This window comes from Pleomorphomonas sp. T1.2MG-36, from assembly GCF_950100655.1.
GTDB lineage: Bacteria > Pseudomonadota > Alphaproteobacteria > Rhizobiales > Pleomorphomonadaceae > Pleomorphomonas.
Window position 1 is genome coordinate 336,995 of record NZ_CATNLY010000051.1, and the last position, 52,110, is coordinate 389,104.

General features: G+C 64.8%; 46 protein-coding genes and 1 pseudogene (1 of these 47 running past the window's edge). 24 read left to right on the plus strand and 23 right to left on the minus strand.

Annotated features, from left to right (window positions below; all coding sequences use genetic code 11):
- Nucleotides 1–3, minus strand: partial view of an antibiotic biosynthesis monooxygenase family protein gene (locus QQZ18_RS20850; protein ID WP_284542909.1) — the 5' portion only. Its footprint begins 342 nt before the window's first position; the window shows 3 of its 345 coding nt (coding positions 1–3); it begins with the start codon at nucleotides 1–3; its stop codon lies off the left edge, out of view.
- A 185-nt stretch (nucleotides 4–188) separates the two neighbouring features.
- Here QQZ18_RS20850 and QQZ18_RS20855 point away from each other — a divergent pair, with 185 nt between their 5' ends.
- Nucleotides 189–854 carry an ArsR/SmtB family transcription factor gene (locus QQZ18_RS20855; RefSeq protein ID WP_284542910.1) on the plus strand — a complete coding sequence of 222 codons (666 nt, stop codon included), beginning with the start codon at nucleotides 189–191 and terminating at the stop codon, nucleotides 852–854.
- A 164-nt stretch (nucleotides 855–1,018) separates the two neighbouring features.
- Here the strand turns inward: QQZ18_RS20855 and QQZ18_RS20860 are convergent, their stop codons facing one another.
- The 4 genes from QQZ18_RS20860 to QQZ18_RS20875 form a co-directional block, all read right to left on the minus strand.
- Nucleotides 1,019–1,750, minus strand: a complete 732-nt coding sequence (locus QQZ18_RS20860; protein ID WP_284542911.1) for a prephenate dehydrogenase — start codon at nucleotides 1,748–1,750, stop codon at nucleotides 1,019–1,021.
- Between the two features lie 289 nt (nucleotides 1,751–2,039).
- Entirely contained in the window at nucleotides 2,040–2,657 is a 618-nt protein-coding gene (locus QQZ18_RS20865) for a hypothetical protein (protein WP_284542912.1), read from the minus strand.
- 176 nt (nucleotides 2,658–2,833) lie between these two features.
- Nucleotides 2,834–3,640, minus strand: a complete 807-nt coding sequence (locus QQZ18_RS20870) for a glycoside hydrolase family 25 protein (protein WP_284542913.1) — start codon at nucleotides 3,638–3,640, stop codon at nucleotides 2,834–2,836.
- A gap of 110 nt (nucleotides 3,641–3,750) precedes the next feature.
- Complete coding sequence (locus QQZ18_RS20875; protein WP_284542914.1) at nucleotides 3,751–4,092, minus strand: hypothetical protein; 342 nt, start codon at nucleotides 4,090–4,092, stop codon at nucleotides 3,751–3,753.
- A 95-nt stretch (nucleotides 4,093–4,187) separates the two neighbouring features.
- Here QQZ18_RS20875 and QQZ18_RS20880 point away from each other — a divergent pair, with 95 nt between their 5' ends.
- On the plus strand, nucleotides 4,188–4,484 hold the full coding sequence (locus QQZ18_RS20880; protein ID WP_284542915.1) for an addiction module antidote protein: 297 nt from the start codon (nucleotides 4,188–4,190) through the stop codon (nucleotides 4,482–4,484).
- A 19-nt stretch (nucleotides 4,485–4,503) separates the two neighbouring features.
- Here the strand turns inward: QQZ18_RS20880 and QQZ18_RS20885 are convergent, their stop codons facing one another.
- Together QQZ18_RS20885 and QQZ18_RS20890 are read right to left on the minus strand one after the other, a co-directional pair.
- Nucleotides 4,504–5,409, minus strand: a complete 906-nt coding sequence (locus tag QQZ18_RS20885) for a glycoside hydrolase family 130 protein (protein WP_284542916.1) — start codon at nucleotides 5,407–5,409, stop codon at nucleotides 4,504–4,506.
- Nucleotide 5,410: 1 nt separating this feature from the next.
- Nucleotides 5,411–6,187, minus strand: coding sequence for an SDR family NAD(P)-dependent oxidoreductase (locus tag QQZ18_RS20890; protein ID WP_284542917.1), 777 nt, complete (start codon nucleotides 6,185–6,187; stop codon nucleotides 5,411–5,413).
- 144 nt (nucleotides 6,188–6,331) lie between these two features.
- On the opposite strand from QQZ18_RS20890, the gene QQZ18_RS20895 reads away from it, so the two are divergent.
- Entirely contained in the window at nucleotides 6,332–7,180 is an 849-nt protein-coding gene (locus QQZ18_RS20895; RefSeq protein ID WP_284542918.1) for a class I SAM-dependent methyltransferase, read from the plus strand.
- Between the two features lie 103 nt (nucleotides 7,181–7,283).
- Here QQZ18_RS20895 and QQZ18_RS20900 read toward each other — a convergent pair whose 3' ends face one another.
- On the minus strand, nucleotides 7,284–7,439 hold the full coding sequence (locus tag QQZ18_RS20900) for a DUF3563 domain-containing protein (RefSeq protein ID WP_284542919.1): 156 nt from the start codon (nucleotides 7,437–7,439) through the stop codon (nucleotides 7,284–7,286).
- Nucleotides 7,440–7,802: 363 nt separating this feature from the next.
- Between QQZ18_RS20900 and QQZ18_RS20905 the strand changes: the two genes are divergently transcribed.
- Nucleotides 7,803–9,347, plus strand: a complete 1,545-nt coding sequence (locus QQZ18_RS20905; protein WP_284542920.1) for a GGDEF domain-containing protein — start codon at nucleotides 7,803–7,805, stop codon at nucleotides 9,345–9,347.
- A gap of 596 nt (nucleotides 9,348–9,943) precedes the next feature.
- Here the strand turns inward: QQZ18_RS20905 and QQZ18_RS20910 are convergent.
- The 3 genes from QQZ18_RS20910 to QQZ18_RS20920 all read right to left on the minus strand — a co-directional run bounded on the left by QQZ18_RS20910 (nucleotide 9,944) and on the right by QQZ18_RS20920 (nucleotide 11,812).
- A complete protein-coding gene (locus QQZ18_RS20910) occupies nucleotides 9,944–10,102 on the minus strand; it encodes a DUF3563 domain-containing protein (RefSeq protein ID WP_284542921.1) in 159 nt (52 codons plus the stop codon).
- Between the two features lie 157 nt (nucleotides 10,103–10,259).
- Complete coding sequence (locus QQZ18_RS20915) at nucleotides 10,260–10,610, minus strand: nuclear transport factor 2 family protein (RefSeq protein WP_284542922.1); 351 nt, start codon at nucleotides 10,608–10,610, stop codon at nucleotides 10,260–10,262.
- Nucleotides 10,611–10,939: 329 nt separating this feature from the next.
- Nucleotides 10,940–11,812, minus strand: coding sequence for an AraC family transcriptional regulator (locus QQZ18_RS20920; protein ID WP_284542923.1), 873 nt, complete (start codon nucleotides 11,810–11,812; stop codon nucleotides 10,940–10,942).
- Nucleotides 11,813–11,825: 13 nt separating this feature from the next.
- On the opposite strand from QQZ18_RS20920, the gene QQZ18_RS20925 reads away from it, so the two are divergent.
- The 15 genes from QQZ18_RS20925 to QQZ18_RS20995 all read left to right on the plus strand — a co-directional run bounded on the left by QQZ18_RS20925 (nucleotide 11,826) and on the right by QQZ18_RS20995 (nucleotide 31,794).
- Entirely contained in the window at nucleotides 11,826–12,233 is a 408-nt protein-coding gene (locus tag QQZ18_RS20925; protein WP_284542924.1) for a DUF2000 family protein, read from the plus strand.
- Between the two features lie 386 nt (nucleotides 12,234–12,619).
- Nucleotides 12,620–12,892, plus strand: coding sequence for a hypothetical protein (locus QQZ18_RS20930; protein WP_284542925.1), 273 nt, complete (start codon nucleotides 12,620–12,622; stop codon nucleotides 12,890–12,892).
- An 85-nt stretch (nucleotides 12,893–12,977) separates the two neighbouring features.
- Nucleotides 12,978–14,294 (plus strand): hypothetical protein, encoded by a 1,317-nt coding sequence (locus QQZ18_RS20935; protein ID WP_284542926.1) that lies wholly within the window; start codon nucleotides 12,978–12,980, stop codon nucleotides 14,292–14,294.
- Between the two features lie 240 nt (nucleotides 14,295–14,534).
- Nucleotides 14,535–15,062: a hypothetical protein gene (locus tag QQZ18_RS20940; protein WP_284542927.1), complete on the plus strand. Its 528-nt coding sequence runs from the start codon at nucleotides 14,535–14,537 to the stop codon at nucleotides 15,060–15,062.
- 375 nt (nucleotides 15,063–15,437) lie between these two features.
- A complete protein-coding gene (locus QQZ18_RS20945) occupies nucleotides 15,438–15,854 on the plus strand; it encodes an MbcA/ParS/Xre antitoxin family protein (protein WP_284542928.1) in 417 nt (138 codons plus the stop codon).
- A complete protein-coding gene (locus tag QQZ18_RS20950; RefSeq protein WP_284542929.1) occupies nucleotides 15,851–16,573 on the plus strand; it encodes an RES family NAD+ phosphorylase in 723 nt (240 codons plus the stop codon). The genes QQZ18_RS20945 and QQZ18_RS20950 overlap by 4 nt, the downstream gene beginning before the upstream one ends.
- Nucleotides 16,574–16,762: 189 nt before the next feature.
- Complete coding sequence (locus tag QQZ18_RS20955) at nucleotides 16,763–18,100, plus strand: S1C family serine protease (protein WP_284542930.1); 1,338 nt, start codon at nucleotides 16,763–16,765, stop codon at nucleotides 18,098–18,100.
- A gap of 204 nt (nucleotides 18,101–18,304) precedes the next feature.
- Nucleotides 18,305–19,666, plus strand: a complete 1,362-nt coding sequence (locus tag QQZ18_RS20960; protein WP_284542931.1) for a S1 family peptidase — start codon at nucleotides 18,305–18,307, stop codon at nucleotides 19,664–19,666.
- Between the two features lie 43 nt (nucleotides 19,667–19,709).
- Nucleotides 19,710–21,797, plus strand: a complete 2,088-nt coding sequence (locus tag QQZ18_RS20965) for a S1 family peptidase (RefSeq protein ID WP_284542932.1) — start codon at nucleotides 19,710–19,712, stop codon at nucleotides 21,795–21,797.
- A gap of 98 nt (nucleotides 21,798–21,895) precedes the next feature.
- Nucleotides 21,896–23,182: a S1 family peptidase gene (locus tag QQZ18_RS20970; RefSeq protein ID WP_284542933.1), complete on the plus strand. Its 1,287-nt coding sequence runs from the start codon at nucleotides 21,896–21,898 to the stop codon at nucleotides 23,180–23,182.
- A 642-nt stretch (nucleotides 23,183–23,824) separates the two neighbouring features.
- On the plus strand, nucleotides 23,825–26,371 hold the full coding sequence (locus tag QQZ18_RS20975; protein WP_284542934.1) for an autotransporter outer membrane beta-barrel domain-containing protein: 2,547 nt from the start codon (nucleotides 23,825–23,827) through the stop codon (nucleotides 26,369–26,371).
- Nucleotides 26,372–26,563: 192 nt separating this feature from the next.
- Entirely contained in the window at nucleotides 26,564–28,564 is a 2,001-nt protein-coding gene (locus QQZ18_RS20980; RefSeq protein ID WP_284542935.1) for a S1C family serine protease, read from the plus strand.
- A 346-nt stretch (nucleotides 28,565–28,910) separates the two neighbouring features.
- Entirely contained in the window at nucleotides 28,911–30,113 is a 1,203-nt protein-coding gene (locus tag QQZ18_RS20985) for an acyltransferase family protein (protein WP_284542936.1), read from the plus strand.
- A 48-nt stretch (nucleotides 30,114–30,161) separates the two neighbouring features.
- A complete protein-coding gene (locus QQZ18_RS20990) occupies nucleotides 30,162–30,953 on the plus strand; it encodes a class I SAM-dependent methyltransferase (protein WP_284542937.1) in 792 nt (263 codons plus the stop codon).
- 4 nt (nucleotides 30,954–30,957) lie between these two features.
- A complete protein-coding gene (locus QQZ18_RS20995) occupies nucleotides 30,958–31,794 on the plus strand; it encodes a DUF3626 domain-containing protein (RefSeq protein ID WP_284542938.1) in 837 nt (278 codons plus the stop codon).
- A gap of 51 nt (nucleotides 31,795–31,845) precedes the next feature.
- Here the strand turns inward: QQZ18_RS20995 and QQZ18_RS21000 are convergent, their stop codons facing one another.
- From QQZ18_RS21000 to QQZ18_RS21035, 8 genes are all read right to left on the minus strand, one after another.
- Nucleotides 31,846–32,982 (minus strand): hypothetical protein, encoded by a 1,137-nt coding sequence (locus tag QQZ18_RS21000; protein WP_284542939.1) that lies wholly within the window; start codon nucleotides 32,980–32,982, stop codon nucleotides 31,846–31,848.
- Nucleotides 32,963–34,267, minus strand: coding sequence for a DNA cytosine methyltransferase (locus QQZ18_RS21005; protein ID WP_284542940.1), 1,305 nt, complete (start codon nucleotides 34,265–34,267; stop codon nucleotides 32,963–32,965). The genes QQZ18_RS21000 and QQZ18_RS21005 overlap by 20 nt, the downstream gene beginning before the upstream one ends.
- Before the next feature lie 429 nt (nucleotides 34,268–34,696).
- Nucleotides 34,697–35,083 carry a YybH family protein gene (locus QQZ18_RS21010; protein ID WP_284542941.1) on the minus strand — a complete coding sequence of 129 codons (387 nt, stop codon included), beginning with the start codon at nucleotides 35,081–35,083 and terminating at the stop codon, nucleotides 34,697–34,699.
- Between the two features lie 196 nt (nucleotides 35,084–35,279).
- Nucleotides 35,280–36,299 carry a biotin synthase BioB gene (gene bioB, locus QQZ18_RS21015; protein ID WP_284542942.1) on the minus strand — a complete coding sequence of 340 codons (1,020 nt, stop codon included), beginning with the start codon at nucleotides 36,297–36,299 and terminating at the stop codon, nucleotides 35,280–35,282.
- Entirely contained in the window at nucleotides 36,296–36,895 is a 600-nt protein-coding gene (locus QQZ18_RS21020; RefSeq protein ID WP_446728693.1) for a biotin transporter BioY, read from the minus strand. The genes bioB and QQZ18_RS21020 overlap by 4 nt, the downstream gene beginning before the upstream one ends.
- 133 nt (nucleotides 36,896–37,028) lie before the next feature.
- Nucleotides 37,029–37,655, minus strand: coding sequence for a GntR family transcriptional regulator (locus QQZ18_RS21025; protein WP_284542943.1), 627 nt, complete (start codon nucleotides 37,653–37,655; stop codon nucleotides 37,029–37,031).
- 564 nt (nucleotides 37,656–38,219) lie between these two features.
- Nucleotides 38,220–38,732 (minus strand): DUF1543 domain-containing protein, encoded by a 513-nt coding sequence (locus QQZ18_RS21030; RefSeq protein WP_284542944.1) that lies wholly within the window; start codon nucleotides 38,730–38,732, stop codon nucleotides 38,220–38,222.
- A 123-nt stretch (nucleotides 38,733–38,855) separates the two neighbouring features.
- Nucleotides 38,856–40,418 carry a methyl-accepting chemotaxis protein gene (locus QQZ18_RS21035; RefSeq protein WP_284542945.1) on the minus strand — a complete coding sequence of 521 codons (1,563 nt, stop codon included), beginning with the start codon at nucleotides 40,416–40,418 and terminating at the stop codon, nucleotides 38,856–38,858.
- A gap of 338 nt (nucleotides 40,419–40,756) precedes the next feature.
- On the opposite strand from QQZ18_RS21035, the gene QQZ18_RS21040 reads away from it, so the two are divergent.
- The 3 genes and pseudogenes from QQZ18_RS21040 to QQZ18_RS21050 all read left to right on the plus strand — a co-directional run bounded on the left by QQZ18_RS21040 (nucleotide 40,757) and on the right by QQZ18_RS21050 (nucleotide 45,565).
- Nucleotides 40,757–43,120 carry an autotransporter domain-containing protein gene (locus QQZ18_RS21040; protein ID WP_284542946.1) on the plus strand — a complete coding sequence of 788 codons (2,364 nt, stop codon included), beginning with the start codon at nucleotides 40,757–40,759 and terminating at the stop codon, nucleotides 43,118–43,120.
- Nucleotides 43,121–43,162: 42 nt separating this feature from the next.
- Nucleotides 43,163–43,360, plus strand: a pseudogene (locus QQZ18_RS21045) (LysR substrate-binding domain-containing protein); the annotation flags it as partial.
- 168 nt (nucleotides 43,361–43,528) lie between these two features.
- A complete protein-coding gene (locus QQZ18_RS21050; protein ID WP_284542947.1) occupies nucleotides 43,529–45,565 on the plus strand; it encodes an autotransporter domain-containing protein in 2,037 nt (678 codons plus the stop codon).
- Nucleotides 45,566–45,627: 62 nt separating this feature from the next.
- On the opposite strand, the gene QQZ18_RS21055 is transcribed toward QQZ18_RS21050, so the two are convergent.
- Nucleotides 45,628–46,518 carry a LysR family transcriptional regulator ArgP gene (locus QQZ18_RS21055; protein WP_284542948.1) on the minus strand — a complete coding sequence of 297 codons (891 nt, stop codon included), beginning with the start codon at nucleotides 46,516–46,518 and terminating at the stop codon, nucleotides 45,628–45,630.
- A gap of 78 nt (nucleotides 46,519–46,596) precedes the next feature.
- A complete protein-coding gene (locus tag QQZ18_RS21060) occupies nucleotides 46,597–47,223 on the minus strand; it encodes a TetR/AcrR family transcriptional regulator (RefSeq protein ID WP_284542949.1) in 627 nt (208 codons plus the stop codon).
- Between the two features lie 66 nt (nucleotides 47,224–47,289).
- Between QQZ18_RS21060 and QQZ18_RS21065 the strand changes: the two genes are divergently transcribed.
- Nucleotides 47,290–48,441, plus strand: a complete 1,152-nt coding sequence (locus tag QQZ18_RS21065) for a serine hydrolase domain-containing protein (protein ID WP_284542950.1) — start codon at nucleotides 47,290–47,292, stop codon at nucleotides 48,439–48,441.
- Here the strand turns inward: QQZ18_RS21065 and QQZ18_RS21070 are convergent.
- Complete coding sequence (locus QQZ18_RS21070; RefSeq protein WP_284542951.1) at nucleotides 48,428–49,270, minus strand: universal stress protein; 843 nt, start codon at nucleotides 49,268–49,270, stop codon at nucleotides 48,428–48,430. The two genes, QQZ18_RS21065 and QQZ18_RS21070, sit on opposite strands and share 14 nt — an antisense overlap.
- Nucleotides 49,271–50,400: 1,130 nt before the next feature.
- On the opposite strand from QQZ18_RS21070, the gene QQZ18_RS21075 reads away from it, so the two are divergent.
- Nucleotides 50,401–50,976 (plus strand): LysE/ArgO family amino acid transporter, encoded by a 576-nt coding sequence (locus QQZ18_RS21075; RefSeq protein ID WP_284542964.1) that lies wholly within the window; start codon nucleotides 50,401–50,403, stop codon nucleotides 50,974–50,976.
- A gap of 57 nt (nucleotides 50,977–51,033) precedes the next feature.
- Here the strand turns inward: QQZ18_RS21075 and QQZ18_RS21080 are convergent, their stop codons facing one another.
- A complete protein-coding gene (locus tag QQZ18_RS21080) occupies nucleotides 51,034–51,864 on the minus strand; it encodes a helix-turn-helix transcriptional regulator (RefSeq protein ID WP_284542952.1) in 831 nt (276 codons plus the stop codon).
- Nucleotides 51,865–52,110: the final 246 nt, after the last annotated feature.

Genomic DNA, 52,110 nt, shown 5'->3' on the forward strand with positions numbered 1-52,110 from the left:
CATCGGCATCTCCTTTTGTCCTGGCATGCCAATTCGCGAAGATGCTGACGCATCCGCTCATTGAGATCATTGCCGATTTCTCATTGCGTCAGGGGCATGAGAAACCGGCAAATGGAATACCCAGAGGCATTGCAATGCCCTTGGTATAGGCGACTGGCGCGCGACGATGGTTCGGCTATCATCGAACCATGAGAGAAGGCCCCGACATCGCCCGCATCGCCGCCCTGGTGGCCGACCCGGCCCGCAGCTCCATGCTGCTGGCGCTGATGGACGGCCGGGCGCTGACCGCCACCGAGTTGTCCGGCCTTGCCGGCGTCACCAAGCAGACGGCGAGCGGCCATCTGGCCAAGCTGGTCGACGGCGAGGTGCTGGCCGTGGAGGCGCAGGGGCGGCACCGCTATTTCCGTCTGGCCGGCGCGCATGTGGCGGCGCTGATCGAGGCGTTGATGGTGTTCTCGTCGGATGCCGCCCCGCCGGTGCGCACTGGGCCGAAGGAGCCGGCACTGAGGAAGGCGCGCGTCTGCTACGATCATCTGGCCGGCGAAATGGGTGTGGCGCTCTACGACCGGGCGCGCGAGGCCGGTTGGCTGGCCGAAGACCTCGGCGTGACGGAGGCGGGCTGGTCGCGCTTCTCCGCCATCGGCGTGACGCCGGACAGCCTGCCGCGCAGCAACCGCCCGCCGTGCCGCGCCTGCCTCGACTGGAGCCAGCGGAGGCACCACCTCGCCGGGCTGATCGGCAAGGCGACGCTGGATCGGCTGTTCGCGCTCAGTTGGGCAAGGCGGCTGCCGTCGTCCCGCGTGGTGGCGTTCACGCCGGAGGGCGAGCGGCGGTTTCGCGAGTGGATCGGGTAGGGGAGGCCGATATCGGCGTTGCGCTCCATTCTGCCTGAGGTCCTGCGCCTTCGCGCAGGATGACAAAATTATATAACAAAAACATATACATAGATTGTCATTCTGCGCGAAGGCGCAGAACCTCGGGCAGGAAAGGGCTCAAGGGAACTATAGAGCTCCATTCCCTACAGCCCCCGGTCATCCAACGTCGACGTCAGCGATTTGAAGCGCCTCAGCACGTCGCCGGCATAGGGGTTCGACGCCAGGATGGCGTGGCGGACTTCCGGGGCGTCGTTCCTGACCATGTCGACCGCCGACATCAGCAGCTCGAAGCTCCTTGTGGTGAGGCGCGTCGGGTGGAGGTCCATGCGGGTGAGCAGGCTGGCCACCAGATGGGTCAGGCCCTGCACCTCGGCGGCGTCGCGGTCGTGCTGTTCCGGCGTCGTCAGGATGACGTCGAGGCCGAGCCGGCGGCAGAAGGCGGCGACGCGGAAGCGCCGGCCGCGCAGCGGGCAGATGGCGATGCGCGCCCCCCGGAGCCCCGCGCGGGCGCTGACCGGGCCGAACAGCGGGTGGGTGGCGACGATCTCCACGTGGTCGGGCAGCATCTCCAGCATGATGGCGGCCGGCTCGACCTTGACGCTGCCGACGTCGAGCACCAGCGCGCCGGGGGTGAGGTGCGGCGCCAGCCGCGACGCCACGCCGGCCATCTCGCTCACCGGCACCGCCAGGACGACGACCGGGCAGGCGGCGGCGGTCTCGAACGGCACGAGTGCAACGCCCAGCGCCTCGGCGCGGGCCGCGTCGGGCGCGATGTCGTGGGCGAGGATCGGGGCATAGGCGCGCAGATGCTCGGCCATCAGTTGCCCGAAGGCACCAAAGCCAATGATGCCCACCGGCACATCGGATCGTCTCATGGGAGCGTCTGGCATGACATCCTCGCACTGGCGACGCCGCCAGGGCTGGTGTCCGTCCACTTCAACCGCTGGTCAGGCCGCGGTTGAAAAAGCAAATGATGCCCTCGCCGCTATGTCAGCAGCGCGTAATACAGGCCCGAAAGAGACTGGCCGGAAAGGGGCAGGGTCACCATCATGGTCGTGCGATAGCAACTGGCCCGTGCCAAGTCAATGACGCGGGCGAGATGCGCAGACGGTTCTCGCTCCGCAGTCGCTTATCCGAAAAGTCTGCAACTTTTCGGACGAATGCTCAGGAGTTGTCGAAGACGAACATCGGGCTCATCCGGACGCGTTCCATCACCGCGTCGGGGTCGGACAGCTTACCCAGCGGGATGAGGAAGACGACGTCCGGCAGCTTGCGGCTCGGCCCGAGCACGATCTGCAGCCAGCCGTTCCGCTCGAAGATGACGTCGATCTTCTCGCTGTCGTCATAGGCGGCGGAAAAGCGGACCTCGTCCTGCACCAGTTCGAAGCCGTCCTCGCCGAACCTGGCTTCGCTCCGGACGCTGTCGCGACCCTTGAAGATCCGCTTGTCGAACGCCTTGATCACCGACTTGCGCGACACCCTGCGGGTGACGCCCATCTTCTTCATGGTGCGTTTGATCCACCAGTCGCTGATCTGGTAAAGGCCGCCGAAGACGAACAGCGCGGCAAAGCCGATCTGCATGAATGGCGGCCGGTCGAGCACGATACCCGTCACCACGATCGGCAGCCCCAGGATGATCGAGACCAGCCGGAGCTTGCGCCAGAAGCCCGTCTTCCTCTCGACGATCTCCGCCGATGCGTCGCGCTGATCCAGCATGGCGTTCAGCACCTCGTCGCGTCGAAGCGTGAAGCTGCCAGTGCCGATCGTCTGGTCTCGGTCCATCAATCCTCTCCGGTCGGGCAAGCGATTCATCCATCATACGCATTTTATCGTATAAATGGCAAATTGCTCAATAAAATCATGGGTATGATTTTTCATGCCGTGCAAAGGCGCCCGTCTCCGGCCCGAGAAGGCCCGCAATCCCATGGAGGCGTGTCGTTGCCGAGCGTCGGCGCTTTCTAGCGCTCCGCGACCAGGGCCGGCGCGACGGCGCTGTCGGCGAGGAACTTCCGGAAATCGGCTTCCGTGCCGTAGAAAACGTTGCGGTCGGCGTTGCCCTTGACGCCGGCGACGCGGCCGGTCGAGCTGTACTGCCAGAAGTGCCAGGGGCGGTCGCCATAGGCCTCCTTCGGCTTGACGGCGGTGGAGCGCACCCACAGCGGATAGCGCTCGAAGGCGCCGACCAGTCGGTCGCGGTAGAAGTCGACCGAGGTGTAGATCACCGGCCGCTTGCCGTAATAGGCCTCGACGGTGTCGAGGAAGGCCTGCATGTCCCGGTAGATGTCGGCGGCCGGCGGGCGCTTGGTGCAGGTGGGCGAGGTGGGCGTCCACTCGATGTCGAGCACCGGCGGCAGGGCGTTGGCGTCGCGCGGCACGTTCTGGATATACCAGGCCGCCTGCTCGGCGCCGGGGCGGCAGTGGTACCAGAAATGGTAGGCGCCGCGCAGCACGCCGGCCCGCGCCGCGCCGACGTAGTTCTCGGCAAAGCGCTGGTCCACCCGGTCGCCGCCCTCGGTGGCCTTGATGTAGGCAAAGCGGATGCCGTCGCCCTTCACGGCGCTCCAGTCCACCGTCTCCTGGAAATAGGACACGTCGATGCCCTCGATGGTGTCCTTCGACGGATGCCGGATCTCGAAGGTGTCGCCCCGGAAGTGCGGGGTGGCGCGCACCGGCCCATCGTCGAAGGTGAGCGCCGAACATCCGGCGATCAGCCCGGCAAGCGCCAGCGCGGCCGAGCGAACGAGAAACGAGCGATAGAAGGCCATCGACAAAACCTTGAAAGACGAAACGCGACGGTGGAACCGTCGCGAAGCCCAAGCATCCCAGCAGATGGATAAGGATTTGTTAACTACGACGAGGGGGAGGAGCGGGCCTTTCAGCCGAAGTAGTATCTGTAGCGGGTGAGAATGAACAAGGCGATCACCCAGGCTAGGAAACATCCCCACTTAATATAGCTTAGCCTGTTGTACGCTCTCATGAACTCCGGGTTCCGATATAGCCTGTCCGATGCAATGTACATTGCCAAACCGGGGCCGGGGACGCGCCTTGCTTTCGGGTCGTATTGCAGGATCAGATTATTCTCCTTGGCGTTGTAGATGATGAACCCGATCATCGGCGCAAGGAAGCTGAATGCGGCAATGTATTTACCCAAGGTTGCGCTCCTCTGTTTGTTCACAGAATAGGTGAGCCTGAGTGCTAGCGGAAGGGGGCGGACCATGGGCGCCGCCTTGACGAAGAGAGCGGCTGCGTGTTGCTTGTCGTAATCTGTAGTTCACAGCTACTGGCGTCATCGACATGGCGAAGGAGGTCTGAATGGAACTCTCGACGACCAAATGGGACCCCGCCGAGTTCCTGACCAGCGACGAGGCGGTTGCCGCCTACCTTGAAGCCGCCTTCGAGGATGGCGACCCGAAGATGATCGCCGTTGCCTTGGGCGACATCGCCAAGGCCAAGGGCATGTCGGCCATCGCGAGGGAAGCGGGGGTGACGCGCGAGGCGCTTTACAAGTCGCTGAGCGACAGGGGCGACCCCAAGCTGTCGACGCTGATCGGCGTGATGAAGGCGCTCGGGCTGCGGTTCACGGTGACGAAGGCGGACGAGGCCGCCTGACCGGCGATTGGCCGGGGTGTCACCGCCCGTATCTGCGGATCGTTGCGCGGAACAGGGCGCGGTCGGCGCGGGAGAAGTAGAGCCAGATGTGGCCGCCGGCGATCACCACCGAGGCGGCGAAGGCGATGTCGGTGGCCAAGCGGTTCGGCGAGGGCGGCGGGGCGATCAGCGGCTCGATGCAGCGGTCGATCACCTTGCGATATTCGGCATCGAAGGCGATCCAGCCGATGCGCCAGCGGGCGTCCTCGGTGGCGCCGTTGTAGAACATCACCGGCTGGTTCTTGTCGGTGGTGAGCAGCGGGCCGGTCGAGAGGTGGAAGTTGTCCCACATGCCCTCGCGCGGCGCGAAAGGCTGGCGCTCGTGCTGCCAGGGGCCGTCGACATCGGGCCCGGTGGCGAGACCGATCAGCGAGGCGCCGTTCGCGGCATACTCGTAGAACATCCGCCAGCGGCCGGCCTTGGTGCGGTCGACGGTGGCTTCCTTGACGTTGCCCTCGGACGGGGTCGAGGCCATCGCCACGCCCTTCTTCTTGAGGTGCTCGATGCCGGGACCGGCCGCATAGAGCATCTCGCCATGGCGGCCGTCGGCGGCGACGCCGGTGTAGTAGACGACATAGCCGCCGTCGGGCAGTTGAACGACCGTCGGGTCCTCGCAGCCGCCGGCATCCTCCGGCCCCGGACCGGGCGCGATCGCCGGCCTGTCGGTGGCGGTGAAGGTCAGCCCGTCGTCGCTTTTGGCGTACCAGATGGTGCCGGTGTCGCCCGTCTCGCCCATGCGCGGCACGGCGCGCACCATCATCCTGTAGTCGTGGTCGTGCGGCCCCTTCCACACGTATGGGCTCATCAGGTCGCGCTGGCTGATCGCATCGGGGCCGTGCACGATCACCGGCTCGATATTCTCGACGTTGAAATCGACTTCTGCCATGTCAGGCCCCCAGCGCCTGTTCGAGCGTCAGGCCGCCGTCGATGGTCAGGATGGCGCCGGTGATGTAGTCGGCCTTGTCCGAGCAGAGATAGACCGCCAGCGCCGCCACCTCCTCGGCCTTGCCGGCGCGGCCCCAGGGAATGTGTTCGCGCGCTTCCGCCAGGGTCTGCGGGTCCGACTGCGCCTCCCGGTTCATCGGCGTCAGGATCATGCCGGGCGCGATGGCGTTGACGCCGATCCGCATCGGGCCGCATTCGACGGCCATGGTGCGGGTGAGGCTGTCGAGCCCGGCCTTGGCCGCGCAATAGTCGGCGCCGCCATAGCGCACCGCCGTCGAATGGATCGAGCTGATGTTGACGATCCGCCCCGGCCGCCTCGTCTCGCGCAGGCCGCGCACGAAGGCGCGCGAGGTGAGGAAGGCGCCGGTGAGGTCGGTGCGGATCAACCTCTCCCACTGGGAAAGTTCCATGTCGGCCACCGTCACGCCGCTCATGTTGAGACCGGCGCTGTTGATCAGGATGTCGGGCAGGCCCAGTTCGGCGGTCACCGCCGCGAAGGCCTGTTCGACCAGCGCCTCGTCGCCGACGTCGGCCTGGACGGTCATCGCCTTGCCGCCGGCGGCGAGGATGGCGTCGCGGACGGCGCCCGCCGCGTCGGCGTCGGCGTAATAGGTGACGGCGACCGCCGCGCCCTCGGCCGCCAACGCCCTGGCCGAGGCGGCCCCGATGCCGGATTCGCCACCGGTGACCAGCGCGACGCGGTTCTCAAGCAATCCCATCGAAACCTCCGGCTCCGTCCTGCCAACCTTGTAGAACTCGCCATCTCCGGCTGGGTTCCCTCGGCTGGCCGATCGGCAGGCTTGAGCCGGCGGCCGTCCACGGGCATGGTCCGCCATCGATTTCTCGCGCTGGGGGCGGATGTCATGCGCACGGATCTTCACGAGGCGAACCGTCTGTCCTGGAACGCGGCAACGGTGGCGCACAACAGCCACAAGGGCGATCAGGCGGCGTTCTTCCGCGGCGGCGGCTCGACGCTGTTCCCCGAGGAGCTCGACCTGCTCGGCGATGTCGCCGGGCTGAGCCTCGTCCACCTGCAATGCAACGCCGGGCAGGACAGCCTCAGTCTCGCCCGGCTGGGCGCCGAGGTGACCGGTGTCGACATTTCCGACGAGGCGATCGCCTTCGCGCGCCGCCTGTCGGCCGAGAGCGGCATAACGGCCGTCTTCGAGCGCGCCGACCTCTTCGCCTGGTTCGAGGAGGCGATCGGCGCGGGGCGGTCGTTCGACCGGGCGTTCAGCTCCTATGGGACCATCGGCTGGCTGTCGGACATCGATGCCTGGGGGCGCGGCATCGCCGGCGTGCTGAGGCCGGGCGGCCGGTTCGCGCTCCTGGAGTTCCACCCGTTCGCCATGGTGTTCGACCAGGGCTGGACGCCGCATTACGACTATTTCGGCGGTGCGCCGATCGAGGAGGCGGGCGTCGGCGACTATGTGGCAGAGTCGGGCGACGGCCTGACGCCGGGCGACAACCAAGAGGGCGTCGTCGACTTCCAGAATCCGCATCGCTCCTACGAGTTCGCCTGGGGCATCGGCGAGGTGGTGTCGGCGCTGCTCTCCGCCGGGCTCAGGCTCGAGCGGCTCGTCGAGTACCCTTACGCCAACGGCTGGCGCGGCTTCGAGCGGATGGTCGACATCGGCGGCCGGCGCATGATCCCGCCGGAGGACATGCCGCGCTTGCCGATGATGTATGGGCTGGTGGCGAGCAGGCTCTGAAACTTTGCCGGGCTCGATCCGCATACGACAAAGCGCCCGAACCGGTCAGGTATCGAGCGCTCGACGTCGTATCGGGGCTTGTCGGCTCGGGGCCGTCCTGTCCTCAGAGGCCGAAACCACGGCGGGTGCGGTTGTTGAGGTTCCGCTCGCGGGCTTCGAGGTCGAAGCGGTCGCCGGCTTCGTTCAGGTAGGCGAGATCGAGCTCGGCCTGGGTGGGAACGCGGAGGGCCTTGGCAGCACGCTTGAGGGTGGCGAACATTTTGGTTTTCCTTCTTTCCTAGACCGGAGGTTTCCGGCCTCTTTTTCTGATCTCTCTTGACGCCCTCAATATAGGCCCGGCAGCCGCCCTGACCTAATCGCAACTTCTGAAAGCCGCTTTCAGATTTCCTATAGGTAAAACTCCGTTTACGGGGCGCCCAGGGTGCGGAGCGAATACTCGCCGCCGCTTGATGCGCACCTTCGGTTTTCCGCCGTTCTTTCCAAATAAATCGCGAGGGCGGAAATGGTCTTTTGGTGAGTAAGCTTTTGCTGGATTGGCGGCTTAACCGATATTTATCGGCGTGATGCGATAGTTTTCGGCGTGGCCTTGGCCGGTCTTCGACCACATTTTCAAAGGTGGCTGGTGCGCATTCGACTTATCGTGGTGATCGTCATCTCCCTTTGCCTTGCGCCCTTCCTGGTGCAGCAGATCCTCATCGCCCACAGGGAAAGGGCGGAGTCTCTCGCGGAGATGGAGCGCAGCCTGCGCACATCGCTGGAGCGCGTCCAGGACATGCTGCTGGAAACCCAGGCCGACGTGGAGAACATCGCCTCCAGCATATCCATCAGCAACTCGTTCCAGAACACGTCTCCGGAGCAATGCTCCAAGCGGCTGTCCAGCCTGAAGGACCTCTATACCAGCATCGAACATCTGACCATCTTGACGCCCCAGGCGATCGTCTACTGCTCGTCCATCGCCGGAGTTGGCGGGATTTTGGTGAAGAACACCGGCAAGATGTTCAAGAGCGTGCACAACAACGACACCTACTGGGGCGAGCCGCAGGTCAGCCCGATCTCCCGAACGCTGGTCATTCCATCGGCGACGGTCATTCGCAACGACCTCCACGTCGACTACTTGGTCCTCGCCTCGCTGAAGGCGGAAACCGTTCTCAACAAGGCGCTGAACCTGTTCGACGTGACGCTGACGGAGGCGGCAATCATCAGCGCGGAGGGCGGCATCGCCGTCTCCAAGCTCATCGCGCCCGGGCAATCGGTGATGGAGGACGATTTCCTTCGGAGAAGCGCCAGTGGCTTTCTCGGTGTCCGGCAGGAAGTCCTGGGGGGCGAGCCCTATTACGTTGCCATGCTGAAGCTGCCGATGAACGGCTCAAGATTCCTGTTTCTGTCCTCGCTCAAGGCGACCAACGATCGCGCCTGGAACCAACTGAAGGGGGTGGTTCTGACGTCGGTCACCGAGACGGTGATGCTCGACGCCATCATCATGTTCCTGGCCGAGTTCTTCTTCATCCGCAACCTGCGCCGCATCGGCGCTCTGGCCGGCGAGATCAGCGCCGGCAAGCCGGGGCAGCGGATCTCCGTCCGCTCGCCCATCGCCGACTTCAACCGGCTGACGTCGGCGCTCAACCTGATGGTCGACACGCTGGAGGACACCAGCCGGCAGGACGCACTGACCGGCATCGCCAACCGCAGGGCGCTCGACAGCCATCTCGGCGAGTGCGACCAGCGCCTCGCCGAGGGCAAGGGGCCGATGGCGGTGGCAATGATCGACATCGACAATTTCAAGCTGTTCAACGACCGGTATGGCCACGCGGCGGGCGACAGGACGCTGCAAAGCGTCGTCCAGACCTTGCGGCGGTTCGGCAAGCGGCAGGGCGAGATGGCCGCGCGCTACGGCGGCGAGGAGTTCACGCTCGTCATCAGCGAGAGCGATCCGGACCTGTTCCGGGCGCATCTCGAAGCCTTCCGGCGGTCGATCGAGGACCTGAACATTCCGCACCCGGATTCGCCGCATGGCCGCGTCACGGTGAGCATCGGCTATGCCATGGCCCAACCGGGAACCACCATGCAGCAGGCCATCGAGCGCGCCGACGAGGCGCTCTATCGCTCCAAGGACAGCGGACGAAACCGCACCAGCGGCGAGCTGCACTTCGGGCAGTACGCGATCTGACCGACGCAAGGCCGGCTTCCGCTTTTGCTCTACGGCAGGCGCATATCAGCGGTGAGAGGCATAGACAGTGGAGCGCAGAGGATCAGGCTGGCTTGGTTTCTGGAGCACGATATCGGCGGCTCGCTCCATCCCGCCTGAGGTACACCTTGAATTCGCACGCGAATTCAAGCGGCCTGCGCAAGGATGACTGCGTGATAGAAAGGGGAAACAGCTGGAGTGCACGCCATATAGCTTGATGCCGCATGAGCGGCAAGCGTTGCCGATGTCAGCGCGATGAAAGGAACCCTCCACCTAACCGATTGTCATCCCTACATATAATGCTGTCATCCTTGCGCAGGCCGCTTGAATTCGCGTGCGAATTCAAGGTGTACCTCGGGCAGAACGAAACGCGACGCCGATATCGCGCTCCCCGAACCGAGCCGGTCTGATATGCCCTGCATTTCACCGTCCTGCGATTTCATCACCGCAGTGCATCCCATAGCGCTTTTGCCGGAGTCGCTCCGGGTCGGCGTGAGCGCATACGGCAAAGCGCCCGAACCGGTAAGGTTTCGAGCGCTGGCTGTCGTGCTGGAGGTGCCGGCTTTCGCCGATGATCCTCAGAGGCCGATGGTCCGCTGGAAGGCGCGGCTGTCGAGGTAGCGTTCGCGGGCCTCGAGGTCGTAGCGGTCGGCGGCCTGGTTGAGGTAGTCCATGTCGCGCTCGGCCTGGCTGGGCGCGCGGAGGAGCTGGGCGGTACGCTTGAGAGCGTTGAGCATTTTTTCTTTCCTTTCCCGACCGGCATATTCCGGTCTCTTTCTTTTCGCTTTTGACGCCCTCTATATAGGTGCGGAATGGCTTGCGACCTAATCGCAAGTTCTGAAAGCCGCTTTCAGATTTTCTATAAGTGAAGATACGGAGCCGTTCTGTCCGGCCTCAGGCGTCCTCGATGTCGAAGCGGGCGACCTTGCCGCCCCGGAAGCGGAAGACGTGGCCGACCACGGCATCGGCCAACAGCGTGCCCTTGAGGTCGTGGACGATCTGGCGAACGTCGACCCGGATGGTGTCGCCATCCCGCCGATGAAAGCCGACGGGCTCGACGCGCGGATCGATCACCGACCACTGGTGCGTCCAATAGGCGCGGATGGCCTCCGGGCCGTGGACGTGGCCGCCCTCCATGCCGTTGGCCCAGGCGACGTCGTCGGTCAGCGAGGCCAGCACGCCGTCGATGTCGCGGGCGTTGAAGCGGTCGTAAAGCTGTTCCAGAAGCCTGATCTTGGTATCCATGCTGTCCCCTCGGGTGCAGTGGTGCAGGGCGCTCCCCCTGATGTTACGTACGCGCCGACGGCGACTGACTCCATGGCGGCAGGGAAACGCGGCATGCCCAATATCAAACTGTCATTCTCGCGAAGGCGAGAACCTCAGGAAGGTAGAGCGGAACGGTCATATCTGGCTCCTAGAGCATTCGCTGGAGCAGCCGCTTTTCGATCAGGTTGATTCAACCTGATCGGCGGGTGCTCTAGGAGATCTATATTGGCCCAGGAGATTTCTCGTCCTGAGGTCCTCGCCTTCGCGAGGATGACTGCATGATAGGGACGGAGCAGATGACTCGCTCCTCACGCCGCCGTCTGCATGGCCAGCCAGCGGCCGGGCGTCATGCCGAAGGCATTGCGAAAATGGCGGGTGAAGTGGGCCTGATCGGCAAAGCCGGCGTCCAGCGCCGCGTCGGCGAGGCGGGTTCCCTGAGCGATCAGCCGCTTGGCGCGGTCGAGCCGGCGCATGACGAGAAAGCGGTGCGGGCTGGTGCCGGTGAGGCGGCGAAACTGGCGGGCCAGCTCGTAGCGGTCGAGGCCGGTGACTGCCTCCAGCGTTTCCGAGCGGACGGTCTCCAGGGCGTGGGCTTCGAGATAGTCGCGGGCGCGGCGGACGGCCGCCTCGGCGGTGGCGGACGCTCTCGCCGGCCGCATGCCGGCCTGCCGGACGAGGCCAGCGGCGAGCCGCATCAGCACGTCGTCCATCTGAAGATCGCCGGGCTCTCCATCCAAGTCGGCAAGGATGTCGGCCAGTGCCTGCCAAAGGCCGGCGTCGCGCACCACGGGATCGGCGACGAAGGGCAGGGTGCCGGGCGAGGCGCCGGTGGCGGCGATCATCTCCGGCGGCAGGTAGATCATGCGGTAGATGAGGCCGGCCTCGTCGCCGGCCGCGCCGTCGTGCACCTCGTCGGGATGCAGCACGATGACGTTGCCGGGGCGGCTGAAGCGAAGGGTGCCGCGATAGCGGAAAGTCTGCACGCCGTGGAGCGTCAGTCCCAAGGCATAGGTGTCGTGGCGATGCGGCGAAAAGCCGTTGCCGTGAAAGCGCGCCTCCAGCCGTTCGACGCCGCCATCGTCGATGGAGACCCGCAGACGATCGCTGAAGCGGCCGCACGAACGTTCAAGACCGGCGGCGGTGCCGGGCATTATCTCGTCGGCTCTTTCGACCCCTCGCATGGAGTTTGCCGGCATGTTCGACACCAAGATCGTCCTCGTCGTCCGCGATGACCTCGCCACCTGGCAGAAGCTCAACGTCACCGCCTTCCTGACGAGCGGCATCGTCGCGCAAACGCCAACGATTATCGGCGAAGCCTACCGGGATGCGGCGGGGAATGTCTACAACCCGATGTCCATCCAGCCGATGGTGGTGCTGGTGGCCGACCAGGAAACGCTGCGCACCATCCACAAGCGGTCGCTGGAGCGCGGGGCGACGACGTCGGCCTACGTCGAGGAGATGTTCGCCACCGGCCACGACGCCGCCAACCGCGAGGTGTTCGCCGAGTTCTCGCCGGAGGACGCCAAGCTGGTGGGGCTGGCGCTGCGGGCGGAGAAGAAGCTGGTCGACAAGATTACGAAGGGTGCCAAGATGCACCCGTGAGGGCGCCTGCCACGAAACTCTACTGAGGCGGCATCCTGGGCATCCGCTTGGCCCGGAAAGTCTGCAGCTTTTCGGGCGGATGCCCTTGGCATAGGGTTCTGCGCTTCCGGTGCTCACGACCCCCTAGGCATTGGCGGTTCAACGCCAATGCCCTGTTTCTTGCTCGACGCAACTCCAGACGCAAAACCGCAAGGCACTTTTGCTGGCGTTGCTCAAGTTCGCTCCGCTTCGGTTCTCGAACTCGTCGCTATCTGCCGCGCCTCAGCGAATTTCGAGGCAGGCTCTGACGGCGTCGCTTCGTCAATAAGTTGTAGTCGCCACTAGCGCGTGTTTCGAGCCTCACCATATGGTGGGCGGTGACAATCAGGCAGGCGCCAGAGGCATCGATGTATGAGAAGGACCCGTCCGGCTTCAATGAAGCCTTGAGTTTAGCACGGTCCGCCGCACTGGAACACATCCGGGCTCCTCATCGCAGCGCTGAGCATACGCCCGCGAGCGATGATTCCGAGCAAGGCTCTGCCGGCCAACTTACCAACGACCCGAAGTTTTCCGAGGGGCAGGAAGCTGGCTCCGAGCGATCTCTTGGCGAAAAAATCATCGATCACATGGCGTACTCGCTGTTTGACGGAATAATTGACGCCCTGTTTTCCAAGAGGTGACTCAGCAATGGGTCGCAGTGGCGCGCTGCTCGCACCGCGTCCATAACAAGGCTGATACAACCTGCTGGGCGATTCCGAGACTTAGATGGACCATAACGACCCCCTCGGGCTTTACGGGGCCTTGGGCCTGACGCCGTCGGCCTCAAGGGCAAAGATCGAGCAAGCAAAGAGGCGGTCTAGTCTCATTGCCCGGAAGAAGTTCGGCGATAACCTCGTCGAGGGCTTTCAGCGCGTCGAAAATGCGTGTGATATCCTGAATGATCCGGTCCGTCGGGCGAATTACGACAGGTTTGCTTGCACGCCTCCCGAGAACGCTGGAGGGCCGGAAGCGTTTTACGAGCGCGACCGCGCCTATGCCACCTGCGGCGCCACGCGTTGTTCACGTTGCAGGAAAATCACGCCCCAGCCGCGTCAGGTTGAGTTCTCTCGCGTGCCCAGCTTCCCGCTTGAATCGCCTCCCTATACTGAAGGTGGTTTGTACTGCGCCGATTGCGCTAGGTCGGCGGCGCTGAGAAACTCAATCCACTCGCTTATTTTCGGTTCGTGGGTGCCGCCCGTTGGTGGGCTTTTGGTGTCGATCTGCGTCATTCTGGCAAATGGCTTCGGGCAGCGGCGCGATAGGCAGGCCGAGGACGAGTTGTCGCTTCGGAATGCACAGGCCTTTCTCGCTGCGGGTGATCGGTCTCTGGCCTGCGCATTGGCCGAAAGCGCTGCTAGGTCTGAAGATGTCGATATCGCCCGCGCCGCCGCCGCCATGCTGAAAAGCCTCAGGGAGGCCGCTGGTAATGATCAGGCCTCGCCACTTGAAAATCCTTGGGACGCTTCTTTGCTCAGCAAACTCCCATATGTCTTGATGCCGTTGATCGCTTTGTTGTTTTACGCAGCGCCGCTTTACTTCCTGACCAAGATTTTTACCTATCAACCGCCACTCCAATTTGTTGAAGTGAACAATGTTCCGGTTCAGGCTTGCGGGTATTTTTTGCAAAATGGAGAGATGCTCAAGCCTGCGACTGTACATACGCGACGTAACAACTTGGTCCGGTTCATCAACCAGAGCGATGATCACGCTATCGTCAAGGTAAGAGATGTCGCATCAAATTCAGTCGTTGTTTCATTTTTTGTCAGGGGCAGAAACGATGCCGTTCTAGTCGTGCCCGAGATTAAATATAGGCTACAATATTCTCTCGGAGTGGACCTGAATTTCTCCTGCAAGACGCTAATCCAGCCGGTATCCTGGCGCGAATTCGGCGTGGTGGACATGACCGATGATATTCATATCTACGTGACAAAGGAAGTTTCCGAATACACTTCCCGCGAGGCGTTCCCCCACGTGTTACCGCCAGGCATGCAGTTCGATCAGGAATCCGAGACGATATCACAAGCGGAGTTCGACAGACCCTGAGGTGGTTTTGGGGCGGCTACGCCGGCTGATGGACCTTGAACAGATCAATCACGCGTCAATAAGTTGTAGGAGCGAGTTGCTGACCCACACCGTTTATCTGTACGGGGCGGCGAACGCGAAGAGTTTTTCGAGGCAGAAATGGACCAGCGTGATCCCGTAACTTCCGAGGGTAGTTCATATGTTTGGCGGTTTATTTGGAAATGCGTGCTCCTCTTGATCGTCTGCATCGGGGGCTTTTGGATGACCAAGCAGGTGGACGCCGATAGGAAGGCCAAGAGAGCCGAATTCCTGCAACGCGAGGAGGCTGCCTCGCAACGCTTCCCTCCCTGTGCAAACCCTCCGGAATTCGAGACTTTCCTAGAGCCCGAGGCGCCGCCTGTCGGTATCCATTCTCTTCATATTCGGAACGACGATTCATTCTATAACCTAATCGTCAAGGTTAGAGACTATACGACAGATCGGGCTGTTGCGTCTTTTTTTATCCCTCCTCATCTTTCTATTGCTGACGAAACCTTTCCGGATGGATCGTATTACCTTCAGTACGGCTTTGGTGGAAAACTGGATATTTCTTGCAAAAATTTCCTGACTCCCATCTGGGTCATCCAGCTTTCCATGAAGGAGTTGCGAGAGAATACCCAGGATGGGCACAAGAATTGGGAACGGCTGGAGTATAACTTCACCAGCGCTCTCTCCAGCGGGGGGCGCCGTTACCGCTCGAGTCAGCAATATTATCATTGGGTGTCGGCGGAAGACTTTAGGAAACCTTAGCGACTGGTCGGCATTTTCGCAAGACGATCCCGACAGGCATAACGGCTCTCACCCGTGCTCGGCGGCACCTCGGCGAATGAATTCACTGCGTCAATAAGCTATAGACGCCACCGTTTACGGTCGACCCTGCGGCCATATGGGCATGAATGGACCACAGCGTCCCCTCGGGCTTTATCGTGCCTTGAGTATATCTCCAACCGCCGCGGCGGAAGAGATGGCCGCTGCTTAGGCGCTTTCGATAGGTTCTTTCTAATATGGATGCGCGGGCAAGGTCATTTTCGACCCACAACACCGCCAACGTGAGTCCCAACTCATCCTATGTTCTTGCCATTTGGCGTGATGCACCTATATTCATGTCAAATGACAGGACAAGACATGATGCTGCAACCCATCGAAGCCACATTGATCGAGCGGACCGAGGGTGCCGCCATCACCGACGAGGAAGCGGCGGCGTTGGCGCGGGCGACGGTCAATCTCTTCAAGGCGTGGAAGCTCAGCGATGCCGAGGCGACGACGCTTTTGGGCGGGTTGTCGACGCGCACTTGGGCGCGCTGGAAGGACGGCAATATCGGGCGGATCGACCGCGACCTCCGCATGCGGATGGCGCACCTGATGGGCATCCACAAAGGGCTGCGCTACCTCTTCAAGGAGCCGGCGCGCGGCTATGAATGGGTGAAGAAGCCCAACGACACCTTCGACGGCAAGTCGGCGCTCGACCTGATGCTGCGCGGCGAGCTGTCCGACCTTCAGGACATGCGCGCCTATCTCGACGCCGAACGGGGCGCGTGGTGACCGAGGCGGCCAGGGCGATCGCCGGGGTCGTCAGGCGGCGGGTGGCGTGGCCGAGGACCTACCGCATCATCCGCTCCATCCATCCGCCGATCGACCTGTTCGAGGATATCGCCGATCCGCGCGACTGGGAGGCGCTGGCCGCCGTCGAGGAGAAGACCAATCCGCGCGTGCGCGGCCTGATCGGCGACCTTGCCAAGGTGCCGAAACACCGGCGCGTCGGTGGCCCCAACGCCAGCTATCTGATGGCGCCCTTCGTCCATTGCTCGCCGCTTCGCCCCGGCCGCTTCACCGACGGCAGCTATGGCCTCTACTATGCCGGCGACAGCGAGGACGTGGCGATCGCCGAGACCATCCACCACCATCAGCGCTTCATGGCGGCGACGAAGGAAGCGCCGGGCTGGACCTCGGATTTCCGCGTGCTGGTGGGGGCGGTGGATGCCGATCTCGACGACGTCGGCGCCGTTGCCGGCGCGCTCGACCCCGACGACTACAGCGCCTCGCAAGCCCTGGGGCGGCAGTTGCGCGCCGCCGGCAGCGACGGCGTGGTCTACCCGAGCGTGCGGCGGGCCGGCGGCTGGTGCATCGGCATCTTCTGGCCGAACGTGATCCCCATCCCCGTTCAGGGCGCGCATTACTGCTACCACTGGAACGGCGCGCGGGTGGATTTCGTCAAGCGCTACGAGGCGGACGGGGCGAACGCGGTGTTCGAGGTGGTCTGAGGCCGCTCCGGACCCGGTCCGGAAACGGGAGAAAGTCCGCATTTGCGCTGTGGACCGACCTGTAATTTAAACCAGTCTTTTGCAACTGCAGCTATATGATCGGCCGTCCCGTGCCACGTGGTTCGCAGACGGCCGCGGGTGGCGTCGGAGATCCGGTTTGGGGGCGGGTGCGATATGGGGGTGTTGTCGATGTCTGTCCTGAGTCACCGCGCCCCGCTGGTCGCATCGGTTCTGCTGGTGCTGGCCGGCTCCGCCCAGGCGATGAGCTCGGACAATTTTTTCATCGACGACGTCTATGCCGACGCGGAGAAGTGGACCGTCGGCGTCAATCTTGCCCGCAAGTCCTGCGTCATGGACATGGAGTTCGTGGGGAACACGGAGATACAGATCGGCAAGGACGCCAACGGCAGCTCCGACCAGTATTACATGATGTTCGCCAACCCCGGCTGGACCTATGAGGAAGGCGGGGATTATGCCGTCACCGTCAAGTTCAACCAGGTGAGCACCTGGAACGGCGATGGCGTCGGCATGCGGCTGCACAAGTATCGCGGTGTATCGCTCGAGGGCATCAAGAGGGGCGTCATCGACGAGTTCGCCTCGATGCGCACGCTGTCCCTTCGGATCGGCAAGACCAACTATGGCACCTTCAACCTCACCACCACCGGCAAGGGCGTGGCCAAGCTGGAGGAATGCGCCCGGGCGGTGGCCAGCGGCAACATATCGCTCGCCTCGATCGCCGAGCGGATCGCCGCCAACAGTTCCGCCGCCGGCCCGGCCGCGCCGAACGACGACAATCGCTTTTCCAAGCCGCCGGCCAGGGAAGACAGCCCGCCCGAGGCCAATCGGCCCGAGGCCAATCGCGACCAGGACGAAGGGCGCGTGGGCTACTCCACCGGCACCGGCTTCTTCATCAACAGCGACGGCTATCTCCTGACCAACGCCCATGTGGTCGAAGGCTGCGGCGACGCCATGGTGCGGCGCGCCCTGTCGGGGCCGGTGCCGGCGCGCATCGTGGCGCGCGAGAAGACCAACGATCTCGCCATTCTGAAGATCGACGAGAAGCCCGAGGCCTTCGGCACGTTCCGAGGGGCGCCGCAGATCCGGCTGGGCGATTCCATCGTGGTGTTCGGCTACCCGCTGACCGGGCTGCTGTCGAGCACCGGCAACCTTTCGACCGGGCTCATCTCCTCGCTGACAGGGGCGGGCGACGACGTCAGCAAGCTGCAGATCTCGGCGCCGGTGCAGAGCGGCAACAGCGGCGGCGCCGTGGTCGACCAGTCCGGCCGCATCGTCGCCATCGTCGTCGCCAAGGCGAACATTCAGGCGCGCGGCACCGAAGAGAAGCCCGACATCGAGGTGATCCAGAACGTCAACTTCGCCATCAAGGCGGGCATGGCGCAGTTCTTCCTCGACGCCAACCAGGTGAACTACACCGTGGAGCCGCCGGGCGAGGACCTGAAGACGCCGGATGTGGCCGAGATCGCCCGCAAGTTCACGGCGCAGGTGATCTGCGAGGTGAGACGGTAGAGCAACTCCAGCAAAAGTGGGTACCGGTTTTGCGTCCGGAGTTGCGGGAGACAATGGGATAGAGCAACTCCAGCAAAAGTGGGTACCGGTTTTGCGTCCGGAGTTGCGGGAGACAAAAGGGCAGAGCGCGTCCGGCGAACCTGAGTTGGCCGGGCGCGCTCCAGCGTCGCGGGTAGCCGTGCGGCCAGCGTTTCGGGAGGGGGCATGTTCGGTTTCGGTCGTTTTGCGTGGCTTGCCGGGCAGGCCCGGCGAAGGCCGGCTCGTCGCCCTGTCGTTATTGCGGCACCCCTCGCGGCGTTGGCCCTGGTCGTTTCGGCCGCTCCTCCCGCTTCGGCCTCGGCCTTGCGGGGCGAGTATTACACCCCCGACCAGCTCTACTCCCTCACCGCCACCTGGCTGGTCGCCGTCAACATGACCCGCAAGTCCTGCTTCGTCGGTATCAACTACGCCAATGGCGTGAACCTCTTCGCCGGCCTCGACCGCAGCCGGGCCGAACCGCGCTACTACCTGATGTTCGGCAGCACGAAATGGGACTACGCGGAGGGGGAGAGCCATCGCGTCAGCCTCCGCTACTATGGTGCCGATGCCTGGGTCGGCACCGGCGTCGGCGTGCGCGTCAACGCCCTCCACGGCGTGGCGCTGGAAGGTCTCGACAAGTCGGCGATCGATGCGCTGGCCAAGGCCAGCCGCGTGGGCCTCAAGATCGAAGGGCAGGAGTACGGCCGGCTGCCGCTGACCGGCACGACTGCCGCGCTGGCGGTGATGAACAAGTGCATCGACGATGTCGCTTCCGGCCGCATCGCCCTCGAGGAGGTCGCCGTCACCCCGCCCCCCAGCGACAACGGCGACGCGCCGAAGCGCGACACAGCGCCCCCGAGCAGCAGCGGCGACACGCCGAAGAGAGCGCCCGAGGCGGGACCGGCCGAGGCCACTGGTACCGGTTTCTTCGTCAACGGCGACGGCTATCTCCTGACCAGCGCGGAGGTGGTGGCGGGCTGCTCCGACGCCGTGGTGCGACAGGGCATTTCGGCACCGGCGCCGGCCAGAGTTCTGGCGCGCGACGACCGCAGCAACCTCGCCCTCCTCAAGATCGACGGGACGGCCGAGGCCTTCGCAACCTTCCGTGGGGCGCCGGAAATCCGCCTCGGCGAGGCCATCGCGGTGTTCGGCTATCCGCTGACGGGCTACCTGTCGAGCACCGGCAACCTGACCACGGGCCTCGTGTCGTCGCTGACCGGGCTGGTCGACGACGACACGCAGATGCAGATCTCGGCGCCGGTGCAGAGCGGCGCCATCGGAAGCGCGGTGGTCGACCAGGCGGGCCGCGTCGTCGGCATCGTCGACGCCAAGGCGAACCTTCGGGACAACGGCACCGAGGAGAAACCCAGCGTCGAGGTGATCCAGAACGTCAACTTCGCCACCAATGCCGACATGGCCAAGACCTTCCTCGACGACAACCACGTGCGCTACGCCGTGGCGCCGCCGGGCGACGACCTGACGACGCCCGCCGTGGCGGACATCGCCCGCAAGTTCACGGCGCAGGTCAGTTGCGAGGCGAAGATGTAGGGTTTCGCGGATAGCCGTGTGGCGAGCGTTTCAGGGAGTGGGCATGTTCGGTTTCGGGCGTTTTGCGTGGCTTGCCGGCAGCCGAGGGGCGGACTGCGGGACTTCCGATCAGACGCGGCTGGTGGTGAAGCCCAGCTCTCTCAGCGGGTGCGGTATGGCGGTGTCCTTGATGTCTGTCCTGAGCCGCAATGCCTGGCTCGTCCTGTTCCTAGCCTTGTCGTCCGGCTCGGCCTCGGCCATGGCGTCGGAGTTCTACGATAGCGACATAACCTATTATGACGACGACAACTGGACTGTCGCGGTCAATCTGGCGCGCAAGTCGTGCTTCATGTCCAATGTGTATGAGCACAGGTTTAGGGTTCTGCTTGGAACGGATCGCAGCGGTGGCGAGGCGTCCTACGATTTCCTGTTTATCGACACGTCATGGACGTATGAGGCGGGCAAGACGTATGAGGTGATCACCAAGTTTGGCGAGCATCCTGCTTGGACGAGTGACGGCATTGGCCTGACTGGCAATTATTCGGGTGGGATAGCCGTTGAGCAGGTCAAGGCGGAAGCGGTGGAGGAGTTTGTTGCCGCGCCATCTTTCACTTTGGAGATCGACGGCCACGACTATGGCAGCTTCAGCCTGAGTACCGCCCGGACTGCGTTCGCCAAGATGGGCGAGTGCAGCCAATCCATTGAGGACGTCAACCCTTCGCTGGAGACGATTGTCGAGCGGTACAGGGCAGAGGTCCCCTGGCGGTCGCCGCCGACACCACCCGTCGTTTCCTCGCCCGATCCGACGCCGAAGGAGGACGAAGGCAGGCGCGGTGATGGGCTGCCCGGCGGTGCCGAGGATGGCTCGTCCTTTGGAAACGGCAAGGAAACCATCCCGGCATCCACCGCGCTCGGCGAAGACTATTACGCCAGTGACAAGATATACGCCAAGGAAGGCAACTGGTGGGTTTGGGTCACGCGAGCCCGAAAATCCTGTTCCATGGCTGCCACCTTTGACGGTTCCGCCGAAATCACGGTCGGTGGCGACCGTAATGGTGGCAAGTTGGCTTACTTCTTCTTGTTCTCCAAGGCGTCATGGGGGTACGAGCAGGGGAAAGACTATGAGGTGACCGTCGAATACGATGGACACAGCACGTGGGCTGGCGATGGGGTCGGTGTGGCGTTCCCCGAGCAGAATGGTGTTGCTCTCGAGGGCGTCCATGCGGAGGCCGTCGATGAGTTTGCCGCGGCGAAGACCCTCGGCCTGAAGATCGGCAGTCGCGAACACGGCGTGTTCGACCTCAGCGGCAGCCGGGCGGGCATTGCCAAGTTGCGCGAATGCATCGCTGCGGTGGATGGCGGCCGCATTTCACTGGCGGAGATCGGCGGAGGAGAGAAGGCGGACACTCCCTCTCCTTCGGTGCCGGCTCCCACACCGAAAGAGAACGAAACCCGGCCCGATACTGCGCCGTTCGGCAGGGACGAGGGCGGGCCGGTGCCCGGCAAGGGCAAGGAGCCCGTCGTGGTGAGCGGTTCCGGCTTTTTCGTCGACGAGGCCGGCTACCTCCTGACCAATGCCCATGTGGTCGAGGGCTGCGGCAACGCCAGACTGCGGTTTGAAGGGCGCACCGAGCCAGCCCTTATCGTCGCGCGGGAGAGAGACCATGACCTCGCCCTTCTGAAGATGCGCGGGCGAAGCCCCGCCTTCGCCACGTTCCGTGGCGGGCCGCCGATCCGCCTGGGCGAATCCGTGGTGGTGTTCGGCTACCCCCTGTCGGGCTATCTGTCGAGGAGCGGCAACCTCTCGACCGGGCTCGTGGCCTCGCTGGCCGGTGTCGAGGACAACGAGGCGGAGATGCAGATCTCGGCGCCCGTTCAGAGCGGCAACAGCGGTGGGCCGGTGGTCGACCAGTCGGGCCATGTCGTCGGCGTCGTCGTCGCCAAGTCGAACACGAAGACCATCGCCGACGACTATGTCGAGGTGATCCAGAACGCCAACTTCGCCATCAAGGCCGACGTGGCCAAGGCCTTCCTCGACCACATGGGCGTCGCTTACGAGACGGAGCCGCCGGGCGAGGAGCTGAAAACGCCCGACGTGGCGGATATCGCCCGCGCCTTCAGCGCCCAGGTGATCTGCGAGGTGCAGGAGTAGGGGGAGAGGCGGAAATTCTGGTGACCGGGTGGGCCTCCCCTTGTGCCGTCGGGGGAGTTCCTGTTGAAATCCGGAACGTTCAACTTTCCGGGTGCGCCATGGCCGTCAGTTCCCTGTCCGTCCTCTGCCGTTCCGCCTGCCTGCTCGCCCTCCTCACCGGGCCGGCCGCGGCCTTCGGGGAGGATCACTACACCAGCGACAAGGTCTACGACGACGACGGCAAGTGGACGGTGTCGGTCAACACGACCCGCAAGTCCTGCTTCATGCACATGGTCTACGAGGACGACACCGTCATCGAGGTGGGCGGCGACCATCGTGACGGCGAGCTCACGCATTTCTTCATGTTCGGCAACACGTCCTGGTCCTACCGGGAAAAGCGCGACTACGAGGTCGTCGCCGACTACGACCGCGTCACCTGGACGGGCGAGGGCGTCGGCGCCAAGGTCAACGACTACAAGGGCGTCGCCGTCGAGGGGGTGACGGAGGAGGCCGTCGAGGATTTCGCCGGCTCCAGCACGCTTCACCTCAAGATCGGCAAGGCCGATTACGGCAACTACAATCTCGCCGGCACCCGCCGGGGGCTCGCCAAGATGCGCGAGTGCATCCGGGCGGTGGAAGACGGCAGCATCTCGCTTCAGGAGATCGAACAGGGCGGTGAGGCCGATGGCAAGCCGCAGCCGAAGGGCGACGATCAAAAGCCGACCGCCCGCCCCGACGACGGCGGCAAGGACGAGGAGACGACCTACTCCTCCGGCACTGCCTTCTTCGTCAACGGCGACGGCTATCTCATCACCAACGCCCATGTCGTGGAGGGCTGCGAGGACGCGGAGGCGCGGCGCGACGGCGGCGTGCTCGAACCGGCGACCATCGTCGCGCGGGACGAGGCGGGCGACCTCGCCCTCCTGAAGGTCGAGGGCGGCAGCCCGGCCTTCGGCACCTTCCGCGGCGCGCCGCCGATCCGCCTGGGCGACACCGTGGTGGTGTTCGGCTACCCCTTGACCGACTACCTGTCGAAGACCGGCAACCTTGCCACCGGGCTGGTGGCGTCGCTGGCCGGGGCCGGCGACGACGAGAACGAGATGCAGATCTCGGCGCCGGTGCAGAGCGGCAACAGCGGCGGCGCGGTGGTCGATCAGTCGGGCCGCATCGTCGGCGTCGTCGTCGCCAAGTCCAACATCCAGAACTACGCCTCCGGCGACAAGGACGACATCGAGGTGATCCAGAACGCCAACTTCGCCATCAAGGCCAGCGTGGCGCGGACCTTCCTCGACGCGCACGACGTCCGCTACGCCGTGGAGCCGCCGGGCGAGGAGATGAAGACGCCCGACGTGGCCGAGATCGCCCGCAAGTTCAGCGCCCAGGTGATGTGCGAGGTGAAGGAGTAGGGGGCTGGCCGAGGACAGGGTCCGCAGGTGGTCCGTCCTGACATCGGGCTCTGGCATGCACCTATCTACGGTGATGACACCTAAGGGCGGTGGAACGAGGGGCCGTATCGGGCTGGCTCGGTTTTAGGGGAGGCTGATAGCGGCGTTGCGCTCCGTTCTGCCCGAGGTACACCTTGAATTCGCACGCGAATTCAAGCGGCCTGCGCAAGGATGACAGCATTATATTTAGGGATGACAATCGGTTAGGTGGAGGGTCCTTTCATCGCGCTGTGATCGGCAACGCTTGCCACTCATGCGACATCAAGCTCGATGGCGGCACTCCAGCTGTTTCCCCTTTCTATCAAGTTGTCATCCTGGCGAAGGCCAGGATCTCAGGCAGGATGGAGCGCAACGTTGATATAGCGCTCCAAATGCCAAGCCAGCATGATCCTCCGCGTTCCGCTGTCTATAGATTCTCTCGCCGCAGATGTGTGCATGCCATAGTGGCATCGGGGTGACAGGCCGCGCCTTTTCCGTGGGTAGCCGAGCTTTAACTGCCTATGGCACTGGCAAAAAGTCGGACCCGACCGATTGGCGGCTTGCGGCCGTTTTGCGGCTCTCCTAAAGCTTGAGGCAAATCTGAATCTTTAGGGGCTGGCTCATATGCATTCCCAACACAAGTCGGCGCTCGCAACGGCTCGCCGTCCGCTTCTTCTCTGCGGCGCGTCCTGCCTCGCCCTCGCGGCCGGCTTCGTCGCTCCGGCTTCGGCCAGTTGCAATATCACCGGCACTGCCATCAGTTCCCAGTGCAACGGCGCCTTCATTCAGTTCTACATGGACGAGGGTACGTCCTCGCTGACCGTCTCCGGCGAGACGACGGTGGGCATCGAGTTCGCGCCGCATCCCACCATGACGGGGCCGACCGACCAGACGCTGCACATCACCGGCGGTACGGTGGTCAACAATCCGGCCTATAGCGGCGTTTACTCCTATACGGAGGTCCCCGACCATAACCTGTCGGTGACCGTCGACGCCGGTGTGCAGATCACCTCGACCGGTGGATTTGGCGGCATCTGGCTGCGGAACCAGATTTCCGGCGACATCACGATCACCAGCGCGGCGACCGTCAATGCCTATGGGAATGACGGCACGACCGGATCGCCCGGCATCTCCGCGACGACCAATCGGGGCAGCGTCCAACTGACCAACGATGGCGACGTCACCTCGGCCGAGGGGCGGGGGCTTTACGCCGATGGTGGCTACAACGACACGGACGCTTCACCCGCCGTCGTGCTTCTCGTCAACAACGGCATCGTGCATGGCTATACGGCCGGCGCCCGGGCGATCAATTGGCACGGTCTCTCGAGCCTCACCAACACCGGTACCGTCGTGTCGGATACGCGGCAGGGACTTGTCGCCTGGTCGAACTCCGGCGACGTATCGGTGAGCAACTCCGGCTCGTCCACGGCCAATGACGATAACGCCCTGGCTGCTTTCAGCGAGATCGGCAACGTGACGGTGGTCAACAGCGGCTCTCTCACGGCACACGACGATACCGGGCACGTCGACGACGGATCTGGCCACAACGGTATCCAGACGAGCGTCGAGACGTCGGGCACGACGCGCATCACCAACACGGCGACAGGAACCATTCTGGCGCCCGACGATTCCGCCATCTCGGCCACTGCGGTCCATGCCGGCGACATCTTCATCGACAACGCCGGTTCCGTTTCCGGCAAGGACGGCATCGCGGCGACCACGGCGTCCGGCCGCATCGGCATCACCAATACCGGCTCGGTGTTCGGCACCAACGGCAATGGCGTGATCCTGACCGGGGCCAGCCTCACCAACACCGGCTCCATCGAAGGCAGCGTCTTCGGCGTCGAGCTGGGCGGGTCCGGCAACGCGGTGACGACCTCGGGGAGCATCACCGGTGCGACCGCGTCGATCCATTTCGCCCACGGCGGCAACACGCTGAACATCCTGCAAGGCTCGTCGTTCGGCGGGGTGGTCGATTATAACCACACCATCGGCAACACAACGACCTTCGGCGCCGGCAACTACTCCATTCCCAGCGCCAACTACATCGACGCCAGCAATGCCATCACCCTCAACAACTCCACGCAGGTGGTGGTGCTGAGGAACGCCAACACCAGCGGCACCATCGACGTGGTGACCGTGCCGGCGGCGAGCCAGGCGGCGACGCAATACACCTCGTCGGTGTCCGACGTGGTCGGCAGCATCCTGTCGCTCGACGTGGCGCGGCCCGACCAGGGGACCATCGGCGACAGCACGATCACGGCCCTGCAATATGGCGAGGGCACGCCCGAGAGCACCGAGGCCAAGGCCGTGCGCCAGCTGGGCGATGGCGTTGCCGTCGACGGCTACGGCAACCTGTTCTGGGCGCGCGCCTTCGGCGGCCTGCGCTACCAGCGCGACAACAATGGCGATCCGGCCAGCCATACCGCCCACTACGGCCTGATCTCGGGCTTCGACCACCAGTTCGAGAACTATCGCGTCGGCTTCTTCGCCGGTGGCGGCAACGTGCGGACGGCGACGAGCGGCGAAGCGTCGACCGTCTCCGGCAACACCGGCTTCATGGGCGTCTATGGCGCGGCCAAGTTCAACGGTCTTCAGTGGAACGCCTCGCTGACCGCAGGCGCCATCGACAACCGGGCCGATCGTCTGGTCAACGGCACCGACACGGCATCCGGCGACTTCCTCGGCTGGTATGTGTCGCCCGAGGTCGCGGTGAGCAACACCTACGCCGTCGCGCCGGGCTGGGAGCTGACGCCGAGCGCCAAGATCCGCTACACCGGCGCCTTCTACGAGAGCTACAGCGAAAGCGGCTCCACCTCGCAGCTCCTCAGCTACGACTCCCGCCAGACCCATTCGCTGGACGGGCGCGTGCAGCTCGAACTCAAGCACAAGATGGTCATGTCCTCGGGCCTGCCGGCCGCCGTGATGGCGACGGTGGCGCTGGGCGACACCCAGTCTCTCGGTTCCGGCAAGACGCACGCCAGCCTTCTTGGCAGCGACTTCACCGTCGCGAACTCCGGCGACGACAACGTGCTCGGCGCGACCATAGGCCTCGGCTTCGACGCCATGGTGTCGAAGCGCGCGGCGATCTACGGCAGCGTCGACGGCACGATCTACAGCGACGACTCCATGGGCGCGACCGGCCGGCTGGGCCTGAAAGTGGCGTTCTGAGCCTGAGCGGCGGGCCTCGGCCTAAGCCGCGCGGTTGAACCTGTGTCCGCCAAGCCTCGCGAGGCTTGGCGGCCCATCCCGGCACGGTCGGGCCGAAAGGGTCTGATTTCGCGCGAGGGTAGGCGGAAGCCCTCTTGTTCCCGGCGGACGACTCCTGTTGAAGTTGGGCACTCCACAATTTGCGGGTGCGCCATGGCCGTGTGCTCTTTGTCCGTTCCGAGCCGCCTGTTCTGGCTTCTTGCGCTCCTGGCGCTCCTGTCCGGTCCCGCGCTTGCCGGCCGCGATGCCGAATACTCGATCGACAAGGTCTATACGACGAGCAATGTCTGGTCGATTTCGATCAACGTCACGCGGAAGTCTTGCGCCATGTCGACGCTGCGCGAAGACTTCTCGATGATGGCGCTTGGCGGCGATTATCGCGGGAGCATGCCTTCATTCTACCTGATGTTTGCCAACCGGTCGTGGGGCGAGGAGGACGGAAAGACCTACGACGTCGAGATGGAGTATGGCGGCGGGAAGACCTGGACCGGCGGCGGCATCGGGTTGGACCTGATGCGCGTTCGCGGCATCGCCATCGAGGATATCGGCGACGTTTTCTTCAACCAGTTCTCCGGCGTGACATCGATCAAGCTCAAGGTCGACGGGCAGTCGCGCGGGGAGTTTGTGCTGGAGGATGTCGAGAAGGCCTTTCGCAAGTTGACCGAATGCATGAGGTCTGTCTCAAGCGGCGTCATTTCCCTTGAAAAGATCAAGGAGGGGTTCGGTGTCGAGCGCGCCGGAAAGCCTCTGATCGCCGAGGACCATGGCGATTGGTCCAAGCCGGTCGACAAGGCCGACGCCACGCCCCAAGGCCAGGACAAGGTGCCGGCATCGGACGCGGCTCCGGCGCCGAGCGGACGCGCCGATCAGGGAAGCGCACCGGACAAGGACCGGAATTCGCACCAGGATCGGGACAGCCGGACCCCCGTGTTGGGTGCAGAGTATTTTCTCAACGAGAACTATTATGATCGCCGCAATGGATGGACTATTTCCATCAACAAGGCTCGAATGTCTTGCAACAATACCAAGTTGTTCGATACAAAATCTCTCATCCAGCTGGGTGGGGATGCTCATGGTAGCGAATATTCGTTCTATCTTCTGTTTCAGGACGAGAAGTTTTTTCTGGAAGAGGGTAGAAAGCACTCCGTTTCCGTCACGTTTAACGGCCGTAGCACATGGGACGCCGAGGGGCTCGGCGTTTCGCTTGCCAACGGAGTGCTTGGCGTAACGCTTGAGCACATCAACAAGGACAGTATTGTCGAGTTTGCCGGCATGAGCGTGCTCGACCTGAAGATCGATGGTGTGAGCTCCGGAACCTACAGCCTCGCCGGCACGCGCAAGGCGCTCCTCAGAATGCTCGATTGCATCAAGGATATCGAGGCCGGACGCATCTCCCTCGCCACGATCGGCGAGGGGGACCGGTCGACCGACGACAGGGCGCCGTCAACGGACGATGGCCCCGACCGGCGCGGCGGGCAGGGGGAGAAGAAAGGCCAGGGCGCGGGGACGTCCTATGCCTATGGCACCGGCTTCTTCGTCAACGGCGACGGCTATCTCCTGACCAACGCCCATGTGGTCGAGGGCTGCAAGGACGCGATGGTGCGCCAGGGCCATTCCGACGTTCAGCCGGCCACCATCGTGGCGCGCGAGACGACCAACGACCTCGCCATTCTCAAGGTGGCCGAGAAGAGCCCGGTCTTCGGCAAGTTCAGGGGCGCGCCGCAGATCCGGCTGGGCGATTCCATCGTGGTGTTCGGCTACCCGCTGGCGGGGATGCTGTCGAGCACCGGCAACCTCACGACCGGGCTGATCTCCTCGCTGACCGGCGCGGGCGACGACGTCAGCAAGCTGCAGATCTCGGCGCCGGTGCAGAGCGGCAACAGCGGCGGCGCCGTGGTCGACCAGTCCGGCCGCATCGTCGGCGTCGTCGTCGCCAAGGCGAACATCCAGACGCGCGGCACCGAAGACAAGCCCGACGTCGAGGTGATCCAGAACGTCAACTTCGCCATCAAGGCGGGCATGGCGCAGTTCTTCCTCGACGCCAACCAGATCCACTACGAGGCCGAAGCGCCGGGCGACGACCTGAAGACGCCGGATGTGGCCGATATCGCCAGGAGCTTCACCGTGCAGGTGGCCTGCGAGATGAGGAAGTAGGGCGCCGGCCGAGGGGCATCGGATGCCCCGGCGCTTGCCGACCCCCTTCATTTTTCAAGTTTTCGCTGTCGCCTATACTTATACATTCCCTTTCGGTTCATGTATTTCTCGGGTCCATGCATCGTCTATTCCCGTAAATTACCGGTTTTCGATAGCGAAAATCTCTGATTGACCGGTGTCTTGACCGGTCATACGGTCGTCCTTGTCACTATTATGGAGCGCGGTACCGGCGGCGAACGGCCGGGCCGGCGCCCTCATTCATCCAAGCGAACATTCCATTGGGAGGGGCGTCGAACGCACCGCTCCCCCAGTCAGGTCGGCATCCGGCATGTGGATGGGGGATGACATGGACGCGCAAGCGCGAAGCATGGAAGAGACGGGCGCGGGCCGTGTGGCCTACCTCGATAACCTCAGGTGGTTCATCGTCATCCTCGTGGTGGTGATGCACCTCAACGTCACCTATGGCGGCAACGGCCTGTGGTACTACAAGGAACAGGCCGGCTACGGCCCTCTGTCCGGCCTGATGTTCGGGCTCTACGGCTCGCTCACCCAGGCCTGGTTCATGGGCCTCATTTGCTTCATCTCGGGCTATCTCGTTCCTCCGTCGCTGGAGCGGAAGGGAACGCTGCCGTTCATCAGGGGGCGGCTCGCCCGCCTCGGCGTGCCCATGCTGGCCTATGTTGCGGTCATCCATCCGCTGACCATCTGGATCGCCGGCCTTGCCGACCCCGCCGCGCCAGACATGGCCGGATGGTATGCGCACTACGTCGTCTCGCTCGATTTCCTGTCGAGCCTCGGGCCGCTGTGGTTCCTGATGCTGCTGTTGATCCTGTCGGTGGCCTACGCGCTGTGGCGCGCGGCCTTCGGCGGGCCGGCGCGCCGTGAGCATGGGCGCGCCGAGGTTCGCCACTGGTGGGTGGCGGCGGTCGCCGTCGTCATCGCCGTCTCGGCCTTTCTCCTGCGCGGGGTGGTGCCGGCCGGCCAGCAGTTCATCAAGCCGCTGCCCGGCAACTTCATGCAGGTCGGCTTCTTCGCCTCCTATGTCGTGCTGTTCGCGGTCGGCATCCTCTGCCGCGGCCATGACGTCCTGGACGGCATCGACCATCGGTTCGGCATGCGCTGGTTCCGGTGGACGCTGATCTTCGGCATACCCCTCTGGTTCCTCGGCATTCCGGCCAGCGCCATCGTCGCGGAAGCTCATGGTGCGACGCCGGATATCGGCGCCTTCTTCGGCGGCTTCCGCTGGCAGTCGGCCTTCTATGCCACGTGGGAGGCGTTCTTCTGCGTCGGCGTGTCGCTGGGGCTGATCGTGCTGTTCCGCGACCGGTTCAACGGCCATGGCAAGCTGGCGCGCCTGCTGAGCCGGACCTACTTCGGCGTCTATGTCTTCCACCCTCCCGTCATCGTGGCCGGCGCCGTCCTGGCGCGAGGCGTCGAGATGCCGCCGCTTCTCAAGATGTATGTGATGGCCGCCGTCCTGGTGCCGCTGTGCTTTGCCGCCAGCCTCGGCCTGCGGCAGGTGCCCGTCATCCGGCGCTATTTCACGTGACGGCGAGACCGGACAAACGATAGCGTGGCGGTGGAGCGAGGAGGGGGCATGACCGCCATCGACAGGAGCTTCGGCCGGCAGGCCTTCGGGCTGAACCCGGCCGCCTACCACGCGGCGCGGCCGGAGTATCAGGATTGGGTCTACGACAGGCTCGTCCGCTGCGGTCTCGGGCCCGGCGCGCGGGTGTTCGAGATCGGCGCCGGCACCGGCAAGGCGACACGGCGCCTCATCGAGCGCGGGGCCGATCCTCTCGTCGCCATCGAGCCCGACGCGCGGCTGGCCGACTTTCTCGAGGCCAGCCTGCGCCATCCGGCGCTCACGGTGGTGCGCGCGCCGTTCGAGGAGGCGGCCCTTGCCGAGGGTGGCTTCGATCTAGGCGTCTCGGCCACCGCCTTCCACTGGCTCGACGAGGAGACGGCGCTGGAAAAGGTGGCGCGGCTCATCCGGCCCGGCGGCTGGTGGGCGGCGATCTGGCACGTCTTCGGCGATGCCGGCCGCCCCGACCCGTTCCACGAGGCGACGCAAAGCCTGCTTTCCGGCTACGCCAGCCCCTCGGCCGGGGAGGGCGGCATCCCCTTCGGCCTCGACGTGGCGGCGCGCACGCAAGCCCTGAAGCGCACCGGCGCCTTCGACGTCGTGGAGTACAAGATCGTTCCCTGGCAACTGGTGCTGACCGCCGACGAAACCGTGGCCCTCTACGCCACCTATTCCGACATGGCGGCGCGGCCGAACATGGCGGCGGTGCTGACGGAACTGGGGCGGATCGCGCGGGAGGAGTTCGGCAACCGGGTGGAGCGGAACATGACGACGAGCCTGTTCGTGGCGCGGCGGGGAGCGTGACGGTATGACCTCGTCCCCCATCGCGTCCGCCCTCGCCCATGTCCGCGACAAGTCGCTCGGCGGGCCGTTGCCCGGGCCGGCCGCCGTCACCATCAACTTCCACCCGGATGCGCTGCATCAGGGGCGGTGGGTGATCGAGGCACTGGCGCGGGAGGGCGTCTATCGGTCGCAGTTCGAGACCGGCATCAGCAACGGCGGGCTGACGGCCCATCCGGGCGGCGAGCGCTGGCTGTGGGAGCAGGGCATCTTCGGCGGCGCCTATGACGGGGCCGACCCGGCGTTGCGGCCGAAATACGGGGCGCTCAACTATCGGGGCCGGGCGACGGGCGGCTCGCCGCGCTTCGGCTCGGCCCACCTGCGGCTGCGGCCGCATGTGCTGGAGCGGACGACCTTCTGCTACCCCGACAGCTGCTACAGCCCCGCCCACTTCGGCGTCGCCGATCGCATGGGGCTGGTGGCGCTGGCCGAGCGGCAGCGGGCGTCGACGGACGTGCTGGACGACTATGTCGAGGCGCACGTTCACGGTCCGCTCACCCTCGGCGAGGACGTGGAGGCGCTGGTGCTCGACGCCTGCTATCGGGGCACGGAGATCGAGGCCGTCGCCGCAACGCTCGCCTGCCCGGTGGAATGGCACGCTGGCTTCCGCATGCCGGCGGCGCGCGTGGCCGACTGCGTCGCCTATCGCGGCCAGGAATTCGCCGACCTCGCGGCGGCGCTGATGAACGACGGCATCCTGACCCCGCGCGACATCGGCCTCGCCCGCCGCGACGGCCGCGCCGACTGGCAGTCGCTGAAGCGCGTCTGGCATTGCGTGGCGCGGTTCGGCAGCCCGGCGGAGTAGGGGGCGGCCACAACGCGCACATTCGCATATACACCTGGGGCGGCCAACACTCTAAGCTCCCGAGGAGCCATCTAGCTTTTCCAGCCACTGGCTCAGGCTTACTAATCTTCCATCTTCAATAAACTTAAGTACTCTCCTCATCGAGGGCTCTGAGGGGAGTCCTGCACTTGCTCCATATGTCGCTCTTAGGGCGTCAGTGCTTATATGTACAACGAACTTGAACATCGGGGCATTTCCGCCCAACTGTTCGCATGCCCGCGCGAGCCTGGCGGGGTCGAATTCGTTAGTTACGAAGACGTAATCAAATGGCTTTCGATCTGACTCAGCACTTATGTAATCTGTGAAATCGGTAACAAACTGCTTCTCGCGGTCAGCTCTCACGCTCCACTTCGCCGTAACTAGAGTTCTGAAGGTGGGATGAATTACGGCTACATCCACCTTGTTTGGCTTCTCTCCAACGCGTGCACGATTGAAACCAGGAAGGTCATGAAGCGCCTTTCTTGCGTGCACCTCTAGGCCTGCACGTTTACATGTCCTACGAATAATATGAGTTAAAACGTCCTCGAATCCTTCTCCGACAAGATTCTTCCGCTTGTTTTCGAGGTTGAGGTACTGCCTTATACGCTGAACAAGTTGGTTCCAAATCTCTTTTGGGGGGTCAGATCCGAGATGAGGACCTATTATGCTCTGAACGATGCTGACTAACTCGGGGTCTTCTCCGGGCTTAGGTAGTCCCTTACCCTTGTAAGGTGCTCTTTGAGCTTCAACTTTGGCCGAGAGCTTGCTGGTTTCCCTCAATACGTAGGCCGCCAAGTTTTCTGAGGCGTGGAGAAACAACCAGTCAAGGTGCAATGCTAATTGTTCAGGACTGACTTTAAGTGCGCTTGAAACCCAGTCGTGAAACGCAAGAGAACGCCCGTACCAGGGGCGGCCTGGCTGGCATTTATCACTCTCGTAACAGTGTCCGAGTCCTGTTGTCTGGTCTACCCAAAGGAGGAGGCGATAAACATGCTCCCACGCATTGGCTGCAATTATCGAGCCATTTGCGTGCTCTGAAAAGTAGACGTCAATCAGGCGGTTTCTGTTCTCAGCGCCAAAAGCGCGTTTGATAGCTACAGCTTCGTCTTTCGCGACTCCATCTGTAACAGTTGAAACGGGCTCCTCCCACTCAGGCATAGCTTCTCTCATCGAACTCTTGGGAAAGCAGCTCCGCCAAGATACGGGAGGCTACCGCCTTTGCTAGAAGGGGGGGAACCGCATTTCCGACCTGACGATAGCGTGAATGTGCCGGCCCTCCGTCGTGGCGGCCTTCAATCATCCCGGAGCGGGGGTCCGAGGTGAAAACGAATCTGTCTGGAAATGATTGGATACGCGCAAACTCACGCACCGAAAGGGCGCGCGGCACACTGTAATGATAGACAGAGTCCGCTTTTGTATTGAGGGTCCAAGCCCAAATGTCGGGGTGAAGACGGCGATAGGCGTAAAAATGCTTGCGTGACAGCTTTCCTGTTCCGTTACTCTGGCCCCATTTGTGACCGGTAAGGTATCTGTCTGTTAGCTGTTCTTGCAGGTCTCGGTAGTTTCCTCCTGGCGGAATATCTAGCAACCTAAGGCGTGTATCGGGATTTAGGCGCGGCACTTGAACGTTGCTGACAAACAGACCTGCTCCTTCACGCATCATTCTTTGATATGCGGTGTTCGGAGGGGGAAGCCCGTCGTAGGTCAACTCATCGGTGCGATTGCCAATTTGAAGTCCCGCCAAGTCGCTAATTGCATCTGAAGCGCTAACAACTGCGACATCATCAGGGTTGGCGAGTGCCTCTTTTGCCAAGATATTTTGAAGGCCGCCATGTATTGCAAGCTGATATTGCGGCCGGTGAGCGCCGGTGAGCCGCGCCAAGGTAATTGCGTGGGTTGCTTCCGAACCTGCGAGGATTGGCGGCTGTAACCTCGTTGATGTTTTCACGCCCAGAAAAAGTAACCGCTTACGAGTCTGGGGTACACCAAAATCGGCTGCGTCGACAACTTGGGAGCGTACTGTGTACTCCCCTTCAAGGCTAAGATCGGCTTCTATCTGTTGGCGGACGCCCATCTGGTCCATGCCGGTTACATTCTCGACTAGAAAAGCGGAAGGTTGTACCTTTCCAAGAATATCGACAAACTCTCGATATAGAGCATTTCTCGGGTCATCAATCATACGGGTATGGTTGCGCACTTGGGAGAACGCTTGGCACGGAGGACCTCCCATGAGGAAGTCTGCTTTACGGGCGGCCTCCAGAATTCTGCCTTTTACCGACGGGGTTCGGATGTCTCCGGTAATTGACTGTGCTTCCGGGAAATTGCGGGCATAAGTTGCCATGGCATCCGGATCGTTGTCGGCTCCAGCAAGCACTTTGAAGCCGGCTTGACGAAATCCTTCAGACAGCCCGCCTGCTCCGCAGAAAAGATCGACGACGGTGTACGAAGAGCTCATCAGGCGCTTCGTGTGCCGTGTGACGGTCTGAGGGAAGCCATATGAAACGAGCGCCGCTGGTCCAGCCAGGCCACTATCTTGCCTGTCATCTCTCATCTCAAGCCAACTTTCCTAGTCGATCGTAAGCACTTGTGCAGAGTACCACGTAGTGTCTAGGTCGTGCAGTCGATCGTTGCGTTTTTAGAGTTATTTCAACAGATTAAAGGTGGTTGTGTACCTATCTGCAGCCACTTGGTTGGCTAACTTAGCGCATTGCCGAGTTTGTGGTATGGGCCGTGTCGATGATTATGTCTGTCAGCTTTTTTGGTACAAAACAAGAACATTTGTGGCGGAGTGATTGGAATCGTTAACATAGCGTCTGCTGGGGTGAGGGGCTGTGGGTTGTCGGGGCAAGGGGAGGTGGTCTTCCTACACCGCCCCGGCTCTCTATCAGCCATCCAGCAGCGTGGTGCCGTAGGAGTTGTCGACGGCGCAGAGCCAGCGGCCGGTCTGCGACTTGCGGAAGACGTAGGTGGCGCGGCGGACGATGGGGTCGGGCTGGCCGGCGATGTCGAGCAGGGTTTCCATCAGCACCAGGGCGGTGTCGGCGCCTTCGATCACCTCCATGCGGCCCTGGCGGACCGTCATCGCGTTCTTGAAATGGGCGGCGATCGCCACGAAGGCCTTGCGGATGGCGGGCTGGCCGGTGGCCACCATGCCGGGCTTGACCACCAGCGCGGCGTCCTCGGCGTAGAACTCCATCAACGCGTCGAAGTCCTCGGCGGTGATCGCCCGGTCGGCCGCTTCGATTAGCCGTTTCAACTCGTGCTCGGACATGTTCGTCTTCCAGTCATGGCTCGGAGACGGAACGAAAAACCCGCCTCGCGGGCGGGTTGCTTGCAAAAGGACAAGTCGCAGCGCCCACCGTCACTCGATGGCGCGAATAATCGACAGGGCGGGGGCGAAGCGGTTGTCCATGGTGCAGAGGTAGCACGGGCGGAGGCCGGGCGCCAGCCGGCCGCGCCCCGCGTCGTCACCCCACGGCGCGGCGGCAGGCAGGGCTTGCCGTCTCGCGGTCGCGCAGCGGGCAGGCATGCGGCCGTTCGCCGATGGCGGCGAACAGCGCGGCGTCCTCGCCGAGGTCGGCATTGGGCGTGGTCAGCAGGGTGTCGCCGTAGAACAGCGAGTTGGCGCCGGCCACCAGACAGAGGATCTGCGCCTCGCGGTTGAGCGCCGAGCGGCCGGCCGACAGGCGCACGGTGGAGGCGGGCAGCACGAGGCGGGCGGTGGCCACCATGCGCACCAGCTCCAGCGGGTCGATGGGCGGCCGGTCGGCGAGCGGCGTGCCCTTGACCGGCACCAGCGCGTTGATCGGCACGCTTTCGGGGTGCGGCGTCATGGCCGAGAGCACGGCCAGCATGGAGGCCCGGTCGCGCACGGTTTCGCCCATGCCGATGATGCCACCGCAGCAGAGGTCGATGCCGTAGGCGCGCACGGTGGCGAGCGTCGCGAGCCGGTCCTCGTAGGTGCGGGTGGTGACGATCTCGCCGTAGAACTCCGGGCTGGTGTCAAGGTTGTGGTTGTAGGCGGTGAGGCCGGCCACCGCGAGGCGCTCGGCCTGGTGCGGCTTCAGCATGCCCAGGGTGACGCAGGCCTCCATGCCAAGGGCGCGGACGCCACTGACCATGTCGATGACGGCGTCGAACTCGGCGCCGTCGCGCACCTCGCGCCAGGCGGCGCCCATGCAGAAGCGCTCGGCGCCGGCCGCCTGCGCCGTCGCCGCCATGGCGACGACCTTGGCCGGATCCATCAGCCGGTCCTTGGTGAGGTCCACCTCGCGGTGATGGGCCGACTGCGGGCAGTAGCCGCAGTTCTCCGGGCAGCCGCCGGTCTTGATGGAGAGGAGGCTGGCCTTCCGTACCCGGTTGGGGTCGTGGTGCGCCCGGTGGACGGCGTTGGCCCGGCCGATCAGCTCCAGCAGCGGCAGCTCGTGCAGAGTGGCGATCTCGTCCACCGTCCAGTCGTGGCGGAGGGTTCCGTCGGCGGCGGTCATTGGCCGATCCCCCTGAAGCGGGCGATGAGGCTGGGTGTCAGCGCCGAGGCGGCAGCGACGAGGGCGATCTTGATCAGGTCGCCGAGCAGGAAGGGCGCAAGGCCAAGGGCGATCAGCCGCTCGGCCGGCACGTAGGCGACGAGCCAGGCGAGGCCGAAGCCATAGACCGGCGCCAGCCCGGCCAGCATGGCCAGAAGCCGCCCCACCGGGCCGCGCCCGGCGGCCAGCGCGCCGACCAGACCGGAGGCGACGAGATAGCCGAGGAGATAGCCGCCGGTCGGCCCGGCCATGTAGGCAAGGCCGATGCCGCGCTCGGGCGAGCCGGAGAAGACGGGCAGGCCGGCGGCGCCGGCGGCGAGGTAGGCGAGGAAGATCGCCGTGGCGCGGCGCGGTCCGAAGGCGACGGCGAAGGCCATGACGGCCATAGTGTGCAGCGTCATCGGCACCGGCCAAAAGGGGATATGAACCTTGGCGGCCAGCGTCATCAGCGCCGCGCCAGCGACGACGGCCACTGCCGCGCGGGCAGCCTGCATGCGGCGGTTTTCAGTGGGGCTTTCAGTGGGGCTTTCAGGGCGGCTCGCTGGAGTGTTGCTCATCCTGTTTCTCCTTTGGCGAAATTATAGATAATTTTGAGAATCTATCGCTAAAGGAGTCCACAGATATACGGTCTTGGCAAGAGCCAAGCGCAGGCGTCGGTGGATGGCAGCGGGCGGGAGGGTGAAAAGCCTTCTATTTCGGCCGTTTCTGGCCGATCGTCTGGACGTGCCGGGTGAGCACGGCGGCGGCCACATCGGCCTGTCCGGCCCTGAGGGCGTCGAGAATGGCGCGGTGGTCGCGGTCGGTGGGCGCTTCCCACTCGGCCCGCCAGCCGGAGAACAGGAAGCGGGCGCTGGCGACCTGCAAATCGTCGATGGCCTTGAGAAGGCGCGGCATGGCGCAGGGCGCCAGGATGATGCGGTGGAAGGTGCGGTTGGCCTCTTCCCAGGCATAGACGTCGCGCGCCCGGTCGCCGGCCCGGTTGGCCTCTTCCGCCGTGTCGAGAATGGCTTTCGTCATATGCGGGAAGGCCTTGCGCAGCGCCAGCGCCTCCAGCGCCGCCCGCATTTCCGCCACCTCGCGCACCTCTTCCAGCGTGAAGCCGGCCACCCGTACGCCCCGGCGCGGCTCGCTCACCACCAGCCCTTGCGACTCCAGCAGGCGGAAGGCCTCGCGTACCGGCACATGGCTGGCGCCGAACTCCTCGGCCACATGGTCCTGCCTCAGGCGCGCGCCGGCCTCAATGGCGCCGGAAATGATCCGGTCGGCCAGCGTCTTGCTGATCCGCGTGGAGATGGTGTCCGACTTCGCCGTGCTCATGAATTATAGATAATTGAGGGGAGGGGAGGTGTCGAGGGGGAGGCTGGGCGCGGTCGAAGGTGGGCGGGAGAATGGTATCGGCGCCTTGCCCTTTTCGGCCCGAGGTCCTGCGCCTTCGCGCAGGATGACGAAATTATATAATTGAAACATATGCATAGATTGTCATCCTGCGCGAAGGCCGCTTGCATTCGTGTGCGAATGCAAGGTGGACCTCGGGCAGGAAGGGGCGCGAGGCTTGTATAGGGCTAGTCACGGCGCGATGTCCGAGGGACGTGACACGCTATTTCTGCCACATGGGCACGCGCCGTAGCAGGGCAATCAGTTTTGGACCGGGAGCGGGGGGAGTCTCGAGGGCGGCGGCGAAGGCGTCATAGTGCAACGGGTCCAATGCAGACGCCCGCTCGCTGCATGGAGCGTCGTCTGCCGGGGATGGCGCGTTGTCACGATCAACGGGAAATGAGGTCGGTGTCTTTGACATGCCGGCAATATCCCGCTGGTCAACCCGGGCGTCAATCACTGGTCGCCCGAGAAAGATATCGCGCCCGCCTCTCCGCCCCCGCATCCTCAAGCCTTGTCGATGCGGATGTAGTCCGCCACGAACTTGAACGGCTTTTCCTCGCTCGCCTTGGTCAGGCGGAGGAAGCAGCCGTAGTGGCGGAGGGCGTTGGAGAGGTCGAGGGTCTGGTCGACCTCGAACAGCTTGTCCTTGTGCGGCTGCGCCCAGCCTTTCACCAGCGCCAGCGCGCGGGTCTTGGCCGTGTCGGCGTTGGGGGCGACGATCAGCACGTTCTTGTGCAACTCGGTGAACTTGGCCGGGTCGTAGCCGCCGAGGTTGACGAAGAACAGGCGGTCGGCGGTTGCCGCGTGGGCGTCGGTGGTGAGGGTGACGTCATGGCCGTCGGCCTGCTCGACCGCGCCCCAGCAGTCGACGTGCAGCTTGGCCTGATCGCCCCACCACTGCGCCCGGAGGTCGGCATAGCAATCCTCGGGCTTTTCGCCGATCGAAAAGCGAATGTCGTGCAACTCGACGTTCGAGTTCCTGAAATTCCCGCCCAACTGAAACATGAAGAGTTTCAATGCAATCTCCTCGGATGACGATACCTTATCGGTATCGTCCGGGAGCTTGCCAGGGCGTGTCAGCAGAGGCGACGGGCGCCGATCCGGTGCCCGGTTTTGCCGGCCCCCCAGCCGCTCTTTCCGTTAGTCGCAGGCGAAGGCGGTCTGGCCGAGGTCGCCGAGCCGCTTGAACACCTCGTCGCCGGCTTCGTTCAGCGTGGCGAGGTGGGCGAGGGCGTCCTTGGTGCGGCCGGCTTCGAACAGCTTCAGGGTTTCGGCCGCCTCCTGGTGGACGCGGGCGTGCGGCGGCTCGATGGCGCGGAACTCGGCCGTGGTCTTGATCTTGGGATCGGTGACCTTGTCGTACCAGAGGCCCAGGCGGCAGCAGTGGTGGTCGGGCAGCTTGGCGCTTTGCAGGCTGTCGTAGCCGAGCAGCGTGTCGATCACCTTCTTCTTGAACAGCACGTGGTCGATCTTGGCGACTTCGAGCAGCAGGGCCGGGTTGGAGATGTCGGTGAACAGGCGCGTCGACTCCTCGGTGTTGCGGCTGTTGCTGGCCTCGATCTTGTCGGCCATCTGCCTGAGGAGGTCCTGGTTGTGCTTGGCGAGGAAGGCGGCGGCGTCGACGGCGGTGGCGATCTCGGCACTGGCGGCCTGCTGTTCCTCCAGCACGGCGGCGATGGAATCGATGCGCGTCAGCACCGTGCCGACGCGGTCGCCGATGGTGCTCATGGCGGCCGACACCTCGTCGATCACCGTCTCGCCGGTGCCGACGGCGGCGTTGGTGTTGGCCATGGCCGAGGTCATGCCCTCGATGACGTGGCGCATGCTCTCGATGCGGGCGTTGATGTTCTCGGTGGCGGCGGCCGTCTGGTTGGCCAGCACCTTCACCTCGGAGGCGACCACGGCGAAGCCCTTGCCCGCCTCGCCGGCGCGGGCGGCCTCGATGGTGGCGTTGAGCGCCAACAGGTTGGTCTGGCTGGCGATGGTGTCGATGACGCTCAGCGTCTCGGCGATCTGGTCGAAGGCCGCCGCCAGCTCGGTGACCTTGGCCTTGGTCTCGTCGGTGGTGGCGCTGATGTTGCCCATGGCGCCGCGCAGCTTCTCCACCGCGGCGGCGGACTTGACGGCGGCGTCGGAGGCGTTGCGGGATTCGCCCAGCGCCTCGTGGCTGGCGCGGGAGATCTCGCCGATGGAGGCGACCATCTCGGCGGTGGAGCTGGCCATGGCCTGCGAGGAACTGGTCAGGTCGCCCATGTTGTAGGACAGGCCCGACAGCTCCACGGCCATGGCGTTGACGTCGGAAATGGTGGTGGCGAGGCGGCCGATGGTGTTGCGCCTGTAGCAGCCCTCCAGCGCCTCGGCCTCGGCGCGGCGGCGGCGCTCGGCCACGGCGCGCTCCAGCGCCGTCGTCACGCGGGCGTAGGCGAGGCAGAGGTCCGAGGCGGCGCCGGCGCGGCCGAAGGACAGCGCCGAGCGGCGCACCAGGGCGGGCAGGGCGGTGCCCATGTGGGCTTCGATCGCCGCGGCAAAGGCGTCGGCGTCGACACCGTCGGCGATCAGATCGGCGATGCGTCCGTCAGGCTCCTTCGCCTCGAACAGGCCGGCCACCGTGGCGGCAAGGTCGACCGGCGGCGACGCGGCCGGCCGGGTGGCGGGGCGAGCGGTGGCACGGGGCATGGGTGTCGAAGCGGAACGGGGCGCCATACTGGTATCTCCTAGCTGACCGGATCGTGCAGGAGAAACGGTTAACGGATTGTCGTTTTCACTGAGTGCAACCGTCGAATTTGCGTAGCAAAATCTACGTACTAAATCGAAAATGCAACCTTGGGATTGATTAATGGACGGCCGCTCGCCGGTTCGGGATGCCTTCCGGCGTGGCGCGCCGGGATGCCGCCCTTCTGACTGCTCCATTTGTTTCTGGTCGATAAAAATACTGATGAAACAACTGCTAGTGCCGTTTAGTGTATCCGTTAAGTGACTGGACATGGACGCGCTACCGACCTCGGCCGGGCCCTTGGCCGGACAGACGGGAGGCTTGGGGCATGGCGAGGGTGATTGGTTTGCGGCGGCTTCGGGGCTGCCTCTGCGCGGCGTCGTCCGTTCTGGTCCTTGGCGTTGCGGCCACATCCGTTCCCGCCGACCAGGCCTGGGCGGGCGATGTCGATGTGAGCACGCCGCAGACCGTCGTCTACGGGAACAGCGACCCTGGCTATCCGGCGACGCTCGACGTCTCCGTCTCATCCAGCGGCAACACGGTACGGCTTGCGACCGGCGCCAACATCACCCAGAGCGCCTATGGCGGGTATGCGGACGCCACCACGGCGGATGACGTCGCCAACTCGAACGGGTTGACCGTGTCGGGCGGGACCGTTGGCCAGAACGCGTACGGCGGCTACTCCGACCAGGGGGACGCCAGCTCCAACACGGTGACCATCTCGGGCGCCTCGACGATCACGGGAGAGGTCAACGGCGGTCGCGCGGCGTCGGCCACGACCGGCAAGGCCGAGAACAACACCGTCACCATCGAGGGCAGCGCCCACACCTCGAACAACATCTATGGCGGCCGTTCCACAAGCAGTCTGGCCGGTGGCAACGCGGTATCCATCGGGGAGAATGCCGTCATCCGTAGCGACGTGTATGGCGGCCAATCGCAGAATGGCACGGCGGCGCAGAACAGCGTCACGATCGGCGGCAGCGCGGATGTGAGAGGCTCTAGCCTATACGGTGGCTCTTCCAAGCTCGGTGCGACCGACAACGACGTCACCATCACGGGGGGGAGCCTCGATGTCGAGTATGTGGGCGGTGGCAATTCCCAGACGGGGAGCGCTTTCACAAACAGCCTGACCATCAGTGGCGGTAACTTTGTCAGGACCGGCGCCTATCTGTTTGGCGGCGGCAGTAAGCTGGACGCCACGGGAAACACCGTCGACATCAGCGGCGGAACCTTCGCTTCCCTCTTCATCGCCGGTGGCATCACCCAGGAGGCGTCGGCCACGGGCAACACGGTGACGATCAGCGGGCCGACGACGTTCAGCAACAACGCCATGCGCCTGTACGGCGGCTACTGTGCGGCGCTTTGCGCGGGCGACATGTTCTCGGGCAACACGCTCAACCTCAAGATAGCCGGCCTCACCGTCGGCACTCTGGATAACTTCAAGTATCTCAACTTCTATCTGCCGACGACGCTCGCCGCTAACGGCACCATGCTGACGGTGGGCGGAATCGCCAACCTGACCGACGGCAACGGCGCGTCGTCCGTCATCAATGTCGGCATCAACGGCGCGTCGTCGGCGCTTGCCGTGGGCGATAGCGTCAAGCTGATCCACGCCGGGACGCTGACCACCGCCGCCGGTCTCAACGGCACGGCGACCGGAACGGGCATGCAGGGCGTGACGCTGCAATACGTGTTCGACATATCAGCGACCACGACGGACCTCATCGCCACCGTTTCGTCGGCCCCCACTGTCACCGACGAGAGCAAGGCGCTGTCGGAGGGCTTCGTTTCCGGGGCGTCGCTGGTCAACGAGGGCGCCGATCTCGCCGCCGGCAAGGGCATGGCCAACGCCATCGGCGGCGCCAGGGCCGACTGGTCGCCGTTCGCGGCGGTGTCCGGCGGTTCGATCCGCACCAACACCGGCTCGCATGTCGACGTCGACGGCGTGTCGCTGGTGGCCGGCCTGTCGCGCGGCATCGATCTCTCCATCGGCCGGCTGATGGCCGGCGCCTTTGCCGAATATGGCAACGGCAACTACGACACCTTCAACGGCTTCGCCTCCGGCGACGTGCGCGGTCACGGCAACAGCCACTATGTCGGCGGCGGCCTGCTCGGCCACCAGGACTTCCGCCCCATGGGACCGGGGCATGTCTATGCCGAGGGTTCGGCCCGTATCGGCGTCGCCCACAACAGCTACTCGAGCGCCGACCTGACCTCGGGCGGCGTCGCGGCCGGCTACGAGACGTCCTCGTTCTATGCTGGCGCCAGCGCCGCCGTCGGCTACGTCTGGACCCTCGGCGACGCCATGACGGTGGATGTCAGCGGCAAGTATCTGTGGTCGCGCCTTGGCAGCGACAGCGCTCAGCTCACCACCGGCGAGACGGTGGACTTCGAGGCGGTGAACTCCGAGCGCACCCGCCTCGGCGCCCGCGTTTCCTACGCCCTCTCCAACAAGGTCACCCCCTATGCCGGCGCGGCCTGGGAGCACGAGTTCGACGGCAAGGCCCGCGCCAGCACCAACGGGCTTGCCATCGACGCGCCGTCGATGGCCGGCGACACCGGCATCCTCGAGGCAGGCCTGACGCTGAAGCCGTCCGACGACCTGCCGCTCTCCATCGACCTCGGCCTCCAGGGCTTCATCGGCCAGCGCGAGGGCATCGCCGGCAGCTTCCAGGCCAAGCTGGCGTTCTGATGCGGCTCGGCTGACGGCCAGACCCAGGGCCGCCTCTGTCTCGACGCGGCGCGGACCGGGCATGGCATCGCCTTCGTGCTGGAGACCGAGGTGTCCGCCGACATCGCCGGGGGCACCTTGCGCCGGGTGCTCGACGACGGGTGCCCGCCCTTCTACGGCTTCCACCTGTTCTACTCCGGCCGCCGGCAGGTGAGTTCGGCGCTGCGTCTGGTGATCGACCGCCTGCGCTACCGGGCGTGAGCGGCGTCCATCCTGCATCTTTCGGATGACGGCCAGACTGTCATGAATGGATAAAAATACTGATGAAACAAGCGCCAGGGTTGTTTAGTGTCTCCGTTAAGTGACTGGACATGGACCCGCTACCGACCTCGGCCGGGCCCTTGGCTGGACTGGCGGGAGGCTTGGGGCATGGTGGGTGGAACCTGTTTGCGGCGGCTCCGGGGCTGCCTCTGCGCGGCGTCGTCGGCGCTGGCGGTTGGCGTCGTGGCATCTCTTCCGGCCGGCCATGCCTGGGCGGGCGATGTCAGCGTGAGCACGACGAAGACCGTCGCCTATGGCAACAGCTCTTCATCCGGTGCGGAGACGCTGGACACCTCGGCCTCTTCCAGCAACAACACATTGAGCCTTTTGCCCGGCGCCAACATCACCCAGAACGCCTATGGCGGATACGTTGATGCCACCACGGCGGATGACGTCGCCAACTCGAACGTGTTGGCCGTTTCGGGCGGGACCGTTGGCCAGAACGTTTACGGCGGCTACTCCGACCAGGGGAGCGCCAGCTCCAACGCGGTGATCATCTCCGGCACTTCGACCATCATGGGAGACGTCATCGGCGGTCATGTGTTTTTGGCCAGTACAGGCAATGCCGAGAACAACACTGTCGACATCAGCGGCGGAACCTTCGGTGCGGACGCCATCGCCGGCGGCTTTTCCCAGAATACGGCTGCCTCGGGCAACACGGTGACGATCAGCGGCGGAACCTTCGCCTCGAACATGCTCATCGGTGGCATCTCCGACACGGGATCGGCCACGGGCAACACGGTGACGATCAGTGGGGCGACGACGACATTCAACAACAGCAACATGTACCTGTCTGGCGGCCTGTGTCAGCTGGCGTGCGCGGGTGACATGTTCTCGGGCAACACGCTCAACCTCAAGATAGCCGGCCTCACCGTCGGCACTCTGGATAACTTCAAGTATCTCAACTTCTATCTGCCGACGACGCTCGCCGCTAACGGCACCATGCTGACGGTGGGCGGAATCGCCAACCTGACCGACGGCAACGGCGCGTCGTCCGTCATCAATGTCGGCATCAACGGCGCGTCGTCGGCGCTTGCCGTGGGCGATAGCGTCAAGCTGATCCACGCCGGGACGCTGACCACCGCCGCCGGTCTCAACGGCACGGCGACCGGAACGGGCATGCAGGGCGTGACGCTGCAATACGTGTTCGACATATCAGCGACCACGACGGACCTCATCGCCACCGTTTCGTCGGCCCCCACTGTCACCGACGAGAGCAAGGCGCTGTCGGAGGGCTTCGTTTCCGGGGCGTCGCTGGTCAACGAGGGCGCCGATCTCGCCGCCGGCAAGGGCATGGCCAACGCCATCGGCGGCGCCAGGGCCGACTGGTCGCCGTTCGCGGCGGTGTCCGGCGGTTCGATCCGCACCAACACCGGCTCGCATGTCGACGTCGACGGCGTGTCGCTGGTGGCCGGCCTGTCGCGCGGCATCGATCTGTCCATCGGCCGGCTGACGGCTGGCGCCTTCGCCGAGTTCGGCAGCGGCAACTACGACACCTTCAACGGCTTCGCCTCGGGCGACGTGCGCGGCCACGGCAACAGCCACTATGTTGGCGGCGGCCTGCTCGGCCACCAGGATTTCCGCCCGATGGGGCCGGGGCATGCCTATGCCGAGGGTTCGGCCCGCATCGGCGTCGCCAACAACAACTACTCGAGCGGCGACCTGACCTCGGGCGGCGTCGCGGCCGGCTACGAGACGTCCTCGCTCTATTATGGCCTCAGCGCCGCCGTCGGCTACGTCTGGAACCTCGGCGACGCCATGACGGTGGATGTCAGCGGCAAGTACATCTGGTCGAGGCTCGGCAGCGACAGCGCTCAGCTCACCACCGGCGAGACGGTGGACTTCGAGGCGGTGAACTCCGAGCGCACCCGCCTCGGCGCCCGCGTTTCCTACGCCCTCTCCAACAAGGTCACGCCCTATGCCGGCGCGGCCTGGGAGCACGAGTTCGACGGCAAGGCCCGCGCCAGCACCAACGGGCTTGCCATCGACGCGCCGTCGATGGCCGGCGACACCGGCATTCTCGAGGCAGGCCTGACGCTGAAACCCTCCGACGACCTGCCGCTCTCCATCGACCTCGGCCTCCAGGGCTTCGTCGGCCAGCGCGAGGGCATCGCCGGCAGCTTCCAGGCCAAACTGGCGTTCTGAGACGGGGCGGCGGATTTCGATCTTTCGGGCGGAACCTGACGGGGGTGGAGGCGTCCGGCCGGTCAGGCGAGCGCCTGCCGCGCCGCGTCCAGCACGGCTTGCGTCAGTTCGGGGAACTGGCCGGAGACGAGGCGGCTGACTTGCCAGTAGAGCGTCACGTCGAGGCTGGCGCCGGGCACCAGCTCGACGAGGCGGCCGGTGGCGAGGTGGCCTTCGACGAGCCTCACCGGGTTGAGGCCCCAGCCCATGCCGAGGAGGGCTGCCTCGACGAAGCCTTGCGTCGAGGGCAGCCAGTGGGTGGGGCCGGGGTCGGTGGCGCCCAGCGTCTGGCGCGCCCAGTCCTGCTGCAAACAGTCCTTCTGGTTGAAGGTGAGCGCCGGGGCGCGGGCCAGCGCCTCGGCGGTGACGCCGTCCGGGAAGTGGCGGGCCATGAACTCCGGGCTGGCGGTGGCGTGGTAGCGCAGGCGGCCGAGCGGGCTGACCTTGCAGCCGGCCACCGGCTTCGACAGCGAGGTGACGGCGGCCACCACGTGGCCACGCCTGAGCCAGTCGGCCGTGTGGTCCTGGTCGTCGACGGCGATCCGGAGCAGCGCCTTGGAGCGCTCGGCGAAGGCGGCGGCGGCCGGCATGAACCAGGTGCCGAGGCTGTCGGCGTTGACGGCGATGTCGAGGGTGACGGGGCCGGACAGCGGGTCGCCGAGGCCGGGCAGGCGTTCGAGGAGATCGCTTTCCAGCATGCCGACCAGCTCGACGTGGCGGCAGAGCCAGGCGCCCTTCTCGGTGGCGGTGCAGGGCGTGCCGCGCTCGATCAGCACGGCGCCGAGCCGTTCCTCCAGAAGGCGCACCCGCTGGGAGATGGCCGAGGGCGTGACGGTGAGCGCCCGCGCCGCCTTCTCGAAGCTGCCGGTGCGGACGATGGCGGCGACGGCCAGCGCGGCGGAATAGTCGATCATCGGTTTAGCCCGGCTGAACTGAGCGGCAATGGATCAGCTCATCTAATCCCGCCCGGCCGCCGGAGGCAACGGATGTGGTCAGGCGCGGTGGCGCGCGATCTCGGCGACGGCGTGGTCGACGATGGTGAGTAGGGTGGCCTCCGACGCGCCATCCTGCGCCTGCACCGACATGCCCTGGATCATGGCGCCGATGAAGCGGGCGAGGGCCTGGGAGTCGGTGGTCGGCTTCAGCTGGCCCTCGGCGATGCCGCGCTCGATGCGCGCCCTGAGCCTGTCGATGGAGGCGCCGCGCAGGGCCTGGACGTGGCGGGCGATCGGCTCGTTCTCGACGGCGCAGGTCAGCACCGAGGTGGAGATCATGCAGCCGCGCGGCCGGCCGGGGCGGGTGAAGGCGTGGGCCGAGCCGGCGAGCAGGGCCGCCATCTCCGCGACCACGTCGCTCTCCTCGCCGAGGTCGGCGCCGAGGCTGCCGACGTGCGTTTGATACCAGGAAAGCGCCTCGCGGTAGAGATCAGCCTTCGAGCTGAAGGCGGCATAGAGGCTTTGCGCCGTGATGCCCATGGCCCCGGTGAGGTCGGCGATGGACGTGCCCTCGTAGCCGTGCCGCCAGAAGGTTTCCACGGCCTTTGCGAGCGCCGCGTCGCGATCGAAGGAGCGCGGCCGGCCGCGCCGCGAGGACGGTTCTCCATTTTTCACAACGATCACTCTGGAAATACCTCCTCGAATGGGTTATTCAGGAATGGTCATTGTGATTATAGAGGATTGCCCGGCATGAGTCTCTCCGGTATTTCCCCGGCCCGCATCGATGCGGCCATCGACAAGGCTCTGGCCGACCGGCGCATCGTCGGCGCCGTCGTGCTCGTCGCCCAGGGCGGCGACATCGTCCACCGCCGCGCCGCCGGCCATCTCGACCGCGAGGCGGGGGTGGCGATGCGCGAGGACGCCATCTTCCGCCTGGCCTCGATCACCAAGCCGATCGTGGCGGCGGCGACCATGCGGCTGGTCGAGGAGGGCCGGCTCGACCTCGACGCGCCGGTGACGGCCTGGCTGCCGGATTTCCGCCCCGCCTTGCCCGACGGAACGGTGCCGGAGATCCGCCTCCGCCACCTGCTGACGCACATCGCCGGCCTCAGCTACGGCTTCCTGGAGCCGGCGGACAGCGCCTATCACCGGCTGAAGGTGTCGGACGGCCTCGACCAGCCGGGCCTCACGCTGCACGACAACCTGTCGCGCCTCGCGGCGGCGCCGCTCGCCTTCGCACCGGGCACCGGCTGGCGCTACTCGCTCGGCCTCGACGTGCTCGGCGGCGTGCTGGAGAGGGTGGAGGGGCGGGGCCTCGCCGACATCGTGCGCGACCGGGTGACGGCGCCGCTCGGGCTCGCCGACACCGGCTTTTCCGTGCGGGACGCCGGGCGGCTCGCCAAGCCTTACGCCGACGGCACTCCCGAGCCGGTGGCGATGACCGACGGCGTGCGGGTGCCGTTCTTCGACACGGTTGCCACCTTCGCGCCGTCGCGCATCCTCGATGCGGCGTCCTATCCGTCGGGCGGCGCCGGCATGGCCGGCACGGCCGGCGACGTGCTGACCTTCCTGGAGGCGATCCGCACGGGCGGCGCGCCCATTCTCCGCGCCGAGACGGTGGAGCGGATGGCGAGCGATCAGGTCGGAACGGAGGCTGAGACGCAGGGGCCGGGCTGGGGCTTCGGCCACGGCTGGGCGGTGCTGGTCGACCCCGCGCCGACCGGCACGCCACAGGCGGCGGGCACGCTGCAATGGGGCGGCGCCTACGGCCACAGCTGGTTCGTCGACCGGGCCAACGCGCTGACGGTGGTGGCGCTCACCAACACCGCCTTCGAGGGCATGTCGGGCGCCTTCCCGGCCGAGATCCGCGACGCCGTCTACGGGCGCGTCAGCACATCATGAAGACGGGGATGCGGGCGGCGGCGAGAACGTCGCGGGTGACGCCGCCGAGGATCGCTTCCCACAGGGCGCCGTGCTTGAAGGCGCCGATGAGCAGGCTGTCGGCGCCGAGCCGGTCGGCGGAGGCGAGCAGTTGCAGGCCGACGCTGCCCGGTTCGCGCCGGAGCTCGATGCAGTCGGCGGGGATGTCGAGCTCGGCGAAGAAGGCGCGGGCCGAAGCCTGATAGTCGGCGCCCGGCTTTTCGACCGAGATCACCGTCACCTTGCCGGCGCGCGTCAGCCAGGGCAGCGCCGCGTGCACCGCGCGCTTCACCTCCTCGCCCGGCTTCCAGCCGACGACGATGTGGCGGCCGATGACACGCTCGGGGCGCGGGCCGGACTTCGGGTCTGGCGGCGCTACCAGCAACAGGCGCTTCGACCAGAACAGCGTGGCGTGGAAGGCGTCGCGGCCGTCGAGGCGCACCGGGTTGGCCATCACCACGAGGTCGGCGTGGGCGGTCTCGCGGGCGACCAGCTCCTCGACGTCGCCCTCCTCGCTCTTCCAGCCGACCGGCGCGTCGGTCCGGTCGGCGAGCCAGGCCTCGAAGGCGACCCTGGTGCGGGCGAGGCGGTCGGCAACGGTGCCTTCCCTCAGTTCGCGCAACTGCTGGATGGCGATTTCCTCCGGCGGCACGAAGGCGAACTTCGGATTGAAGCCGACGTGGATGGCCGAGATCGAGGCGTCGAAATCCTCGGCGGCGGCCAGCGCGCAGTCGAGGCAGGTGGCGACCGTCTCCGGTTCCGGCAGCAGTGCGACGATGATCTTCGGCTGGGCGATCTTCAAGACGTTCATCGACCCCCTCCATCCGGCGAGGCCGCGCCCCGCCGATTTGGTTTATGTCGGCGCATCGGTTGTCCTAAAACCGGTATCCACTTTTCCGGCCGATGCGTGGGGCAACAAAAAACCCGCCGTCGGCGGGTTCGAACGGTGCCCTGCCGCGACGGACCATCTGTCCCTCGCTCGCAGGAGCTATCAGCGCCGAGGCGGTTGCCGGGACGCTCCATTCCCGGCCGATGAGGGTAGACTAGTCCCGCCGGTTCAGCCTGTCAAAGCAACGGGCATTGGCGCGTCGGGAAACGATGGGCTGGGGGCGCATCAGGCTGGCTCGGTTTTGGGGGGCGCGATATCGGCGTTGCGCCCCATCCTGCCTGAGGTCCTGCGCCTGCGCGCAGGATGACAGCATTATATTTGGGAAACAATCGGATAGCGGTTGCGTGCCCTTACGGTGGTGTCGCTCGCGGTCCTCGTGTTGCCGTAAGCAGCCTGCGAGGAGTTTCGCGAGCGGCGGATCGTTGTCGCCCTTCGTATCACGCAGTCATCCTGGCGAAGGCCGCTTGAACTCGCACGCGAATTCGAGCGGCCTTCGCCCTATGGCGTGCACACATCTGCGGCGAGAGGATAAGAGACAGCGGAACGCGGAGAACCATGCTGGCTCGGTTTTCGGGAGCGCGATATTGGCGTTGCGCCCCATCCTGCCTGAGGTCCTCGCTTTCGCAAGGATGACAGCGTGATGGAAGCGGGAGATAGCTGGAGTGCGCCGTACGGCTTGATGCCGCATGAGCGGAGCGGCAAGCGTTGCAAACGGCAGTGCGATGAAAGGGGGGCTCCATCTAACCGATTGTTATACCTATATATAAATCTGTCATCCTTGCGCAGGCGAGGACCTCGGGCAGAACGGAGCGAGCCGCCGATATCGTGCTCCAGAAACCAAGCCTGATCTTCCGCGCTCCACTTTCCCTGATCCCTCTCGCTGCTCATAGCTCGGGATCGGGCGGCGCCGCTTCGCAGTGGTTAGTCTGGCTAATCCTTGGTAAGCAGCTTTAATTTGTCTAAACCGGTCGGCGCGGTTAGGGAGGCGCATCGAACGGGGGCGGCGCGTGGATTTCTCGGCCTATTTCTCACCCTATCTGGCCGGGCTCGGCATGGGCCTCAGCCTGATCGTCGCCATCGGCGCGCAGAATGCCTTCGTGCTCCGGCAGGGGCTGAGGGGCGGGCACGTGTTTGCCGTCTGCCTGACCTGCGCGCTGTCCGACGTGGCGTTGATCGTGCTTGGCGTTTCCAGCTTCTCGCGCATTGCCGCCGTGCTGCCCTGGCTCGACCCGGTGATGCGGTTCGGCGGCGCCGCCTTCCTGGGGTTCTACGGCTTCAAGAACCTGATGTCGGCGCTGAAGTCGCATGGCGCGCTGGATGTCGGCGGCGGCAACGGGGCGACGCCGCTCATGCCGACGCTTCTCGCCTGCCTCGCCATCACCTGGCTCAACCCGCACGTCTATCTCGACACCGTGGTGCTGCTCGGCACCATCTCGACGCAGTATCCGGGGCATGAGGCGGCCTTCGCGCTCGGCGCCATGACCTCGTCCTTCGCCTTCTTCTTCTCGCTCGGCTACGGGGCGGCCAAGCTCCGGCCGATCTTCGCCCAGCCGACGGCCTGGCGCCTCCTCGAAGGCGCCATCGCCGTGATCATGTGGACGATCGCGGCAAGCCTGCTGATCGGGTGACGTTGCCAAGACGCAGTTCCGGACGCAAAACCGGTACCCACTTTTGCTGGAACTGCCTTAGCGCTGGATGCGGATGAGGCGCGGGGAGCGGCCGAAGTAATGGCGGAAGCGGGTCGAGAAGCTCGAGGGGTGCTCGTAGCCCAGCTCGACCGCGATGGCCGATACCGACATGTCGGTTTCCAGCAATAGGGCGTGGGCGCGCTCCATCCGCTGCTTCTCGGAGAACTGCATCGCCGACATGCCGAACATGTCGCGGAAGCCATATTGCAGCTTGGTGCGGTTGATGCCCACCAGCCGGCTTAGCTTCTGCATGTTGGGCGGGGCGGCGAGGTTCTCGATCAGGATGTCGCGCGCATGCACGATGGCGGAGATGTCGGACGGCGACAGCCGCGTCGGCCTCAGGCGCTGGTCCTCGACCAGGCTTTCCAGCGACAGCAGCAGCGCCTTCTGCGCCAGCGTGGCGATGCGGGCGCCGCCCAGCCCGTCGATCGGCTGGGAGGCGAGGGCGTTGATCACCGACCGGATCGGCTGGGTGAAGGTGAGTTCCCTGTAGAGGAACGGGCTGCCGTCGCCGTCGCCCGTGTCGACATGGTCGAGGAGGCGCAGGTTGAAGAAGTCCGCCAGCCAGCGCGGATCGCAGGCGATGGTGACGAAGTGCTGGTGCCGCCGCCGGGGCACGCGGTCGACGATCATCTGGTCGGGCGACATCATCAGGATGCCGGCGCTGTGGTCGACGATCTCGGCCACCGCCGTTTCGTTGGCGCGGCTCTCGATCGAGACGTCGAAATTGAAGTGAAAGCGAACGCGGCCGCCGTCGCTCACCTCGTAGTGGCGATCCTCGTGGAAGGCGCAGTCGGCTATCAGGATCGAGCAATCGGGCGTGCGCACGAAGCTCAGCCGGCCCTCGCCCTCGGCCTCCGACAGCGCCTTGGAGGCGAACTCGTATCGGCTGTTATATTCTCGCTTAAGTTGTGTCTCGTCGACGATATTGGCGCTTAAAAGTTGAATATACCCGGCCTACATCAAAACCCGGAAATTTCTCGGATCGATGATATGGAAGTCATCGGATATAAAGTCTCTCAACTTAGGCCATTGGCTTGGTAAAGTTTTCCGGAAGAACACGTTCACCGCATC

Coding starts and splice junctions, on each gene's coding strand:
- QQZ18_RS20930 (WP_284542925.1), top strand. CDS start 12,620: ATGTATGAGAAGGACCCGTCCGGCTTCAATGAAGCCTTGAGTTTAGCA.
- QQZ18_RS20975 (WP_284542934.1), top strand. CDS start 23,825: ATGCATTCCCAACACAAGTCGGCGCTCGCAACGGCTCGCCGTCCGCTT.
- QQZ18_RS21050 (WP_284542947.1), top strand. CDS start 43,529: ATGGTGGGTGGAACCTGTTTGCGGCGGCTCCGGGGCTGCCTCTGCGCG.
- QQZ18_RS20890 (WP_284542917.1), bottom strand. CDS start 6,187: ATGGGATTGCTTGAGAACCGCGTCGCGCTGGTCACCGGTGGCGAATCC.
- QQZ18_RS20895 (WP_284542918.1), top strand. CDS start 6,332: ATGCGCACGGATCTTCACGAGGCGAACCGTCTGTCCTGGAACGCGGCA.
- QQZ18_RS20965 (WP_284542932.1), top strand. CDS start 19,710: ATGTTCGGTTTCGGGCGTTTTGCGTGGCTTGCCGGCAGCCGAGGGGCG.
- bioB (WP_284542942.1), bottom strand. CDS start 36,299: ATGACCGCCGCCGACGGAACCCTCCGCCACGACTGGACGGTGGACGAG.
- QQZ18_RS21005 (WP_284542940.1), bottom strand. CDS start 34,267: ATGAGCTCTTCGTACACCGTCGTCGATCTTTTCTGCGGAGCAGGCGGG.
- QQZ18_RS20920 (WP_284542923.1), bottom strand. CDS start 11,812: ATGCGAGGGGTCGAAAGAGCCGACGAGATAATGCCCGGCACCGCCGCC.
- QQZ18_RS21025 (WP_284542943.1), bottom strand. CDS start 37,655: ATGAGCACGGCGAAGTCGGACACCATCTCCACGCGGATCAGCAAGACG.
- QQZ18_RS21040 (WP_284542946.1), top strand. CDS start 40,757: ATGGCGAGGGTGATTGGTTTGCGGCGGCTTCGGGGCTGCCTCTGCGCG.
- QQZ18_RS20855 (WP_284542910.1), top strand. CDS start 189: ATGAGAGAAGGCCCCGACATCGCCCGCATCGCCGCCCTGGTGGCCGAC.
- QQZ18_RS20995 (WP_284542938.1), top strand. CDS start 30,958: ATGACCTCGTCCCCCATCGCGTCCGCCCTCGCCCATGTCCGCGACAAG.
- QQZ18_RS21070 (WP_284542951.1), bottom strand. CDS start 49,270: ATGAACGTCTTGAAGATCGCCCAGCCGAAGATCATCGTCGCACTGCTG.
- QQZ18_RS21065 (WP_284542950.1), top strand. CDS start 47,290: ATGAGTCTCTCCGGTATTTCCCCGGCCCGCATCGATGCGGCCATCGAC.
- QQZ18_RS21000 (WP_284542939.1), bottom strand. CDS start 32,982: ATGAGAGAAGCTATGCCTGAGTGGGAGGAGCCCGTTTCAACTGTTACA.
- QQZ18_RS20985 (WP_284542936.1), top strand. CDS start 28,911: ATGGACGCGCAAGCGCGAAGCATGGAAGAGACGGGCGCGGGCCGTGTG.
- QQZ18_RS21075 (WP_284542964.1), top strand. CDS start 50,401: ATGGGCCTCAGCCTGATCGTCGCCATCGGCGCGCAGAATGCCTTCGTG.
- QQZ18_RS20925 (WP_284542924.1), top strand. CDS start 11,826: ATGTTCGACACCAAGATCGTCCTCGTCGTCCGCGATGACCTCGCCACC.
- QQZ18_RS20935 (WP_284542926.1), top strand. CDS start 12,978: ATGGACCATAACGACCCCCTCGGGCTTTACGGGGCCTTGGGCCTGACG.
- QQZ18_RS20880 (WP_284542915.1), top strand. CDS start 4,188: ATGGAACTCTCGACGACCAAATGGGACCCCGCCGAGTTCCTGACCAGC.
- QQZ18_RS20945 (WP_284542928.1), top strand. CDS start 15,438: ATGATGCTGCAACCCATCGAAGCCACATTGATCGAGCGGACCGAGGGT.
- QQZ18_RS21020 (WP_446728693.1), bottom strand. CDS start 36,895: ATGAGCAACACTCCAGCGAGCCGCCCTGAAAGCCCCACTGAAAGCCCC.
- QQZ18_RS21010 (WP_284542941.1), bottom strand. CDS start 35,083: ATGTCCGAGCACGAGTTGAAACGGCTAATCGAAGCGGCCGACCGGGCG.
- QQZ18_RS20875 (WP_284542914.1), bottom strand. CDS start 4,092: ATGGTCCGCCCCCTTCCGCTAGCACTCAGGCTCACCTATTCTGTGAAC.
- QQZ18_RS20970 (WP_284542933.1), top strand. CDS start 21,896: ATGGCCGTCAGTTCCCTGTCCGTCCTCTGCCGTTCCGCCTGCCTGCTC.
- QQZ18_RS20885 (WP_284542916.1), bottom strand. CDS start 5,409: ATGGCAGAAGTCGATTTCAACGTCGAGAATATCGAGCCGGTGATCGTG.
- QQZ18_RS20940 (WP_284542927.1), top strand. CDS start 14,535: ATGACCAAGCAGGTGGACGCCGATAGGAAGGCCAAGAGAGCCGAATTC.
- QQZ18_RS21055 (WP_284542948.1), bottom strand. CDS start 46,518: ATGATCGACTATTCCGCCGCGCTGGCCGTCGCCGCCATCGTCCGCACC.
- QQZ18_RS20910 (WP_284542921.1), bottom strand. CDS start 10,102: ATGCTCAACGCTCTCAAGCGTACCGCCCAGCTCCTCCGCGCGCCCAGC.
- QQZ18_RS20915 (WP_284542922.1), bottom strand. CDS start 10,610: ATGGATACCAAGATCAGGCTTCTGGAACAGCTTTACGACCGCTTCAAC.
- QQZ18_RS20870 (WP_284542913.1), bottom strand. CDS start 3,640: ATGGCCTTCTATCGCTCGTTTCTCGTTCGCTCGGCCGCGCTGGCGCTT.
- QQZ18_RS20955 (WP_284542930.1), top strand. CDS start 16,763: ATGTCTGTCCTGAGTCACCGCGCCCCGCTGGTCGCATCGGTTCTGCTG.
- QQZ18_RS20960 (WP_284542931.1), top strand. CDS start 18,305: ATGTTCGGTTTCGGTCGTTTTGCGTGGCTTGCCGGGCAGGCCCGGCGA.
- QQZ18_RS20990 (WP_284542937.1), top strand. CDS start 30,162: ATGACCGCCATCGACAGGAGCTTCGGCCGGCAGGCCTTCGGGCTGAAC.
- QQZ18_RS20860 (WP_284542911.1), bottom strand. CDS start 1,750: ATGAGACGATCCGATGTGCCGGTGGGCATCATTGGCTTTGGTGCCTTC.
- QQZ18_RS20980 (WP_284542935.1), top strand. CDS start 26,564: ATGGCCGTGTGCTCTTTGTCCGTTCCGAGCCGCCTGTTCTGGCTTCTT.
- QQZ18_RS20865 (WP_284542912.1), bottom strand. CDS start 2,657: ATGGACCGAGACCAGACGATCGGCACTGGCAGCTTCACGCTTCGACGC.
- QQZ18_RS21035 (WP_284542945.1), bottom strand. CDS start 40,418: ATGGCGCCCCGTTCCGCTTCGACACCCATGCCCCGTGCCACCGCTCGC.
- QQZ18_RS20900 (WP_284542919.1), bottom strand. CDS start 7,439: ATGTTCGCCACCCTCAAGCGTGCTGCCAAGGCCCTCCGCGTTCCCACC.